Annotated in this window: 52 protein-coding genes and 1 riboswitch (1 of these 53 only partly in view); of the genes, 29 read left to right on the forward strand and 23 right to left on the reverse strand. The window is 69.4% G+C overall.

What is annotated here, in order from left to right:
• The 3 genes from LDL21_RS26690 to LDL21_RS26700 all read left to right on the forward strand — a co-directional run.
• Positions 1-403, forward strand: partial view of a DEDD exonuclease domain-containing protein gene (locus LDL21_RS26690; protein WP_255675604.1) — the end only. 1,397 nt of this gene lie to the left of the window's left edge; only the last 403 of its 1,800 coding nucleotides appear in the window; its start codon lies off the left edge, out of view; its stop codon occupies positions 401-403.
• A 183-nt stretch (positions 404-586) separates the two neighbouring features.
• Complete coding sequence (gene trpF / locus LDL21_RS26695; protein WP_225282240.1) at positions 587-1,117, forward strand: phosphoribosylanthranilate isomerase; 531 nt, start codon at positions 587-589, stop codon at positions 1,115-1,117.
• Between the two features lie 4 nt (positions 1,118-1,121).
• Positions 1,122-1,397: an Lrp/AsnC family transcriptional regulator gene (locus tag LDL21_RS26700; protein WP_225282241.1), complete on the forward strand. Its 276-nt coding sequence runs from the start codon at positions 1,122-1,124 to the stop codon at positions 1,395-1,397.
• 5 nt (positions 1,398-1,402) lie between these two features.
• On the opposite strand, the gene trpD is transcribed toward LDL21_RS26700, so the two are convergent.
• Both trpD and LDL21_RS26710 read right to left on the reverse strand, forming a co-directional pair.
• On the reverse strand, positions 1,403-2,464 hold the full coding sequence (trpD, locus tag LDL21_RS26705) for an anthranilate phosphoribosyltransferase (protein WP_181699188.1): 1,062 nt from the start codon (positions 2,462-2,464) through the stop codon (positions 1,403-1,405).
• Positions 2,465-2,541: 77 nt separating this feature from the next.
• Entirely contained in the window at positions 2,542-2,961 is a 420-nt protein-coding gene (locus tag LDL21_RS26710; protein WP_181699190.1) for a hypothetical protein, read from the reverse strand.
• Between the two features lie 180 nt (positions 2,962-3,141).
• Between LDL21_RS26710 and ctaE the strand changes: the two genes are divergently transcribed.
• The 4 genes from ctaE to qcrB are packed head-to-tail and all read left to right on the forward strand — an operon-like array spanning position 3,142 to position 7,477.
• Complete coding sequence (ctaE, locus tag LDL21_RS26715; protein WP_067497399.1) at positions 3,142-3,753, forward strand: aa3-type cytochrome oxidase subunit III; 612 nt, start codon at positions 3,142-3,144, stop codon at positions 3,751-3,753.
• Between the two features lie 58 nt (positions 3,754-3,811).
• Positions 3,812-4,669 (forward strand): cytochrome bc1 complex diheme cytochrome c subunit, encoded by an 858-nt coding sequence (gene qcrC / locus LDL21_RS26720; RefSeq protein WP_084476949.1) that lies wholly within the window; start codon positions 3,812-3,814, stop codon positions 4,667-4,669.
• A 40-nt stretch (positions 4,670-4,709) separates the two neighbouring features.
• Entirely contained in the window at positions 4,710-5,849 is a 1,140-nt protein-coding gene (gene qcrA, locus LDL21_RS26725; protein ID WP_225282242.1) for a cytochrome bc1 complex Rieske iron-sulfur subunit, read from the forward strand.
• A complete protein-coding gene (gene qcrB / locus LDL21_RS26730) occupies positions 5,846-7,477 on the forward strand; it encodes a cytochrome bc1 complex cytochrome b subunit (RefSeq protein WP_305082692.1) in 1,632 nt (543 codons plus the stop codon). Before qcrA ends, qcrB begins: the two co-directional genes overlap by 4 nt.
• A gap of 55 nt (positions 7,478-7,532) precedes the next feature.
• On the opposite strand, the gene LDL21_RS26735 is transcribed toward qcrB, so the two are convergent.
• A complete protein-coding gene (locus tag LDL21_RS26735; RefSeq protein ID WP_225282314.1) occupies positions 7,533-8,030 on the reverse strand; it encodes a polyadenylate-specific 3'-exoribonuclease AS in 498 nt (165 codons plus the stop codon).
• A 193-nt stretch (positions 8,031-8,223) separates the two neighbouring features.
• Between LDL21_RS26735 and LDL21_RS26740 the strand changes: the two genes are divergently transcribed.
• Positions 8,224-9,609 (forward strand): class II 3-deoxy-7-phosphoheptulonate synthase, encoded by a 1,386-nt coding sequence (locus LDL21_RS26740; RefSeq protein ID WP_067497414.1) that lies wholly within the window; start codon positions 8,224-8,226, stop codon positions 9,607-9,609.
• Positions 9,610-9,842: 233 nt separating this feature from the next.
• Here LDL21_RS26740 and pknB read toward each other — a convergent pair whose 3' ends face one another.
• On the reverse strand, positions 9,843-11,762 hold the full coding sequence (gene pknB, locus LDL21_RS26745; protein ID WP_225282315.1) for a Stk1 family PASTA domain-containing Ser/Thr kinase: 1,920 nt from the start codon (positions 11,760-11,762) through the stop codon (positions 9,843-9,845).
• A 127-nt stretch (positions 11,763-11,889) separates the two neighbouring features.
• On the opposite strand from pknB, the gene LDL21_RS26750 reads away from it, so the two are divergent.
• Positions 11,890-12,258 (forward strand): Rv2175c family DNA-binding protein, encoded by a 369-nt coding sequence (locus tag LDL21_RS26750; protein ID WP_225282243.1) that lies wholly within the window; start codon positions 11,890-11,892, stop codon positions 12,256-12,258.
• Between the two features lie 100 nt (positions 12,259-12,358).
• On the opposite strand, the gene LDL21_RS26755 is transcribed toward LDL21_RS26750, so the two are convergent.
• The 4 genes from LDL21_RS26755 to LDL21_RS26770 all read right to left on the reverse strand — a co-directional run bounded on the left by LDL21_RS26755 (position 12,359) and on the right by LDL21_RS26770 (position 17,922).
• A complete protein-coding gene (locus LDL21_RS26755) occupies positions 12,359-13,414 on the reverse strand; it encodes a phytoene/squalene synthase family protein (protein WP_225282244.1) in 1,056 nt (351 codons plus the stop codon).
• On the reverse strand, positions 13,411-14,949 hold the full coding sequence (locus LDL21_RS26760) for an alpha-(1->6)-mannopyranosyltransferase A (protein WP_443678060.1): 1,539 nt from the start codon (positions 14,947-14,949) through the stop codon (positions 13,411-13,413). The genes LDL21_RS26755 and LDL21_RS26760 overlap by 4 nt, the downstream gene beginning before the upstream one ends.
• 224 nt (positions 14,950-15,173) lie before the next feature.
• The gene (gene crtI, locus LDL21_RS26765) at positions 15,174-16,748 is read right to left on the reverse strand and encodes a phytoene desaturase family protein (protein WP_225282246.1); all 1,575 of its coding nucleotides are present in this window, start codon (positions 16,746-16,748) and stop codon (positions 15,174-15,176) included.
• Between the two features lie 19 nt (positions 16,749-16,767).
• Positions 16,768-17,922, reverse strand: a complete 1,155-nt coding sequence (locus tag LDL21_RS26770) for a polyprenyl synthetase family protein (protein WP_181699203.1) — start codon at positions 17,920-17,922, stop codon at positions 16,768-16,770.
• A gap of 314 nt (positions 17,923-18,236) precedes the next feature.
• Here LDL21_RS26770 and LDL21_RS26775 point away from each other — a divergent pair, with 314 nt between their 5' ends.
• On the forward strand, positions 18,237-19,238 hold the full coding sequence (locus tag LDL21_RS26775; RefSeq protein WP_370465836.1) for a methylenetetrahydrofolate reductase: 1,002 nt from the start codon (positions 18,237-18,239) through the stop codon (positions 19,236-19,238).
• 32 nt (positions 19,239-19,270) lie between these two features.
• Here LDL21_RS26775 and LDL21_RS26780 read toward each other — a convergent pair whose 3' ends face one another.
• The 10 genes from LDL21_RS26780 to LDL21_RS26825 all read right to left on the reverse strand — a co-directional run bounded on the left by LDL21_RS26780 (position 19,271) and on the right by LDL21_RS26825 (position 30,831).
• Positions 19,271-19,855 (reverse strand): DUF2867 domain-containing protein, encoded by a 585-nt coding sequence (locus tag LDL21_RS26780; protein WP_225282247.1) that lies wholly within the window; start codon positions 19,853-19,855, stop codon positions 19,271-19,273.
• A 98-nt stretch (positions 19,856-19,953) separates the two neighbouring features.
• Entirely contained in the window at positions 19,954-21,105 is a 1,152-nt protein-coding gene (locus LDL21_RS26785; protein ID WP_225282248.1) for an LLM class flavin-dependent oxidoreductase, read from the reverse strand.
• Positions 21,102-21,911, reverse strand: coding sequence for a DUF1684 domain-containing protein (locus LDL21_RS26790; protein ID WP_225282249.1), 810 nt, complete (start codon positions 21,909-21,911; stop codon positions 21,102-21,104). Before LDL21_RS26790 ends, LDL21_RS26785 begins: the two co-directional genes overlap by 4 nt.
• A complete protein-coding gene (locus tag LDL21_RS26795) occupies positions 21,908-23,275 on the reverse strand; it encodes an NtaA/DmoA family FMN-dependent monooxygenase (RefSeq protein WP_225282250.1) in 1,368 nt (455 codons plus the stop codon). The genes LDL21_RS26790 and LDL21_RS26795 overlap by 4 nt, the downstream gene beginning before the upstream one ends.
• Complete coding sequence (locus LDL21_RS26800) at positions 23,272-24,444, reverse strand: LLM class flavin-dependent oxidoreductase (RefSeq protein WP_225282251.1); 1,173 nt, start codon at positions 24,442-24,444, stop codon at positions 23,272-23,274. The genes LDL21_RS26795 and LDL21_RS26800 overlap by 4 nt, the downstream gene beginning before the upstream one ends.
• Positions 24,441-26,126, reverse strand: a complete 1,686-nt coding sequence (locus tag LDL21_RS26805) for a dipeptide ABC transporter ATP-binding protein (protein WP_225282252.1) — start codon at positions 26,124-26,126, stop codon at positions 24,441-24,443. Before LDL21_RS26805 ends, LDL21_RS26800 begins: the two co-directional genes overlap by 4 nt.
• A complete protein-coding gene (locus LDL21_RS26810; protein WP_225282253.1) occupies positions 26,123-27,076 on the reverse strand; it encodes an ABC transporter permease in 954 nt (317 codons plus the stop codon). Before LDL21_RS26810 ends, LDL21_RS26805 begins: the two co-directional genes overlap by 4 nt.
• Before the next feature lie 2 nt (positions 27,077-27,078).
• A complete protein-coding gene (locus tag LDL21_RS26815; RefSeq protein WP_225282317.1) occupies positions 27,079-28,125 on the reverse strand; it encodes an ABC transporter permease in 1,047 nt (348 codons plus the stop codon).
• Positions 28,126-28,141: 16 nt separating this feature from the next.
• Entirely contained in the window at positions 28,142-29,764 is a 1,623-nt protein-coding gene (locus LDL21_RS26820; protein ID WP_372462228.1) for an ABC transporter substrate-binding protein, read from the reverse strand.
• Complete coding sequence (locus LDL21_RS26825) at positions 29,761-30,831, reverse strand: LLM class flavin-dependent oxidoreductase (protein ID WP_225282254.1); 1,071 nt, start codon at positions 30,829-30,831, stop codon at positions 29,761-29,763. Before LDL21_RS26825 ends, LDL21_RS26820 begins: the two co-directional genes overlap by 4 nt.
• A 6-nt stretch (positions 30,832-30,837) precedes the next feature.
• A riboswitch (SAM riboswitch) is annotated at positions 30,838-30,934 on the reverse strand.
• Between the two features lie 258 nt (positions 30,935-31,192).
• Between LDL21_RS26825 and LDL21_RS26830 the strand changes: the two genes are divergently transcribed.
• Positions 31,193-31,900, forward strand: coding sequence for a hypothetical protein (locus tag LDL21_RS26830; RefSeq protein ID WP_181699224.1), 708 nt, complete (start codon positions 31,193-31,195; stop codon positions 31,898-31,900).
• An 85-nt stretch (positions 31,901-31,985) separates the two neighbouring features.
• On the opposite strand, the gene LDL21_RS26835 is transcribed toward LDL21_RS26830, so the two are convergent.
• The 5 genes from LDL21_RS26835 to LDL21_RS26855 form a co-directional block, all read right to left on the reverse strand.
• Positions 31,986-33,158, reverse strand: coding sequence for a glycosyltransferase family 2 protein (locus LDL21_RS26835; RefSeq protein WP_225282255.1), 1,173 nt, complete (start codon positions 33,156-33,158; stop codon positions 31,986-31,988).
• Position 33,159: 1 nt separating this feature from the next.
• Positions 33,160-33,903 carry an LppM family (lipo)protein gene (locus tag LDL21_RS26840; protein WP_181699289.1) on the reverse strand — a complete coding sequence of 248 codons (744 nt, stop codon included), beginning with the start codon at positions 33,901-33,903 and terminating at the stop codon, positions 33,160-33,162.
• 97 nt (positions 33,904-34,000) lie between these two features.
• On the reverse strand, positions 34,001-34,822 hold the full coding sequence (locus LDL21_RS26845) for a carotenoid biosynthesis protein (protein WP_225282319.1): 822 nt from the start codon (positions 34,820-34,822) through the stop codon (positions 34,001-34,003).
• Positions 34,823-34,985: 163 nt separating this feature from the next.
• Positions 34,986-36,563, reverse strand: coding sequence for a phytoene desaturase family protein (locus tag LDL21_RS26850; RefSeq protein ID WP_225282256.1), 1,578 nt, complete (start codon positions 36,561-36,563; stop codon positions 34,986-34,988).
• Positions 36,560-37,195, reverse strand: coding sequence for a GNAT family N-acetyltransferase (locus LDL21_RS26855; protein WP_181699233.1), 636 nt, complete (start codon positions 37,193-37,195; stop codon positions 36,560-36,562). Before LDL21_RS26855 ends, LDL21_RS26850 begins: the two co-directional genes overlap by 4 nt.
• Positions 37,196-37,295: 100 nt before the next feature.
• On the opposite strand from LDL21_RS26855, the gene LDL21_RS26860 reads away from it, so the two are divergent.
• From LDL21_RS26860 to LDL21_RS26945, 18 genes are all read left to right on the forward strand, one after another.
• Complete coding sequence (locus LDL21_RS26860; protein WP_067497449.1) at positions 37,296-37,745, forward strand: SAV_6107 family HEPN domain-containing protein; 450 nt, start codon at positions 37,296-37,298, stop codon at positions 37,743-37,745.
• Positions 37,746-37,870: 125 nt separating this feature from the next.
• The gene (locus LDL21_RS26865) at positions 37,871-38,293 is read left to right on the forward strand and encodes an SCO2097 family morphological protein (RefSeq protein ID WP_067497452.1); all 423 of its coding nucleotides are present in this window, start codon (positions 37,871-37,873) and stop codon (positions 38,291-38,293) included.
• Between the two features lie 429 nt (positions 38,294-38,722).
• Complete coding sequence (gene mraZ, locus LDL21_RS26870) at positions 38,723-39,154, forward strand: division/cell wall cluster transcriptional repressor MraZ (RefSeq protein ID WP_067497455.1); 432 nt, start codon at positions 38,723-38,725, stop codon at positions 39,152-39,154.
• A 192-nt stretch (positions 39,155-39,346) separates the two neighbouring features.
• Positions 39,347-40,345: a 16S rRNA (cytosine(1402)-N(4))-methyltransferase RsmH gene (rsmH, locus tag LDL21_RS26875; RefSeq protein ID WP_225282257.1), complete on the forward strand. Its 999-nt coding sequence runs from the start codon at positions 39,347-39,349 to the stop codon at positions 40,343-40,345.
• Positions 40,342-41,271: a cell division protein FtsL gene (gene ftsL / locus LDL21_RS26880; RefSeq protein ID WP_225282258.1), complete on the forward strand. Its 930-nt coding sequence runs from the start codon at positions 40,342-40,344 to the stop codon at positions 41,269-41,271. The genes rsmH and ftsL overlap by 4 nt, the downstream gene beginning before the upstream one ends.
• Positions 41,268-43,151, forward strand: coding sequence for a peptidoglycan D,D-transpeptidase FtsI family protein (locus LDL21_RS26885; RefSeq protein WP_225282259.1), 1,884 nt, complete (start codon positions 41,268-41,270; stop codon positions 43,149-43,151). Before ftsL ends, LDL21_RS26885 begins: the two co-directional genes overlap by 4 nt.
• 57 nt (positions 43,152-43,208) lie before the next feature.
• Positions 43,209-44,843 carry a UDP-N-acetylmuramoyl-L-alanyl-D-glutamate--2,6-diaminopimelate ligase gene (locus LDL21_RS26890; protein WP_225282260.1) on the forward strand — a complete coding sequence of 545 codons (1,635 nt, stop codon included), beginning with the start codon at positions 43,209-43,211 and terminating at the stop codon, positions 44,841-44,843.
• Positions 44,840-46,339, forward strand: coding sequence for a UDP-N-acetylmuramoyl-tripeptide--D-alanyl-D-alanine ligase (locus tag LDL21_RS26895; protein WP_225282261.1), 1,500 nt, complete (start codon positions 44,840-44,842; stop codon positions 46,337-46,339). Before LDL21_RS26890 ends, LDL21_RS26895 begins: the two co-directional genes overlap by 4 nt.
• A complete protein-coding gene (gene mraY, locus LDL21_RS26900) occupies positions 46,336-47,412 on the forward strand; it encodes a phospho-N-acetylmuramoyl-pentapeptide-transferase (protein WP_067497468.1) in 1,077 nt (358 codons plus the stop codon). The genes LDL21_RS26895 and mraY overlap by 4 nt, the downstream gene beginning before the upstream one ends.
• Before the next feature lie 50 nt (positions 47,413-47,462).
• Entirely contained in the window at positions 47,463-48,899 is a 1,437-nt protein-coding gene (gene murD, locus LDL21_RS26905) for a UDP-N-acetylmuramoyl-L-alanine--D-glutamate ligase (protein WP_181699293.1), read from the forward strand.
• Complete coding sequence (ftsW, locus tag LDL21_RS26910; RefSeq protein WP_225282262.1) at positions 48,896-50,344, forward strand: putative lipid II flippase FtsW; 1,449 nt, start codon at positions 48,896-48,898, stop codon at positions 50,342-50,344. Before murD ends, ftsW begins: the two co-directional genes overlap by 4 nt.
• Positions 50,341-51,450 carry an undecaprenyldiphospho-muramoylpentapeptide beta-N-acetylglucosaminyltransferase gene (gene murG / locus LDL21_RS26915; RefSeq protein WP_225282263.1) on the forward strand — a complete coding sequence of 370 codons (1,110 nt, stop codon included), beginning with the start codon at positions 50,341-50,343 and terminating at the stop codon, positions 51,448-51,450. Before ftsW ends, murG begins: the two co-directional genes overlap by 4 nt.
• A 125-nt stretch (positions 51,451-51,575) precedes the next feature.
• Positions 51,576-53,018 carry a UDP-N-acetylmuramate--L-alanine ligase gene (murC, locus tag LDL21_RS26920; RefSeq protein WP_225282320.1) on the forward strand — a complete coding sequence of 481 codons (1,443 nt, stop codon included), beginning with the start codon at positions 51,576-51,578 and terminating at the stop codon, positions 53,016-53,018.
• 8 nt (positions 53,019-53,026) lie between these two features.
• On the forward strand, positions 53,027-53,704 hold the full coding sequence (locus LDL21_RS26925) for a cell division protein FtsQ/DivIB (RefSeq protein ID WP_181699298.1): 678 nt from the start codon (positions 53,027-53,029) through the stop codon (positions 53,702-53,704).
• 131 nt (positions 53,705-53,835) lie between these two features.
• Positions 53,836-55,095: a cell division protein FtsZ gene (gene ftsZ / locus LDL21_RS26930; protein ID WP_067497477.1), complete on the forward strand. Its 1,260-nt coding sequence runs from the start codon at positions 53,836-53,838 to the stop codon at positions 55,093-55,095.
• Positions 55,096-55,243: 148 nt separating this feature from the next.
• On the forward strand, positions 55,244-55,975 hold the full coding sequence (gene pgeF, locus LDL21_RS26935; RefSeq protein ID WP_181699245.1) for a peptidoglycan editing factor PgeF: 732 nt from the start codon (positions 55,244-55,246) through the stop codon (positions 55,973-55,975).
• A gap of 34 nt (positions 55,976-56,009) precedes the next feature.
• A complete protein-coding gene (locus LDL21_RS26940; protein WP_225282264.1) occupies positions 56,010-56,747 on the forward strand; it encodes a YggS family pyridoxal phosphate-dependent enzyme in 738 nt (245 codons plus the stop codon).
• A gap of 107 nt (positions 56,748-56,854) precedes the next feature.
• On the forward strand, positions 56,855-57,610 hold the full coding sequence (locus tag LDL21_RS26945) for a cell division protein SepF (RefSeq protein WP_067642872.1): 756 nt from the start codon (positions 56,855-56,857) through the stop codon (positions 57,608-57,610).
• The last annotated feature ends 61 nt before the right edge of the window (positions 57,611-57,671 follow it).

Below are 57,671 nucleotides of genomic sequence, written 5' to 3' on the forward strand. Positions count from 1 at the left end.
TCCCGACGGTGCGGGCGGCTGGGAATTCTCCGTCATCCGCCACGGCCGCCTCGCCGCCGCAGGCGTAGCCCGCCGTGGCACCCCACCCATGGCGGTCGTCGATCAAATCGTGGCGGCCGCGGAAACAGTCGTGCCCGACCTCGGCGACGCACCACCGACCGCGGACAGCGCGGATCGCCCGCTCGTGTTCGCCGACGACGTACCCCCACTCCTCGGTGCGCCGCCGGAGGAGGTCGGGGTCATCGCGCGCTGGCTCGCCAAACCGGGCGCCCGGATCGTCCGGACCAGCGACGGGTACTGCGAACCGCTGCACGGCGCCGCCCGCTGGGTCGCCTGGGCGCAGCTGGCCCGGGAGGCGGCGGAAGTGCGGTCCGAGCAGGAGCAGTATCTGGCGGAGCGGTGATCGCCCGCCGGATCGAGGGGAAACCGCAGCAGGCGCGTGTTCTCCGCCGAACAGCAGGGGAGGGCTGGGGTAAACGGTGGTGTTCGGCCGACCTGTCCGAGACACACCTGTCCCGTCCTGGATCATGGTTGGTGGTGTTGTCGGTGGAAAGGACTGGTGGCGGTGTTCGTGAAGGTGTGTGGGTTGACCACCGAGGAGCAGATCGACTGGGCGGTCGAGCTGGGCTATTCGGCGATCGGTGTCATGGTCACACCCAAGAGCAAGCGGTACCGCACGCCTGGCCAGGCTCGTGCCCTCGCCGACTACGCGCGCGGTCGCATCACCACCTTCGCGGTCGCCCTGGAACACGCGGAAGTCGCCGAGGTCGCCGACGCCTTCGACGTCATCCAGCTCTACCGCTGGGCCGACCTGCCGAACCTGGCCTTCTGCTCCTCGACCCCGCCCGCACCCGAGCAGACCAGCGAATACTTCTTCTACGACGCCAGCGCGGGCAGCGGCGTCTTCGAGGAGTTCCCCGACTGGGTGCGCGCCCAGCCGGGACGGGTGGTGCTGGCCGGTGGCCTCGACCCGGACAATGTCGCCGACGTCATCGCCCGCCACCGTCCCTACGGCGTCGACGTGTCGAGTTCGCTGGAAACGGCACCGGGTGTGAAGAGCTACGACCTCATGCGACGGTTCAAAGCGGCCACCGAGCGGCCCGAAGTTCTAGGCTGATCCCATGATTACCGCGATCGTGCTGATCCAGGCCGAGAACTCTCGCATTCCCGAGACCGCACAGGCGCTCGCCGATACCGCAGGAGTCGCCGAGGTGTACTCCTGCGCAGGCGATGTGGACCTGATCGCGATCGTGCGGGTGCGCGATCACGAGCGCATCGCCGAGGTCGTCACCGAGGGCATCGACAAGGTCGAAGGGGTGATACGCACCACCACCCACATCGCCTTCAAGTCGTATTCCAGTGCCGACGTGGAAGCCGGATTCTCCCTGGGAGAGTAGATCTTTCAGTTGTCGTCGAGGACCTGGGTGAGTTCGGCCCAGGTCTGCAGCAGCTTCGCCGACGCGCCGCTGTCCACCGCGGCAGCGGCGCGTTCCATCGCTGCCGAGAGCGCGGCATCCAGGTCGAGATCGACATCGCCCACGCCACGTGACAGGTCGTAGGCGACGATCGCCGCGGCCGAATTCAGCAGCACCGCGTCCCGCACCGGGCCGGGCGTCCCGGCGAAGACCTCCCGCGCGATCCGCGCGTTCTCGGCCGCATCGCCGCCACGCAATTCGTCGAGATCGACGCGGGGGATGCCGAGCGCGGTCGGGTCGAGCACCGTCTGCTTGACGCGCCCACCGCTGACCACCCACACGTCGGTCAGATCCGAGGTGGTGATCTCGTCGAGCCCGTCGCGCCCGCGCACCACCAGCGCACTGGCCCCACGCTGGGCGAACACGCCCGCGATCGCCGGCACCAGATCAGCGAACGCGCACCCGATCAGCCCCGCGCGCGGCTGCGCCGGATTGGTCAGCGGGCCGAGCACGTTGAATACGGTCGGGATGCCGATCTCCTTGCGCGCCGCACCGGCGAAACGCAGCCCCGAATGGAACAGCGGCGCGAAGCAGAACCCGATGCCCGCCTCCCGCACCGACCGCGCCACCGATTGCGGACCGAGCGCCAGCTTCACCCCGAGCGCCTCGAGCACGTCGGCGCCACCGGCCTTCGACGAAGCGGCCCGGTTGCCGTGCTTGACCACCGGCACACCCGCCGAGGCGACGACCACCGACGACATCGTCGAGATGTTCACCGAGCCCGATCGGTCGCCGCCGGTGCCGACGATGTCGACCGCGTCCCCGTCGACGTGCACCAGCCGCGCGTGCCCGAGCATCCCCGACACCATGCCCGCCAGCTCGCTGGGCGTGGGACCCTTGATCTTCATGGCGACGCCGAAGGCCGCGATCTGGGCGGCGGTCGCGTTGTCGGTGAAGATCTCGTCGATCACCCAGGTGGTGTCGTCGGCGGCCAGATCGCCCCCGTCGGCGAGGGTCCCGAGCACCTGGGCCCAACTGCGCACGCTCATCTGCTCTGCATCTCCGTTTCGACGACGGGCGCAACGAGGTTGCGCTTGCGCAACCACTGTGCGCTCGATCGGCAAGTTTAGGCGGCCGGACGTGGCGGCTGCAGCGCGTCCCACCCGTCGGCGACCCCGTCGTGGCGTTGCGCGAGGCCCGCCATCCGCGAGCGTTCCTGCGAGATCGTCAGCGGGTCGAGCAGCTGCACCCGCTGCAGCAGCACGGGCACGAGATCGTCGGAGACCCCGCGCACCGCCTCCGCGCGCTCGTATCCGTCGTATCCGGCTATCTCACAGGCCTCGTCGATGCGATCGGCGGGCAGCCGCAGATGGTGCCGCAACACCGCCTGCGCGCCGCGATCGAGATCGACGGCCCGGTCCAGCGCCACCGAGGACGCCTCGGCGTCGTCGAAACTCGACGCGACGACGACCAGATCCTCGCGCGTGGGATCGAGCCCACCGGGTTGCCCACCGAAGAGCCGCCGCCACATCCGCACTACGACCATCGTCGCCTCCTCGTCTCAGCCTATCCACATCCAACGCTGTCACAATGGGTTGTCACGCGAAGAGTCGCCAACACGCCGACGGTTGCTTCGGACCCCCTCTGTACGTGGGTTTTCCGGTCCGCGCGACAAACTTTCGTACCCGGGTACAGCTGTCGTACTACGAAGAGTCATACTTACCCCGTGACGACCGCAGTAGGCACCCCAGGATCGGCCATTACTCAGCGTGTGCATTCGCTGAACCGGCCCAACATGGTCAGCGTCGGAACCATCATCTGGCTGTCGAGCGAGCTGATGTTCTTCGCCGGCCTCTTCGCCATGTACTTCGTTGCGCGCGCGCAAGCGCACGGCAACTGGCCCCCGGAGCCCACCGAGCTGAACCTCGCGCTGGCTGTTCCGGTGACGGCCGTGCTGATCGCATCGTCGTTCACCTGCCAGATGGGCGTGTTCGCCGCGGAGAAGGGCGACGTGTTCGGCCTGCGCCGCTGGTACACGATCACCCTGCTGATGGGTGCCTTCTTCGTCGCCGGTCAGGCGTACGAGTACTACCACCTGGCGCACGAGGGCACGACCATCGCGGGCAGCTCCTACGGCTCGGTCTTCTACATCACCACCGGCTTCCACGGTCTGCACGTGATCGGCGGTCTGATCGCGTTTGTGTTCCTGCTCATCCGCACCACGCTGAGCAAGTTCACCCCCGCTCAGGCCACCGCCGCCATCGTGGTGTCCTACTACTGGCATTTCGTCGACATCGTCTGGATCGGGCTGTTCGCCACGATCTACTTCGTCAGCTAGCCCGCGGGCACACAAGCTTTTGCACAAGTCGGTTCCGTCTACTCCAAAGGGACTACAGATGAGTTCATCTCCCCCGTCGGCCCCCGAGCCCGCAGGCGCCGGTCAGGCTGCCAAGACGCGCAAGCAGCGTCGCGCCCGCCGTCGTATCGCGGGTGCGCTCGCGCTGATGGTCGGCCTCGTCGGAGCCGGCTTCCTGGCGAGCGCGCTCACCCCCGAGCCGCAGATCGCCACCGCGAACGAGGACCAGTCCGCGCTGATCCGTGAGGGCAAGCAGCTCTACGAGACCTCGTGCATCACCTGCCACGGTGCGAACCTGCAGGGTGTGCCGGATCGCGGTCCGAGCCTGATCGGTGTCGGTGAGGCCGCGGTCTACTTCCAGGTTTCCTCCGGCCGTATGCCGATGGTGCGCAACGAGGCCCAGGCCATGCGCAAGCCGGAGAAGTTCGACGCGCATCAGACCGACGCGCTCGGCGCCTACGTCGCCGCCAACGGCGGTGGCCCCTCGGTGATCCGTGACGCCAACGGTGAGATCGCCCAGGAATCGCTGCGCGGCGACGACATCGGTCGCGGTTCGGAGCTGTTCCGCATGAACTGCGCGTCCTGCCACAACTTCACCGGTCGTGGTGGCGCGCTGTCGGGCGGTAAGTTCGCTCCGCCGCTCGAGCCGGCCAACGAGCAGCAGATCTACGACGCGATGCTCACCGGCCCGCAGAACATGCCCAAGTTCTCCGACCGGCAGCTGACGCCGGAAGAGAAGCGCGACATCGTCGCCTACGTCAAGAACTCCGCCGAGGAGAAGTCGCCCGGCGGCTGGGATCTCGGCGGTTTCGGTCCGGCGACCGAAGGTCTTGCCATCTGGGTCATCGGCATCACCGCCACCGTCGGTGCGGCCATGTGGATCGGTTCCCGCACGTGATCGGGCAGGTCGCGCTCGGCGCGTCGGATAGGACACAGTCATGAGTGGACAGGAGCGAAGCGACATGGGTCGCGAACCCACCGAAGACGAACTGGACGCGATGTCGCGTGACGAGCTCGTCGAACTCGGTACCGCGCGAGACGACGTCGAGGTCGTGTACCGCAGCGAGCGCTGGCCGGTGCCAGGCACCCGGGCCGAGAAGCGTGCCGAGCGTGCCGTCACGTTCTGGTTCGCCATCTCCGGTCTCGCGGCCGCCGCGCTGATCGGTGTCTTCCTGTTCTGGCCGTGGGAGTGGAAGGGCAAGGGCGACGAGGGCCACGAGGCCTACTCGCTGTTCACCCCGCTCATCGGTCTGACCTTCGGCATCTCGGTGCTGGTCATCGGTATCGCCGTGGTGCTGATCCGCAAGCGGTTCATCCCCGCCGAGATCTCGATCCAGCAGCGCCACGACGGCCCGTCCGACGAGGTCGAACGCCGTACCCTGGCCGCCGAGCTGCAGGACGCGCTCGAGACCTCCACCCTCGGTCGCCGCAAGATGATGCTCGGCACCGCCGGTGCCGGTGTCGGTGTGCTCGGCCTCGGTGCCGCGATGGTGTTCATCGGCGGCATGATCAAGAACCCGTGGGCGAAGAAGGACAAGTCGCCGCTGTGGGTCTCGGGCTGGACCCCGGACTACCCGGGTGAGACCGTCTACATCCGCCGCGACACCGGCCGCCCCGACGATATCGTCCTGGTGCGCCCGGAGGATCTCGACGCGGGCGCGATGGAAACCGTCTTCCCCTGGAAAGAGAAGTGGCGCGGCGATTCGCACGCCACCCTGCAGTCGCTGCGCGGTATCCGTAACGCCGTGATGCTGATCCGGCTGCGTACCGAGGACGCCGAGAAGGCGATCAAGCGCAAGGGCCAGGAGAGCTTCAACTACGGCGACTACTTCGCCTACTCGAAGATCTGCACCCACCTCGGCTGCCCGACCTCGCTGTTCGAGCAGCAGACCAACCGGATCCTGTGCCCGTGCCACCAGTCGCAGTTCTCGGCGACCGAGTGGGGTAAGCCGGTCTTCGGTCCGGCCGCCCGCGCGCTGCCTCAGCTGCCGATCACCGTCAACTCCGAGGGCTTCCTGGTCGCCGCGGGCGACTTCATCGAGCCGCTCGGCCCGGCCTTCTGGGAGCGTCGTTCATGAGTGCTGGAACTATCATGGCCAACCAGGCCGATGAGATGGACGAGCGGTATCGTGCCGCCGCGTTCGTGAAGCGGTCGATCAACAAGGTCTTCCCGACCCACTGGTCGTTCCTGCTGGGTGAGATCGCGCTGTACGCGTTCATCATCCTGCTGCTGTCGGGTATCTACCTGACGCTGTACTTCGACCCGTCGATGGCGCACGTCGTGTACGACGGTGCCTACCAGCCGCTGCGCGGTGTCGGCATGTCGCGGGCCTACGAAACGACGCTGAACATCTCCTTCGAGGTGCGCGGTGGTCTGTTCGTCCGCCAGATCCACCACTGGGCAGCGCTGCTGTTCGCGGCGTCGATCATCATCCACCTGTTCCGCATCTTCTTCACCGGCGCGTTCCGCAAGCCGCGTGAGGCGAACTGGGTGATCGGCTCGCTGCTGCTGATCCTGGCGATGTTCGAAGGCTTCTTCGGCTACTCGCTGCCCGACGACCTGCTCTCGGGCACCGGTCTTCGTGCCGCGTTCTCCGGCATCACCATCGGTGTCCCGGTGGTCGGTACCTGGCTGCACTGGCTGATGTTCGGCGGCGACTTCCCCGGCGACATCATCATCCCGCGCCTCTACATCGCGCACGTGCTGCTGCTGCCCGGCATCATCCTGGCGCTGATCGGTGCTCACGTGGCGCTGGTCTGGTACCAGAAGCACACCCAGTTCCCCGGCCCGGCCCGCACGGAGACGAACGTGGTCGGTGCCCGCATCGTCCCGGTGTTCGCCGCCGACCAGGGCGCGTTCTTCGCCTTCACCCTCGGCATCGTCGGCATCATGGGCGGTGTCCTGCAGATCAACCCGGTGTGGAACCTCGGTCCGTACAACCCGTCGCAGGTGTCGGCGGGTTCGCAGCCCGACTTCTACATGATGTGGACCGACGGTATGGCACGTCTGATGCCTGCCTGGGAGCTCTACCTCGGCCGGTACACGATCCCGGCGGCGTTCTGGGTCGCGCTGGTCATGGGCCTGGTGTTCACGCTGCTGATCGCCTACCCGTGGATCGAGAAGCGCCTCACCAACGACCACACCGCGCATCACAACCTGCTGCAGCGTCCGCGCGACGTGCCTGTGCGCACGGCGATCGGTGCGATGGCCATCGCGTTCTACGTGGTGCTCACGCTGTCGTGCGTCAACGACATCATCGCGCTGAAGTTCGACATCTCGCTGAACGCGACCACTTGGATCGGTCGTATCGGCCTGCTGCTGCTGCCGCCGCTGGCGTACTTCATCACCTACCGGTTCTGCATCGGCCTGCAGCGCAGCGACCGCGCGGTGCTCGAGCACGGCATCGAGACCGGTGTGATCAAGCGACTGCCGCACGGTGAGTACATCGAGGTGCACCAGCCGCTGGGTGGGGTCGACGCACACGGCCACGCCATCCCGCTGGAGTACCAGGGCGCCCCGGTGCCCAAGAAGATGAACCGCCTCGGTTCGGCGGGCAAGCCGGGTACGGGCAGCTTCCTTCGCCCCGACCCGCGCGCCGAGGGCCAGGCCTGGGCCGAGATCGATGAGGCCGAGGAGCACAAGATGCTCGGTGCCCTCGCCGAGCACCAGGCTCGCACCGGCAACGGTGACCACAGCGGTCACTGATCCCGCGAACAACGAAGGCCCCGAGTCGGTTTCGACTCGGGGCCTTCGTCGTATCTCAGCGGCGCGGTGTGCGGCGGTGGGATTCGATGGCCTCGAACTTGGCCAGGTTGTGGCGGGCGTCGGCCAGGGCGTCGTGCGCGTCGTCGGGGATGGGCGGCAGTTCGGGGCTGCCGTGGGCCACCCAGTGCTGACGCAGTTCGTTGGTATAGCGGGGCATGTTCTTGGGCAGCGCGGTCATGTCACCCCACAGCTGGCACAGCGCCACATGGTCGTAGGCGCCGACCCAGGCCCACAGCTCCGGATACACACCGGGCCGGGGCAGGAAGAACTTGAACAGGTCGTCGCGGATCTGGGCGCGGCTGCGATACAGCGGCGAACCGGCCGGTGGCAGCTTCGGCAGCACATTGCGGCGCACCCACGGCCCGGCCCGCCCGGCGTCGAATTCGGTGGAGACGGCGTAGTACTCGCGTCCGTCCTCGCAGACGACGCCGATCGAGATCAGGTCGATCGTGACGCCGTCCTCGACGAATTCCGAATCGTAGAAATATCGCAGGGAGATCGCCTCTTCGTGCCGGTGGGCGCCCGTCCCGTCCGGCGCGACGAGGCGGGCGGACCCACGATGAATTGACTGAAACCCTATGCGGGCACTTCGCGCGCAGTGCGCAGGGGTCGCCGCTGGGGTCGAGTCGGCCCGTCGCAGGTACGCCGGATATTCGCCGGCTTCGGTGAGTCCGTATTCTGATCTGGTGACCTGGACCGTCGACGTACCGATTGACCGCCTGCCGGAACTGCCGCCGCTGCCTGACGATCTGCGCAGGCGACTGGACGCCGCTCTGGCTCGCCCCGCCCTGCAGCAGCCGTCCTGGGACGCCGACGAGGCCACCACGATGCGCACCGTGCTCGAGAGCGTGCCGCCGATCTGCCTGCCCGCCGAGGTCGAGGACCTCAAGGCGCAGCTGGCGCAGGTGGCGCGCGGCGAGGCCTTCCTGATGCAGGGCGGTGACTGCGCGGAAACCTTCGCCGACAACACCGAACCCCACATCAGGGGCAACATCCGCACCCTGCTGCAGATGGCTGTCGTGCTCACCTACGGCGCGAGCATGCCGGTGGTGAAGGTGGCCCGCATCGCCGGTCAGTACGCCAAGCCGCGCTCGGCCGACATCGACGCGCTCGGCCTGAAGTCCTACCGCGGCGACATGGTCAACTCCCTGGTCGCCGACGAACAGCTGCGCCGCCACGACCCGTCACGCCTGGTCCGCGCCTACGCCAACGCGAGCGCCGCGATGAACCTGGTCCGCGCCCTCACCAGCGCCGGCACCGCCGACCTGCACCGCCTGCACGACTGGAACCGTGACTTCGTCGCCCAGTCGCCGGCGGGTGCCCGCTACGAGACCCTGGCCGAGGAGATCGACAAGGGTCTGCGCTTCATGGCGGCGTGTCAGGTCAACGACCCGAGCCTCAAGACCGCCCGCATCTACGCCTCGCACGAGGCGCTCGTGCTCGACTACGAGCGCGCGATGCTTCGCCTCAGCGAGAGCGAGACGGGTGAACCGCTGCTCTACGACCTGTCGGCGCACTTCCTGTGGATCGGTGAGCGCACCCGTCAGCTCGACGGTGCCCACATCGCTTTCGCCGAGTTGCTTGCCAACCCCATCGGCCTGAAGATCGGCCCGACCACCACCCCCGACCAGGCGGTGGAATACGTCGAGCGGCTCGACCCGAACAACGAACCCGGCCGGCTCACCCTGGTGGCGCGCATGGGCAACGGCAAGGTGCGCGATGTGCTGCCGCCGATCATCGAGAAGGTGCAGGCCACCGGCCACCAGGTGATCTGGCAGTGCGACCCGATGCACGGCAACACCCACGAGTCGTCCACCGGGTTCAAGACCCGTCACTTCGATCGGATCGTCGATGAGGTGCAGGGGTTCTTCGAGGTCCACCACGCGCTCGGCACCCATCCCGGCGGCATGCATATTGAGCTGACCGGTGAGAACGTCACCGAATGCCTCGGTGGTGCGCAGGACATCTCCGATCTGGATCTCGGTGGGCGGTACGAGACTGCGTGCGATCCTCGGCTCAATACTCAGCAGTCGCTGGAGTTGTCGTTCCTGGTGGCAGAGATGCTGCGGTGAAGATTTAGGGGTTTTGCGCCCACACGGTATTGGGCTGTGTTTATTGGAGCGCTGGCGCGCTCGAGCGCGGCCCCTAGGGGCCGGGAATGCGGTCATGGCGGACTCGAGTGGTGCCATGTGGCTGGGAGTGCGGTCATCGCGGACTCAGGTGGATCTTGGGGCGGTCAGCGGTTGCCGCGGCCGGGCTTTTCCTTGTCGTCGTCCTTGTCGGGCTTGTCCGGGGCGCGATCTCTTCAAGGTAGGGCGGTGAGCGATACGACGCTGCCCGCCTCCACGTTCGTGTTGATGCCGGGGACTTGGCCGATGACCAGGGAGCTGTCGGAGTCGGTGAGGGATTTGACCTCTACCCGGAGGCCTAGTTGCTGCAGTTTGGCGCGGGCGTTGCCGACGTTCTGACCCATTACGTTGGGGACTTTGATCGCGTTGGAGACGAGCAGGGTGACGCTGTCGCCGGACTGCAGGGTGGTGCCGACGGCGGGGTCGGTGCCGATGGCCTTGTCGCCCTCGATGCTCTTGTCGAACTGCACCTTCACCTCGCGGACGGTGAGTCCGGCCTTGGTGAGTGCCTGGGTGGCTTCCTCGGTGGTCTTGCCGCGAACATCGGGCACGTTCACGGGCTGGGAGCCCTTGCTGCGGTACACCTTCACCTGCGCGCCCATCGGCAGCACGGTGCCGGGGGCAGGCTCGACCCTGGCCAGTGAGCCCTTCGGGGCGGTGCTGGCCGCTTCGCCGCTGTCGATGGGTTGCAGGCCCATATCGCGGATGGCGGCGTTCACGGCACTGATCTGGTCACCGGCCTTGATGTCCTCGGGGACGCGCGGTTTGCCGTTGGAGATCAGCACGGCGATGGTGGAGCTCTTGGTGACCCGTGAGCCCGCCGACGGGTCGGTGCCGACCACGCCGCCCACGGGGATCGTGTCGGATGCCTTCTGCCGCAGTACCGTCTCGAATCCGGCCTGTTCCAGCACGGCAACGGCCCGCTCGCTGTCCATGCCGGCGATCGGCGGCACCGCCGTGTAGCGGCCGACGCCGAGCCACCAGCCGCCGATGCCGACCAGCAGCGTCAGCGCGGTGACGATACCCACCCACACCAGGCCGGTGCGGCGGGTATGGGTCTCCGCCGGGACGAACGGATTGTGCACGGGCGCGGGCGGATTGGCGTGCTCGTCGAGTCGCGGCCGTTGCGCGGTGACCACCCGGGTGTGCTGCGGCTGGGCGACCGGACGCGGCGGTGCGGGTTCATGCGTGGCCGCAACGGGATTCGCCGCGGCCACGGGTGCGCGAAAGGCCTCGCTGAGATGCTCGGCCGAATCACGGGGTGCCGGCACGCGATACGGCGGCAGGCTCAAGGTCATCGCGACGGCTTGCAGGTTGGCCGCCATCTGATTGGCGTCGGCGAAGCGCTTCGCGGGGTCGCGGGAGGTGGCCTCGGCGACGAGGGCGTCGAATTCGGCGGGCACACCGTCGATGAACTGACTCGGCGCCGGTACGTCGTTCTCCACCCGCTGATACGCCACCGACAGCGAATTGTCGCCGGTGAACGGCACGCGGCCGGTGAGCAGTTCGAAGATCAGGATGCCGAAGGAGTACACGTCCGAGCGCGCGTCGGCGGTGCCGGTGGTGACCTGCTCCGGCGACAGGTAGGCGGCGGTGCCGAGGATCACGCTGGCGGAGGTGGTGTTGGCGGCGGCCACGGCGCGGACCAGGCCGAAGTCGGCGATCTTCACCTCGCCCGCGTCGGAGATCAACACGTTCTCCGGCTTGATGTCGCGGTGCACCAGGCCAGCGTCGTGCGCGGTGCCGATGGCGCGCAGCACCGGTTCGGCGACGGCCCGCACGGCGTGCGGTGGCATCGGGCCGCGTTCGCGCAGCAGCTCGCGCAGGGTGCCGCCCTCGACCAATTCCATGATGAGGAAGGGATATTCGCCGTCGACACCCTGGTCGTAGACCGCGACGAGCGACGGGTGCTTGAGTTTGGCCACCGCGCGCGCCTCGAACTCGAAGCGGCTCAGGAACTGTGGATCGCTCGCGAACTTGGGGTCCATCACCTTGATGGCGACGGGACGGTCGAGCCGGGTGTCGGTTCCGCGGAACACCATCGACATTCCGCCGCGCGCGATCGGCGCGTCGATGCGATAGCGCCCTTCCAGCATCTGGCCGATCACAGGTTCCTCCGGCGTACGACAAACTGGCCACGGTGGTGCGGCCCCCACGATCGTAACCGGGTGCGACGGTATGCCCGCCGATGGATGCGCCACGTCACGTACTACCGTTGTACGGGTGAGTGCCTTCCCCTGCAGCGACGACGTGCTGCCCGACACCGAAACCCTCGTCTCCCTGCCCGAGGCCGCCGAAATACTCGGCGTCCCGGTGACCGCGGTGCACCAGATGCTGCGCGATCGCCAGCTCCTCGCGGTGCGCCGGGGCGGTGTCGCGGGCATTCCGTCCCGCTTCTTCGACGACAACGACGAGATCGTCCGCATGCTGCCCGGCCTGATCACGGTGATGCGCGACGGCAAGTACAGCGACGAGGACATCCTGCGCTGGATCTACACCGAAGACGACTCCCTGCCCGGCCGCCCGGTCGACGCCCTGCACGGCCCGCTGGCCCGCGAGGTCGTCCGCCGCGCCGCTGCCGAACCCTTCTGAGGACTTGCCGCCGACGGTGCGCGCGCCGCTGAGCAGCGCACCGAGCGGAGCGCGTGCCCGGGGGACGCACCGTGCCGGACCAGTTTGTCCTGCAGGGATTTCAGGTCGAGCGGAATGCCGCGACCGAGTGGCGGCGTGTGGTGGTGAAACCCTTAGCGGCGACCATGATTCGGCGGCGGTTCGGGACGGTCGCGCGGGTGGCGAAGACCTGGAAATCGGCAGCTTCGATCTGGTCGAGGATCTCGGCGTAGAGGACGGTGGCGGTCCGGATGGCCGGACGCACCCGGGGGGCCAGCAGGTCGATGCCGGGGACCGCGCGGCGGTAGATGTCGCGGTTGACGGCGATCAGGTGCGCCAGAGCGCGGCGCGTCGGCGGATCCGTGCGCCCGGTGGCCCGGCAGGCACGCAGTCGCGCCTCGTCGACGCCGAACGCGGCCAGTTCGTCGGCGGGCAGGTAGATCCGGTCGCGATCGAGGTCTTCGGCCACATCACGCAGGAAATTGGTGACCTGGAACGCCTCGCCCAACGCGGCGGCGGCGGGTTCGGCCTCCGCCACCGGAACCACGGTGCCGAGCACCGGCAGCAACTGCAGACCGATGGCGGCGGCCGACCCTCGCATGTACTCGCCCAACTCGGCCATGCTCGCGTAGCGCCTGCGGTGAACGGTCGTACCGGGGACGTCCATGCGCATGGCATCGAGGAACGTCCAGATGTGGTCGTGCGCGATGTCGTAGCGGGCGATGGTGTCGGCCGTCGCGGTGATGATCTGGCGGCGCCGCAGGTCGGCGGTGTCGATGTCGCCCTGCTCGATGGCCAGCCGGAGCTGCTTCTCGACCAGATCGAGGTGCTGAGCGGGGGAGATGCCGTCGCTGTCGGGGGCGAGGCGGCGATCAGGATCGTGTGCGCCTGGTGCGACGCTCGACGGGAGGGTTCGCGGCCTCGCCGGAGTCCGGTCGGCCGGGTCAAGGATCCACGCGGGGTCGTCGGCGTGGTCGACGATGTCGTCCACCATCCGCGCGAAGGCGTACAGCGCGTGCACGGCCCGGCGCCGCTCCGAGCTCAATAAGGCCGTGGCGAGGTAGTAGGTGCGTCCGTGCTCGGCGGCGATGCGGCGACAGGTCGCGTAGGCGTCGTCCAGCGCGGTGGGCACACTCATGCCGCGACGGGCGGTGCGTGTTCCTTGGCTATCGCGCGGGAACTCGCCGAACGCAGGTGCAACGGGTCGACGTGGCGCAGCGACACGGCGGCCACCACGGCGGCGAACGTCGCCAGCGCCACGTGCCAGAAGTTGTAGAGGCCGATCGAGCCGTCCGGCTGGAACACCAGCATCAGCCAGGTGCAGATGCCGACCAGCCACTGCAGGGTCACCGTCGACAGCGCGAAACCGGCGGCCAGCGCAAGTGGCCACGAGTAGTACCAGGGCAGGGCGGCGGGGGAGAGCAGCACGATCGCCACGAACGCGACGATGATGCCCATCACGGCCTCACGCTCGCTGTGGCGGAACCGCCACCAGGTCGCCACGAGCAGGACCACCAGCGCGACCTTGCACAGTTCGCGGGTGATGGACAGGACCGAATCCAGCGACCACGGCGTCACCCAGGTGACCATGTGCGCGAGGATGGTCGGCAGCGACAGCCAGTTGATGATCTTGTTCGAGCCCTGCAACGCGGTCACCCAGCCGAAGCCGACCCCGGCGATCACCGATGCCGCACCGAAGACCAGGGCGAACACGCCGATGCCGATGCCGGCGATCTTGGTGAACACGAGCAGTGGATGCGGCATATCGGCCGACGGCCGGGCCGCGTCGGGATGCTTCAGTTCCTCGGCGAGACCGGCGTCGGAGTCGGAGTGGGCTCGGCGTTCGGCCGCCCGCCGTTCCTTCTCGTGCAGGATCCAGATCCACACCAGGAACGGCAACGCCACGCCTGCCGTCGCCTTGATCGCTACGCCGATGGCGACCACGACGATGCCCGCCACATGATGACGTTCGAGCACGAGGGCGATACCCGCGCACATCAGCCCGACCATCAGCATCTCGTTGTGCACACCGCCGATGAGGTGCACGAGCACCAGCGGATTGAGTACCGCCAGCCACAGTGCCACGGTCGGTTTGCCGCCGAGGTGCTTGGTCAGATAGGGCACCGCCCACACCATCAGCGCCAGGCCGGGCAGCATGACGAAGCGCAGCGCGATGGTCCCGGCGATCACATTGTCACCGGTGAGCGTGGTGATCGCGCGGCCCATCAGCAGGAACACCGGCCCGTACGGCGCGGTGGTGGTGGTCCACACGGGGCTCACATTGTCCAGCAGCACACCGGGATTGGCGACGGGACCCACCTGGTAGGGGTCGAAACCGTCGCGCAGAAGCGCACCCTGGGCGAGATAGGAGTAGGCGTCGCGACTGAACATCGGGGCCGCGAAAAGCAGTGGGGTGATCCAGATTCCGACGATCACCCGCAGCTCGTTGAGCGTGACCTTCGGCTCACCGTTGCCGATGAGCGTGCGGCCCAGGCGCACCCATGCGGTGATCATCAGCAGCACACCGGCCCAGATGACGATCATCGAAAGGGCGTAGCCGTGGCCGAATCGCAGCCACGACAGGTGCAGCGCCTCGAGCAGCGGATCGCGTTTGCGGACGGCGCCCGCGCCGAAACCGCCGAAGGTGATCATGATGGCGCCGAAGAACCCCATGAAGGCCGCGTGGCCTTCGGGGCTCCGGGCGAAATCGCCGACAGTGCGCAGCCGCGACCGGACGCCGGGATCGGTCCCGGCGGGCAGATGGCGCTGCGGTTCGAGGGTGCGCGTGGTGTCCATGGGGCCTACGGTCGTCTCGGGGGGCGGCATCTTCGGTCGGTCCCCCCGGATGGTCGGCGGTCGCAACCGCGAGCTGATAAGTCGGCCGTCAGTTTACGGCTTCAGTTCCGAACACTAACCCGGTGGTCGCTACCGGTGTGCGCCCGGCTGCCGGTGATTCGCGCCGCCGCCAGTTCGCCCGACAGCAGCGTGGTGGGCACCCCGACCCCCGGAGTAGTGCCACAACCTGCGAGAACGACATTGTCTACGCCCCTTGGCAGGTTGCGTGGACGCAGCGGTCCGGTCTGCCGGAAAAGGTGTGCCACCGAGAACGGTGTGCCCGCGATCATGCCCTGGGCCGCCCAGGTCGCCGGTGTGTCGAGGTGATCGACGCGGAAGTACTCACCGATACCGGTGTAACCACGCTGCTCGAGCGTCGCGAGCAGTTCCCGCAGGTAGGCCGGGCCGATGCGGTCCCAGTCCAGCGGCGCCGAGGTCAGGTTGGGGCACGGCGCGAGCAGCGACAGCGGCTCCCAGCGGCCGTCGGTACGGTCGACGAACTGGCCCGGGTCGCTGAGCGCGGGCCGCGTGAGCAGCAGCGACGGGTCGCTCATCAGTTTGCCCCGGCCCTTGCCCGCGGCGATCTCGCGGAAGGTCTGTTCCCAGGCGGCCCCGAATTCGATCGTGTGATGGGCCTGCACCGGCCACCGTGCGGCGACCTCGGCGGGCACGGTGCCGTGCGCGACGACGGCTGACGGCGAGGCCCGCAGTCCACGCCGGTTGCGCAGCCCGAAGCGGCGGATCGAGCCGAGGTCGGCGGTGATGACCACCGCGTCGCAGGCGAAGCTCCGCCCGTCGACGGTGCGGACGGCCTCGGCGTGGCGGGCACCCGGTGACGCGGTGCCCTTGGCGGTCGCGTACTCGATGCCGGTGACCTCGGTGCCGAGCTCGAGGCGCCCGCCCGCGGTGGTGAAGGCCTCGGCGAGCGCAGTGGTGATGGCCCGCATTCCGCCCTCGGGGAAGTACACCCCGAGACAGGTGTCCATGTTCGGGATGGCGCCGTAGACGGCGAGGGCTTGGTCAGGCGCCGTTCCCGCGTAGAGCGCCTGGAAGGTGAAAAGCCTGGTGAGGCGCTCGTCGCGGAGGTACGAACGCACCCGCGGCCCGAGTTTGCCGAGCCCGCCGAGGCGCACCACCCGGGCCAGTGCCGACCGGGCGGCCGGTGTGCGGACCATGTCGAGGGGCGAATCGAAATCGGCGTTCATGAATTCGTCGAACTCGGCCTCGTACATCCGGCCGAGCCAGTCGCGCAGACGCCGGTACCCGCGTGCCTCGCGGGGCCCGCACGCGCGGGTCACCTCGGCCGCCATCTGCTCGGCGTCGTCGAAGACCCGGATGTCGCTGCCGTCGGCGAAGCGCGCGTGATAGGCCGGAGTCAGGCGATGGATACGCAACCCGACGTCCTCCCGGGTCTGCCCGACCGCCGCGAGGGCGTTGTCGATGGTTTCGGGCAGCGTGAGAACCGTAGCGCCGCTGTCGATCTCGTAGTCGGCGAAGCGGTAGCGGCCCACCCGGCCGCCGGGGTGATCGGCGCGCTCGAGCACTGTCACCTCGAGCCCGGCACCCCGCAGATGCAGCGCGGCGCCGAGCCCAGCCAGACCGGCCCCCACGACGACGACATGATTCGTTTGTCCCACAACAGTTTTCACAACGTCCTCAGGCGGTACGGCGAGTGGCGGCCAACGCCATATCGTGCAGCAGATGCTTGGCGGCGGGGGTGGCGGCGCTGTGCGCGATGGCGGCCAGACCCGTTTCGGTGAGCTCGGTGATACGGCGCTCCACGTCGTCGACGGCGCCCAGGTCGATCAGTACCGCGCGCAACCGGTCGACGGCCTCGTCGTCGAGGTCGGTGCCGAGGCCGGTGCGGATCAGCGCGGCCGATTCCGGGTCGGCGCGACGCAGCGCCTCGGCGATGAGCACGGTGCGCTTGCCCTCGCGCAGATCGTCGCCCGACGGTTTGCCGGTGACGGCCGGATCGCCGAACACCCCGAGCAGGTCGTCGCGCAGCTGGAACGCGATACCCACATCGGTTCCATAGGTGCGCAAGGCCGCGACCAGGGCGTCGTCGGCGCCGGCCAGTGCGGCACCCAGGTGCAGCGGTCGTTCGATGGTGTAGGCGGCGGTCTTGTAGCGGTTGATGCGCAGCGCGGCTTCGACCGACTCGTCACCACCGGCCTCGCCGTTGATGTCGAGCAGTTGCCCGCCGAGCACTTCGGTGCGCATGCGCGCCCACACCGGCGCGAACCGGGCGAAGGACGCGGTGTCGAGTCCGGCCGCGTTCACCAGGTCGTCGGCCCAGGCCAGGGCCAGATCGCCGATCAGAATGGCGACCGCCGACCCGTACGCCTCGCCGTCACCGGACCACCCGGCCGCGCGGTGCCGATCGGTGAAGTCGATGTGCACCGTCGGGAAGCCACGCCGGGTGCGTGAGGAGTCGATGATGTCGTCGTGCACCAGTGCGCAGGCCTGCACGAGTTCCAGCGATGCGCAGGCCGTGAGTACCGAGGCCGCCTCGGGGGCGGACGGGTCGCCACCGGCGCCGAGCCAGCCGGTCCAGGCGAAGCCCGGCCTGGTGCGTTTGCCGCCGCGCACCACGAACTGTTCCAGCGCCTCGGCCGCGTCGACGAACACCGGACCGAGCGGTTCGACGATCTCGCGCCTGCTCGCGAAGAATTCCGTGAGCACCTGTTCGACCGCCGCGACGAAGGCCGGTGTGCCGGGGGTGAGCGCGACGAGGTCGACCGAGGTCAGCACGTCGGCGGCGGACCGGGAGAGCGGGGTACCGATTCCGGCGGACAGGGCGGCCTCCAAATGGCGAGCGTCAGGATCCGATGACGCACCCTCGCGGTGCGTGCACAGCGTCGTCTCGACGATACGCGGGCCGCTCGGAGGATCAGCGGGCGCACAGGGCCGCTGCGACCGATCCCACACCCGGCGTTTCCTCGGGTCCGGGGCTCCTCGGTCCGTGTGTCCATCCGGCTTGACATTCTCCGCTCCGAACAGGGGATTTCCCCTTGGTGGGTGCCGCGGCCTGCGGGGTTGTGCCCGGCGGGGACGTGTCGTGACCGGTATCGGAGTTCCCCGGTCGGCGCCGTAGGCCCGGAACGTCCCACTAGACTGAGCCGGTGACTTTCGACAGTGGACGGGGACGTTCGACCCCCGATCGGCCCGCCAAGCAGCAGTCGATCGTCTCGAACACGCCCTCGGTGGTGCAGAGTCTGCGCACCCATTCGGGCACGGGCGTGCCGTTTTCGGTCGAGTTCAACCCGCCCCGCGACGCGGCCGGCGAGGCCAGGCTGTGGCGCGCGGTGCGCGAGTTCGAACGCATGCACCCCGCCTTCGTGTCGATGACCTACGGTGCGGGCGGCTCCACCCGCGACCGCACGGTCCGCATCACCGGTGCCCTGGCGCAGGAGACCACCCTGCTGCCGGTCGCCCATCTGACCGCCGTCGGCCACAGCATCGCCGAATTGCGCTCGCTGGTCGGTTCCTACGCCGACTCCGGCATCTGCAACGTCCTCGTGCTGCGCGGCGACCCGCCCGGCGACCCGCTGGGTGAGTGGCGCAAGCATCCCGAGGGGGTCGAGTACGCCGAGGAGCTCGTGCGCATCGTCCGCGATCTCGGCGACTTCCACGTGGGTGTCGCGTCGTTCCCACAGGGGCACCACCGCTCACCGGACCTGGACCACGACACCCGCCACCTGTGCGCGAAACTGCGTGCGGGCGCGGAGTATTCGATCACCCAGATGTTCTTCGACGTCGAGCACTACCTGCGCCTGCGCGACCGAGTGATCGCCATGGACCCCGTCGAGGGTGCCAAGCCGATCGTCCCCGAGCTGATGCCCATCACCTCTCTGCGCACCGTCGCGCGTGCCGAGGAGCTGTCCGGCCGCCCGGTGCCCGCCGACATCGTCGCCCGCCTCACCCGCGCCGCGGGTACGGGCCCGGAGGAGGACCGCGCCGCCGTGCGCGCCGAAGGCATCCAGATCGCCACCGAAATGGCCCAGCGCCTCATCGACGAAGACGCCCCCTGCCTGCACTTCATCACCCTCAACTTCGCCAAGGCCACCAGCGAGGTCCTCACCAACCTCGGCTACGGCGTCACCGCCGCCCCTCTCAGCGCCTGACCGGCAGCTGGACGAGCGGCTTTCGGCGCGTTTCACCGCCTCGTAGCGGCGAGGGTCTGCCACGTTCGTTCCCAGTTGCGGGTCATGGCCGGGTAGACGATGAGGTAGCGGAAGGGCTTGATCAGGGCCATGTAGAGGCGCCCGAGGCGGCCGTTGGGTTCGACCAGGACGGCCATCTGCAGGTGGTAGCCGGTGTCGTCGGGCACCCAGCCCAGGTGCATGACGCCGTGCATGGTGCCGTTGGCGATTTCGGCGGCGTACTCGTTGTCGAGGACGTAGAGGCTGGTCAGCGGGCTGTCGCTGTCGTCGGGGGTCGGAGTGTCGCGCAGGTCGGCGGGGAGGCGGTCGCGCAGGGAGCCGACGCGGGTGCCGGTGCCCGCCGATTCGTCGTCCCAGCCGAAGATCTCGCCCAGTTTCCAGCGGATCTTGAACAGCACGCCGCTGATGCCCGAGCTCTCGGACGCCTTCTCCGCCTGGAGTGCCGCGAGGAAGGTGGGGAAATCGTCGGGGCCCGCGCCGGGGGTGCGGAACTGCCAGACGTCTTCGGTGTCGAAACCGCGTGCGATCTCGTGGATGCGCCACGGCCTGGTGGTGTGTGCGGAGGCGGGGAGTCGCATGGGATGACCTCGATCTGTACGGGGGCGTATAGCGATTGAGACTACCGCTGTTGTACGCCCCCGTATAGATCTGTTCGCCGTGCCGTCGCACACTCCGGCTACGCGGCCAGTGACCCCCGCAAACCCCACGCCCCGGCCAGCAACCGATGCGATTCGAGCCGGTCGGCGTGCGCGTGGGTGATGGTGGTGACCAGGAGTTCGTCGGCGTCGCTCACCCGGCGCAGGGCGTCGAGGCGTTCGACCACGGTGCCCGGTGAGCCGACGATCTGGGCGGCCAACCGGTCCTCGACCAGGCGGAACTGGTCGTCGGTGAGTGGGGGAGCGGTGGCGGGATCGAGGTACTCGCCCGCGCCCGCTCCGCTGCGCACACTGTGCACCCAGTGTCCGTAGGTGCTCGCGTGCCTGCGCGCGGTGTCGTCGTCGGCGGCCACGACCACGTCGGCCGACACGATGACGTACGGCGCGGCGAGCACCCGCGACGGCCGGAATGCCGCCCGATACGCCGCCACCGCGTCCAGCGCGGTCCCGGGCGCCACGTGGTAGGCCGCCGCGAACGGCAACCCCAGCCGACCTGCCAGTTCCGCGCTCTCCCCGGCGGAACTGCCGAAGATCCACAGCTCGGTATCGATACCCTCGCCCGGAACCGCGTGCAGCGCGACACCGTCGGAGGTGGTGTAGGTGCCGTCGAGCAGGGCGCTGATCTCGGCGACCTGGTCCGCGAAGTCCAGTGATCGCGCGCCGGGCTGCTGCAACGCCTCCAGGGAGGCGAGGAATTTCGACCGATCGAGGACCCGTCGCGGGTCGAACGGTGGTGGCACGACCACCCCGTCACGCACCTGGGTGCGCCCGACGACCGCGTCGAGTACCGGTCGCCCGCCCTTCGCGGTGGTGGTCGCGGCGCCGTACTGGGTGCGTCGGTGTCCGGACCGGCCGAGGCCGAGATCGAGTCGGCCCGGGTGCAGCGCGTCGACAGTGCCGAACGCCTCGACGATCGACGCCGAGGTGTGCTGACCCACCTGCACCGCGCCCGTGCCGACCCGAATCCGGTCGGTGGCCGCCGCGACCAGTCCCAGCAGCGTGAGCGAGGCGGAACTGGCCACCGACGCGAAATGGTGCTCCGCCAACCAGAACCGGTGATAACCCCACTGTTCGGCATGCCTGGCCAGATCGATGCTGTTGCGCACCGCCTGTGCGGCACTCGACCCTTCGCTGATCGGCGCCAGCTCAAGGACCGAGAGCGGCACACTCATGATCTCGGATCCTGTTCTCCCGCTTCCACCGCCACCCGCAGCCGGTTCTCCCGCGGGGCCACCGGGCAGGTGGCGTAGTCGGTGAAGGCGCACGGCAGGTTCACCGCCCGGTTGAAGTCGAGGGTGACGGTTCCGTCGGCGGCCACCGCGCCGATCCCGAGCGAGCGTGCCGCCGGGTAGGTGGTGATTCCGCTGGTGGCGTCGGTGAACAGCACCTTCAGATCGTTCGGGGTGCCGAAGGCCAGCAATGCCTCATGGCTGTCGCCGAGGCGGAACTCGATGATGCCCGCCGCCGGGTGGTGGTGCTCGAGCCCTTCGACCACCGCGCCGGTGGTGACGGTGCGTGGCTGTTCGAACGGGGTGAAGCGGCCGCTCACCACCCAGCGCGGGTCGGCGGGATAGGCGGGCACGCCGGTGAACGCGACCAGGGTCGGTGCGGCCGGATCGTGTACGCGAACCGCGAATTGCCCGGAGCGCCGGATCACTTCGAGGACGCGCTCCTCGTTGAACACGCTGATTCCGGGCGCGCCCTCGCCGGGTTCGAGGATGCGGACCCCGGCGATCCGGTCGCCCGCCACATCGAGCCGGTCGGCGGGCTGGGCGGTGACGAACACCTTCTCGTCGGTGACCCACCAGGTGCCTGGCACGCCGTCGAGGCGTTCGGGACGATCGGTGAGCCAGTGCAGCCCGGCGAGGCTGAGCCAGCCGAGCGGGTCGCGCAGCCCGTCCTCGCGGGCGTGGTGCCAGCGCGCCCAGTCGTCGGCGAAAGTGGTTGTGGTGTCGAGGTTGTCGATGGTGACGGTCATGACGCGCGGGCTCCTTCGGTGACGGTGCGGTGACGGGGGTGGCGCAGACCGAGGTGGTCGTGCAGGGTCGTGCCGGTGTAGGTGGTGCGGAAACTGCCTCTGTTCTGCAGTTCCGGCACCACGGAGTCGACGAACTCGTCGAGTCCGCCGGGAGTGAGGTGGGGGACGAGGATGAATCCGTCGGCCGCGTCGGACTGCACGTAGTGGTCGATCTGCTCGGCCACCTGGACGGCGGTGCCGACGAACTGCTGACGGGCGGTGACCTCGATGACGAGTTCTCGGATGCTGAGGTTGTCCGCCTCGGCACGTTCACGCCACGCCTCGGCCACGGCGAGTGGGTCTTTCGCGTGCCTGACCCGGCCACGGGTGATCTCGGTGGCCGGGTCTGGTTCCACGTCGGGCAGCGGGCCGTCGGGGTCGTATTCGGAAAGCTCTCGGCCCCAGACCTGTTCGAGGAAGGCGATGGCGGTGGCCGGGCTCACCTGCTGATAACGGATGTGGCGGGCCCGCTCGTGTGCGTCGTCGGCGGTGTCGCCGAGGACGAAGGTAGCGGCGGGGAAGACCAGCAGCTCATCGGGTGTCCGTCCGTATTTCGCGAGGCGCCCCTTGATGTCGGCGTAGAACCGCTGGCCCGCCTCGAGGGTGCCGTGCGCGGTGAAGATGGCATCGGCCGTCTTCGCACCGAACTCACGGCCTTCGTCGGAATCGCCCGCCTGCAGCAACACCGGGTGACCCTGCGGTGCGGGTGGGACGACGAACGGCGCCCGGATGTCGAATTGCGAGCTCCGGTACGAGATTTCGGGGATCTCGCGAGCGAACACACCGCGTTCACGGTCGACCACCAGGGTGTCGGCGGGCCAGCTGTCCCACAGCGCCCGCGTCGCCTCGACCACTTCGGCGGCGCGCTGATACCGGGCGCCGTGCTCGAGATATCCACCGCGCCGGAAGTTCTCGCCGGTGAACGCGTCGGAGGAGGTGACCACATTCCAGGCCGCCCGGCCACCGGACAGGTGATCCAGGGCGGCGAACTGCTTGGCCAGCTCGAACGGTTCGTTGTAGGTGCTGTTGATGGTGCCCGCCAAGCCGAGGCGTTCGGTGACCGCCGCCACCGCGTTGAGCACGGTGAACGTGTCGGGACGGCCGACCACGTCCAGATCGTGGATCCGGCCGCGATGCTCACGCAGCCGCAGCCCCTCGGCCAGGAAGAAGAAGTCGAACAGGCCGCGCTCGGCGGTGCGGGCCAGATGCTCGAACGAGGCGAACTCGACCTGCGATTTCGAGGCCGGGTCGGCCCAGACGGTGGTGTTGTTCACGCCGGGAAAGTGCGCGGCGAGATGAATCTGTTTGCGCGGTTTCGAGGTCACAGCGCTGCTCCTGCGGCGTATCGGCTGACGGGTCGGGGGAGACCGAGGCGGTCACGGAGGGTGCGTGGGTGCTGCGCCGCGGCGGTGGAGGTGCGTTGGGCGGTCAAAGCCGCCAAGGCGGCGTGCAGGGCCAGCGGTCGCAGCACCACGCCGTCGATCCCCGACCGCGCGATCTCGGCGAGGAGGTCGTCGAGCGCGGCGACGGTGCCTACATGACGCAGGCCTACACCCGGTAAATCCGGACCGGAGGACTCCCGCTGATCGCCTGCGGCCGACGGACCCGGGCGCTGTGGCGACTCGGCCCAGCGGTCGAGCTCAGCCACGTCGGCGTGTGCGTTCTCGGCCGAATCCGCCAGGTGCACAGGCAGGTCGAGCAGGACCTGCACCGCGTCCGGATCACGCCCCGCCTCCGCGATCGCGGCGCGCAGGGCGAGCCGGTGTGCGGCGGCGGTGGGGAGGTCGGGTGCGGTGATGCGGATGAGGTCGGCGCGGTGCACGGCGATCCCGGTCGAGGCCGGGTCGTCGGCGCGCACGGTGACGATCGGCTGACCCTGGGGTGAGCGCGGGGTGATCGCCGGGCCCTTCACCGAGAAGTTGTCACCCTCGAAGTCGATGTAGTGCAGGCGGTCGCGGTCGATGAACCGGCCGGTCGGCACATCGCGGATCTCGGCGTCGTCCTCCCAGCTGTCCCACAGCCGGGTAACCACCTCCACCGCTTCGTCTGCCTCGTGCCAGAGCGAGGCGGCGTCCTGAATCTTCTTGCGGCCGAACGCGGCTGCCTCCGTCGCCCCGGTGGACACGGTGACTTCCCAGCCCGCGCGACCGAGACTCGCGAAGTCGAGCGCGGCGATCGCCTTGGACACGTGGAAGGGTTCGGTGTGGGTCACCGGGACCTGCGGAACCAGGCCGATGCGGCGGGTCAGCGGTGCGGTGCGGGCGGCGACGGCGACGGCATCGAGCCGCCCCCGCACCACTTCGGGTCCGCCTTCCTGGAGGGCGAACGAGTCCGGCAGGAACACCGCGTCGAACCCGAGTGTCTCGGCGGTGGTGACCACCTCGGTCCAGTAGTTCGCCGTGAACAGGTCTTCGGCGCGGGAATCGGGACGCCGCCAGGACGCGGGGTGGGTTCCGGTGCCCGGTGTCTCGATGCCGAGGAACAGCGCGCTCATCGGGTCTCCTTTCCGTCGATGTCGTAGGCCGGTGCGGGGATGGCCGCGAGCAGTTCCCGCGTGTAGGGGTGCTGAGGGGCGGTGAACAGCGACGCGGTCGGTCCGGTCTCGACGATGCGCCCGTGCCGCATCACCGCCACCCGGTCGCTGATGCGGCGCACCACGGCCAGGTCGTGGGAGATGAACAGGTAGCCGAGGTCCAGTTCGGATTGCAGGCCGTCGAGCAGGTCGAGGATCTGGGCCTGCACCGAGGCGTCGAGCGCGGAGACCGGTTCGTCGAGGACGAGCAGGTCGGGTCGCAGGGCCAGCGCGCGGGCGATCGCGACCCGTTGCCGTTGTCCGCCGGACAGTTCGGCCGGTTTGCGCCGGGTGAAATCCGTGGGCAGCGCCACCTGGTCGAGCAACTTGCGCACCCGCTGGGGACGGTCGTCGATGCCGAAGGCGCGCAGCGGCTCGGCGATGATGTCGCCCACGTCCCAGCGCGGGTCGAGGGAGGAATACGGGTTCTGGTACACCACCTGGAACCGTCTGCGCAACGCGCGCAAGCGTTTCCGGTGCGCACCCGTGAGATCGTGACCGTCGAAGGTCACCGTTCCGCTGTCGGCGTCGGTGAGCCGCAGCGCGATGCGCGCGGTGGTCGACTTGCCGGAACCGGATTCGCCGACCAGCGCGAGGGTTTCGCCTCGGTCCAGGGAGAACTCGACATTGTCGACCGCGGTGATACCCGCCTCGTGAAAGCGTTTGTGCAGCGCGTGTACCGACAGCAACGGTGTGGCCGCCCTGGCCCGGGCCGGCCGGAAAGGGGTGGGGGCCAGCGCGGGAGAGGCCGCGAGCAGACGCCGGGTGTAGGGGTGCGCCGGGTGGGCGAGAACCTGGGCGATCGGCCCCGACTCGACGACCTCACCACCTTCCAGCACCACCAGCCGGTCGGCCCGTTCGGCGGCCACGGCCAGATCGTGGGTGATGAGCAGCACTGCCGTCCCACGCGCGGCGATCCGCTCGGCCAATCGGTCGAGCACCTGCCGGGCGACGGTGGCGTCCAGTGCGCTGGTCGGCTCGTCGGCGATGATCAGTTCCGGCCCGCAGGCCAGCGCGATCGCGATCAGCACTCGCTGGCGCTGCCCACCGGACAGTTCGTGCGGGTACTGGCGTGCTCGTTGTTCGGGCCGGTCCAGCCCCACTTCCTCGAGCAGATCCAGCGCCCGCAGACGTGCGGTTCGCCGGTCGGCGAGGCGGTGGACGAGCAGTGCCTCGGCCACCTGCTCACCCACGCGGAGAACGGGATTCAGCGACAGGCCCGGATCCTGGGGAACGAACCCCACCCGCAGCCCGCGCAGCCGTCGCAACGACTTCTCGTCCTCGGGGTCCACGTGCTCACCGGCGAATTCGATACGCCCGGAATCGATCCGCGCGCTGTCACCGAGCAGGCCGATCACCGCATGCGCCAAGGTGGACTTCCCCGAACCGGATTCGCCGACGAGGGCGACGACTTCGCCCGGCGCCACCTCGATCGACGCACCGCGCAGCGCCGCGACGGGCCCTGCCCCCGACTGGTAGGTGATGCGCAGGTCCTCGACCCGCAGCAACGGCCGTTCTGTTCGCCCGGCACCGATCGGCTCCGCCGTCGACGAAGCCGCCGACTCCGAGGCCGACGCGACAGGTGTCGCGAGAGGGTCGCTCATCGCTGATCAGTCCTTCCCGCGAATCGGCCGACCCGCTGGGCCGCCAGCACCACCGCGACGATCACCAGGCCGGGCAGGGTGGTGAGCCACCAGGCGGTGGCGAGAAAATTGCGGCCCTCCGAAATCAGCGAACCCCATTCGGGGGTAGGCGGTTTGGTGCCGTAACCGAGGAAGCTCAGCGACGAGACCGCCAGCACCGCCATCCCGAATTCGACGGCGGCCAAGGCCAGCACCGGCTGGAACGAGTTGGGCAGCACATGCCGGGTCAGGACCGCGTACCAGCGCACTCCCGAGGCGTGCGCCGCCTCGACGTAGGGCGCGTGCCGCACCCGCAACACCTCCGAGCGCATCACGCGTGCGAAATTCGCGATCAGCGAGATGCCGACGGCGACGGCGACATTGCGGGTGCCGAAGCCCAGTGCGGTCACCAGTGCCAGCGCGAGCAGCAGCGACGGGATGGAGAGCAGCACGTCGACCACCCGCATGATCGCGGTGTCGACGATCCCGCCCGCCGCACCCGACAGCAGCCCGAGCAACGAACCGACCACCAGCGCGATCCCGACCGCGGTGAGGGTGGCGGTGAGCGACAGCCCCGCACCGTGCACCATTCGCGTGTACAGGTCGCGCCCGAGATTGTCGGTGCCGAACCAGTGCGCCGCGCTCGGCCCCTGGAACTTCTCGCCCGGCACGCCGGTCAACGGGTCTCCCGGCGCGAACACCGACGGCACCACCGCCCACCCGACCGCGATCACCAGCACAACGCCGGACACGACGAGCCCGAGATGCCTTCGGGTCCGGCCGATGAGCTGGGCGCCCCGGTGGTGGCGCGCGATCGCGGAGGCAGGCTTCGCCGCTCCCGCTGTGTCACGGTCGCGGCTCGGTTCGGGCGCCTCGGGCTCGACCGAACCGCCTGCGCGACGCCGATCCGTGCGGTGCAGTACGTCGACCATCGTCACTCCCTTCGCCCGCGGTGCGGGACAGACCGGGTCGAACCGCCCGAGTTCGCGAGGCGACGGATTCGCCGCGCGGCATCGCCTTCCTTCGCCCGGGCGACCCGGCCACCGCCGACGCCGGTGATCCGTGGATCGAGCAGCGGGTACAGCAGGTCGACGGCCAGGTTCACGACGACGAAGATCAGCGCCGACAGCAGCACCACCCCCTGTACGACGGGGATGTCCTGGTTGAGCACCGAGATCTGGGTGAGCCGCCCGACGCCCGCCCGGGCGAACACCGACTCCACCACCACCGAACCGGCCAGCATGGTGCCCACCAGCACTCCGGCGATGGTGAACGCGGGCACGCTCGCCAACCGCGCCACGTGCCTGCGCTGCACCCACCAGCGTGAAGCGCCCTTGGCCAGTGCCACCTCGGTGAACGGCTGGCGCCACGTCTGGGTGAGCCCGGCGGCGAGCACCTGCGCGATCACCGCCCCGATCGGGAGGGCCAGGGTCAGCGCGGGCAGGATCGTGCCGCGCAACCCCGTCCCGCCGAAGGCCGGGAACCAGCGCAGCTGAAACGAGAACAGCTGCAGCAGCAACAGCCCGGTCCAGAAGGTCGGCACCGAAACGCCTAGCGGCGGTAGCGCACTCAAGGTGTTGCGCAGCCACGGCCGACGCGTATAGGTGGCGGCGAACGCCAGGACCGTTCCACCGATCACGGCGAAAAACAATGCGAGCGAGGCCAATCCGAGCGTGGCGGGCAGGGCGTCACCGAGCGCCTCGGTCACCGGCTGTCCGGTGTTCACCGAACGGCCGAGATCACCGGTGAGGGCATTGCCGAGCGCGGTGACGTACTGCTCCCACAGCGGCTTGTCCAACCCGTAGCGGGCCTGCAGCTCCGCGATCGCCGCCTTGTCGACGGGGGTGCCGGAACCGGAACTGTCGGCCGCCATCGAGACCGGGTCGGCGGGCAGCAGGTACAGCACGACGAACGACACCGTGAACGCCGCCCACAGCACCCAGATCGCTTGCAGTACTCGCGAACCCACGTACCGCACGATGGGTCGCCGGATCAGCTCAGTCATCGCCGTGACCGCTCAGCCAGGTGTCGAAGAACTGCAGTCGCGCCGAGGCCTCGAACTTCAGGTCCTTGGTGTGGGCGGCGGCACCGATCGCCTGCGACAACTCGATCGTCGGCACGTAGAGGCCGTTGTCGAGGATCTCCCGCTGCGCGGTCGCGATGAGTGCCGCCCGTGCCGCCGGATCGTTGGTGGCCAGCTGCTGTTCGAGGGCGGTGTCGAGAGCCGGAACCGGCCCGCGCACCGACAGATTGCGGCCGGTCAGGGCGAACGAGGTGCGCAGGATGTCACCGTCGGCGCGGGTGGAGTTGCCGTAGACGGCGTCGTAGTCCTTGCTGTTCTGCCGGGCCGTCTGCTCCGAGAACGACACCAGGTCGAGCCGCAGATCCACCCCGACCTGCCGCAACTGCTGCTGCACCAGCTCCAGAATCGCCTGATTGCCCGCGAACACCTGACTGAAGGTCACCCCGAAGCTCAGGCGCTCACCGCCCTTTACCCGGATACCGTCGGCGCCGGGCAGCCAGCCCGCCTGATCCAGGATCGTCTTCGCCTTCGCCGGGTCGTAGCCGAGCCGGGCCGAGAGGTCGGTATAGGCCGGGGTCGACGCGGCCAGCACCGAGGTGGCGGGTTTGAACTGCGGGCTCAGGACCGTGTCGATCAGCTGACGCCGATCCAGCGCGGGCAGCAAGGCCTGCCGCACCGCCGGATCACGCAACGGCCCACGCGTCACATTGGGGTGGAAACCGAAGACCAGGCCCGGGTTCGACGTCGAGAGCACTCGTCCGCCGACCGCCTCGATCTGCGGCGCGTCCTGCGGCAGGGCGTCACTGATCGCGTCGAGCTGACCGGATGCCAGACTGCCCGTGCGCACCCCCGACTCGGGCACGACGGTGAACTCGATCCGGTCGAGGTAGGCCTCGCCCTCGTGGGCGAAAACCTCCGAACCCCAGTGGTATCCGGCGCGTTTGGCCAACGTCACCGAGACGTCCTGCTTGTACTCGGCGTAGGTGAACGGCCCGCTGCCGATGTTGTCGCCCGCGCAGCGCGCCTCCGCCGGCTTCGCATTGGTCGACGGGGCGAGAATCCCCAGCTGCGAGGTCGAGGACGCCTGCAGGAACTGCGCGTTCGGCGCGCTGAATTCGACCCGGGCCGTGAGCTTGTCGACCACGGTGGTGCCGACATAGTTGGCCAGATAGCTCACGCCGAGCGGCGCTTTGGCCCCGCCGAGCCGGACCACGGCGTCGAAGGTGTCGCGCACCGATTCGGCGGTGAGCGGCGTGCCGTCGCTGAAGGTGACCCCGTCGGTGAGGGTGAAGGTGAAGACCTTCGCATCGGGGCTCACCTCCCAGCTGCGTGCCAGCCACGGCGTGATCGCGCCGGTCGCCGGATCCTGATCGGTGAGCGAGTCCACGATCTGCCGGGTCACGTAGATGGTCTGATTGCTCCCGGCCTGTGCGGGATCCGAGCACGACGGTGCCTGCGAGAGCCCGTAGCGCAGGGTGCCACCGGGTTGTGGGGGACCGGCTTGTCCGCCGCCGACGGTGTCACCGCCGCCGCAGGCGACCACCGTCGTGGTGGCGGCGAGAACACCGGCGAACGCGGCGATGCGATGTCGAATCACGAAACAACTCCAGCGAATTCACGGCCTGCGGCCAGGGGACGGCTCGGGATGCGGTGGCGCAACTCCGGCGCCACCTCGGCCTGGAACAGTTCGAGACTTCCCAGGTAGTCGGACTCGGCTCGGCCCTCACGATCGGCGGACAGGTGAATCACCTCGTGCCCGAACTGCTCGTGGTACCGGCCGACCTTGTCGATCACCTGTTCCGGACTGCCGACCAGGGCTGAGGAACGGGCGACGAAATCCTCGACGGTCTCGAAGACCACCGGATTGCCCACCTGCCGCTGCAAGGCGGTCCGCGCCTCGTAGAGCGGGCGATATACCTCGACGGCCTCCTGGGACGTCCGCGCCACGTGCAGACCGGCCGTGCCCGCGCCGACCAGGGCGTCGGCGGGGTCGCGACCGTAGTCCACCCAGCGCTGCCGGTAGTGGTGGATCAGTTCGGCGTACGGCTCGATCGGGTGCGTGACGTTCGCCGAGAACACCGGGTCACCGTGACGCGCGGCCAGTTCCACCGATTCCCGGCTCGTCGCGCTGCCGTGCCAGATCCGCAACTTCGGCTGCAACGGGCGCGGCAATGCTCGTGCGTCGGTGAGCGGCGGCCGGAACCGGCCCGACCACGTCACTTCGTCGCGGTCCCACAGTGCACGCAGCAGTTCGTATCCTTCGCGGTTGCGGTCCCACTGATCCTCGGTCGTCACGTGGTAGAGCTGCGCCTGGGCGGTGCCGTTGCCCTTGCCGATGATCAGCTCGAGCCGCCCGTCGGACAGGTTGTCGAGCGTGGCGTAGTCCTCGAAGGCGCGCACCGGGTCGAGCAGGCTCAAAGTGGTGACCGCGGTGAACAGGGTGATCCGCGAGGTGACCGCCGCCAAATGGCTTAGCACCACCGGGGGAGCGGCGGAGAGGAACGGGTCTTCGTGCCGTTCGCCGACCGCGAACCCGTCGAAGCCCAATTCCTCGGCGCGCCTGGCTTGTTCGACAACCTCACGGAAACGCTCACGGGTGCTCGGCACAACGCCGGTCACCGGATCGGGAACCCGGGTGATCAGCGTCATGAGCAGGAATTTCATCGATCTCCTCCATCGAACCCGGCAGAAGCACCCACACCCGGACAGACCGGGCGGGTTGCTGCGACGTCGTAGAGCCAGGTCTCTCAGTCGCTCTGGATGGTGTGCCCGCTGCCGAAGCGTCGAGCCGGATCAGCATGTGGCACAGCTGTGATGGCGCACAACGGTAGAAATCAGCGTGAGCGCAGCGGTTGGAATCGGGTGCGGGCGCGGGCACAATCGCCGACGTCGGGCCCGGTCGACCCACTCCAGGCCGCCGCTGTCGTGGTACGCGACGCGCCGAATACTCGGTCACTTCACCTGCGCGGATTCACCGGATCGCCGGAGTAATCTCGGCCTTCTCAGCGTCGATGAGGAGTTCGCCGTGACTGTTGCGCGTCGTCTGACCACACTGACCTCGCTGACGGCCTGCGCCGCAGCCGTGCTGCTGGCCGCTCCCGCCGCCGCCGATCCACCGGTGCGGCCGGCCGTCACCCGCGACGCCCCGGCCACACCCACCGCCGGCCCGGGAGATCTCCTCGCCGCCTACCAGACGGTCGTCGAAACCCTCGAGGCCCTCGGCATCCAGCCCTTCCTGTACCCGACGGTCGCCGCGAACTGTTCCGGCGACGGTTTCGGCCTGGTCCCGGCCGTCGCGGGTGCGGTTCCCGGCCCGTGGCCGACGAACACCCTCCCGATCCCCGGACTCGACCTCACGGCCGTGAAGTCAGGCCAGACGCTGTTCACGTTCCTCCCGTACGGCCTGGAACCGGACACGGCCGCCACCAAGACTTCCGGTATGCAGGTGGCCTGGCTCAACCTCAGCACCGGCCGGGGCGGGATGGCCTCGATGGGGACGATCGCCGACATCGTCCGGGCGATGGTGCCGCCCGAGGTTCCCGCCGAACTCCGGCCGCTCGCCGAGAACGTCATCCGCGATTTCCTGCGCACCGCCATCCCCGTCGGTGGTGTGCGCGCCGTCCCCGTCGACACCGGGAAGGGCACTGTCCTCGCCGCCGTCTTCGGTACCACCGACAACGCGGGCCGCTCCTGCTTCTTCTTCCCGACCGTCGGGATCACCGAGGTCGCCTGATCCGGTTTCCGCGAGGGCGGACCATCGACAGCGCACGTCCTTCGTTGGACGCACCGGTCAGTGTGGAATATCTGGGCCGCGCGGGTCAGCCGTGACGAGCGAGCGGTGTTTCCGGTGCGACAAGGGGACGCTGCTTCCAGCGCAGCCGCCCGGTGCGATGCAGGCGGTGCGAGCGGGCCCACAGGGTGAGGTAGTAGCCGACGGACACCGGATGGGCCAGTGCCGAGCCGAGGTCGGCGCCGGTGGGTGGGCGCCGGGTTTCGACGGCTCGGGCCATGAGCCGACCGGTGACGGCGGCGAGGTAGCCGAGCAGACCAGCCCGGCGCACCCGGCCACGACCGACGAGAACCGCCAGCGGCGGAACCCAATAGGCAAGGGCGGCAAGGACACCGATGGCCGCGCCGGTGTCGACCCGGCCGCCGTAGGCCGACCACAACCAGCGGGTGTAGCCGCCGGCGAGGTCGTCGGCGCCGGTGTACATGCGGGTGCGGGCGGCCGGCCCGGCGGTGACGAGCGCGGTCCGATGACCCGCCCGCCGCAGCGCCCGCGCGAGATCGAGATCCTCGGTGGCGCTGGCCGCCACACCGGCGTGACCCCCACCCGCCCGGTACGCCGCGGCGTCGACGGCGAGGAACTGCCCGCACGCCACCGCCGTCGACGGCCGCAAACTGTGATTGGCCGGACCCACCGGAAGCGTCGATGCCCACGACCAGGCCAGCAGCGGCTGAACCAGCTGCTCGGCGACCGAACCCGAATCCTGTGTCGGCCACGCCGACACCAAACCCGCGCCGCGCTTGCGCAATTCGGTCACTGCGGCGGCGATCGCCTGCGGTTGGAGGCGCACATCGGCGTCGACGAAGACCAGTGCCGCCGCATCGGTCCTGGCGGCCAGCCGCGCACAGGCGGCGGCCTTTCCGGTCCATCCCGGGGCGGGGTGGGCGGCCGAGCGGAGCACGGTGAATCGTTCGTCGCCGCCGATCGCGGCGAGTGCGGCCTCGTAGGTGCCGTCGGTGGAGGCATCGTCGAGGATCAGCACTCGCAGCCGCGGTACCCCGGTCTGGGCGCGCAGATCGGCGATGAGGTCGGGCAGCCGCAGGGCTTCGTCACGGGCGGGCACGCACACGGTGACCGGTTCGATCACTCCCGACACCTGCCGGGGCAGGGTGCGCAGGGTGGCGAGGTTGTAGGCGGCGGTGCCGGCGCCGAGCACGGCGAGACCGGTGCCCGCCCAGGTCAGGTAGCGTCCCGCCGCGCCCATGTCAGCGGCCTAGCCTGCGCTGGGTGATCTCGCGCCACATCTCCGAGGGCGAGAAGTTGGGCCGCGGCGCGTTCGGCGGGCGCGGGTTGCGGTCGCGGTAGGCGAGACCGGCGATCATCGCGGCCACGGCCAGGGTGATACCGCCCATGATGCCCGCCCAGCCGGCGAACGAGCGGGTGTTGGGGTCGGCGTATTTGACCTCGGCGCGCAGGGTCGAGGACTCACCGGCGGGCAGCTTCCACGACACGGTGTTGTCGCCCTCGCGGGTGCCGTTGGTCTTGGCGACACGCGATGGGAACGCGATGGAGAACTGCACGTCCGACCCGTGCGGCGGCACCGACTCGAGGTCGACGCGGCCGGTGAGGCTCACCAGGTCGCCGTTGCGCTTGAACTCGAGGGTGAACATGCCCTGGGTCTGATCCGACAGGCTGCCGAGCTGGCCGACCTCGCCGAAGGTCAGATCGTCGAAGAACACCTGCGTGCCGACGTAACCGTCTTGGTTGTACGGGTCGACGCGCACCTTGGCGGCCAGCGATTCGGGCGCCTTCAGCTGCGGGCCCTTGTCGTCGGGGCCCTGCGGGGCCACTGCGGCGACGATCCGTCCCGATACCCGGTCGTTGGACGACACCCCCATCGACACCTGCACCCGCAGGCATCCGGTCAGCGCGGGCACCAGCAGTGCCAGCAGAACGGCGACCGCCGCGACGCGCCGGGCGGGCCCGGAACGGCGCGAGGGGGAAGGCATGTCGGCGACGAGACTCGGCTGCACGGTTGACATCGTGCCAGGCTCGGGCCGCAGAACCCACACGACGGGCCCAACCGCCTCCCACCACCCGCTGCGATCAGGGGTTTCGCCACCGTGCGGCAGCCTGGCGAGCCAACGGGATTCCGAGCAGTCCCATCCCGGCGAAGCCCCAGGCCGCCGATGCGGGAAGGCCGAGGAACACCGCGTGCGCGAGGGCCGAGCCGAGCCAGGTCCACGCGAACACCGCGAGCGGCACCGCCACCGACGGATCGTGGGCGCGGGGGAGCAGCCTGTCGAGTGCGGTGAGCAGCGCCGCCATCAGCGATGCGACGAGCATCCAGCCGAGATAATTGGTGTAGGGGATCTGCGCCAGCCCCGGCAGACCGGCATCGGTGACCGACCACGTCCACTGCCCGTCGACGACCATCTGCGGATCGAGAAACAGATCCCATCCCACCGCCCCGACAACAAGCAGTGCGGCACGTTTGACGCGGGCTCGCGCGGTGACCCTGTCCGTCCCGGCGGCTCCCGCTCCGAGGCCACCGGTGCTTGCCGCATCGATCCTCGCGAGCAGGCCCGCGACGACCCAGATCGGATACAGCCCACCGGTCCATGCCAGCGGCACCACCAGCGGTACATCCGCGAGCGCGGGCCCGAGCCGATCCGCCGCGTACACGTAGGCACCGTAGGGCACCCCCGTCGCCGTCCCCACGATCTCGGACCCGAGTCCTATCCCGGAGACGATGACGAAAAACCCTGCTGCCCACCGCCACCCACGAGTAGTTACCGCATGCAGCAGCGCGGTCGACACCGACAACACCACCACGGCCACCGTGACCCGATCCCGCGCCACGCCCGCACTCAACGGATAGGCGATCTGTACGAGCACCAGCGCCACCGCCGCGAACGCTGGGATCATCCGCTGACGACGGACACCAACCCATTCCTGGGCGGTGGCTGCGATTCGGCCGAGCGTGCGGCTGGTAGTCACGACCTCTGCCGATCGGTCTCGGTGTCACACGGCGGCAATTCGCGGGCGTCCCGGGGACGGCTGCTCCACGGGGCACGCGGATCGGGCGCTGTCATCGCCTGCGCGACAAGGGGAATCGGCGGGTGCGTCGGTCGCCGAGTACCAGCCGGGCGGCACTGCGTCCGCTGGCTCCTGACACCCCGCCACCCGGGTGCGTGGACGCGCCCGTGAGGTACAGACCTGGCGCACCAGGCACCCGTTGACCCGACAGCTCCGGCAGCGGCCGCCACAGCATCATCTGGTCCAGCGACATCTCCACGTGCATCACATTGCCGCCGCGCAGGCCCATCTCCCGTTCCAGGTCGACCGGGGTCTGCACGAAACGACGCAACACCGAATCGGCGAATCCCGGTGCGTACCTGTCGACTTCGGCGATGATCCGGTCGGCCTCGCGATCGGCGTGCGCCGACCAATCGCTCCCGTCGGCCAGCTCGTAGGGATGCCACTGCGCCCACAGCGACAGCTGGTGTTCACCGGGTGGGGTGATGGACGGGTCGAGCGCGCTGAAACTCATTGCCAGCACCACCGGCCGTGGCGGCAGCTCACCCGCCGAGGCCGCACCGTGCGCCGCCCGCAGTTGCCTGCGATCCGACACGAGGAATTGCAGGCCGTGCGCGGACTCCGCGGGCGATGCGCCGGGGTAGCTCGGTAGGCGATCGGTGGCCAGGCGGACCACCATGCCGATACCGGGCCCGACCCGGATGCGGCGCTGCCAGTCGTCGAGCACCGCCTCGTCGAAACCGCCCGCGCGCAACAGGTCGAGGGTGGCGAGGATGTGCGAGCCCGCGATCACGGTGTCGGCGTGCAGCTCACGCCCCGATTCCGTGCGCACCTGCCACCCGCGCCCCGACCGCCGCAGCTCCGTGACGGCATCACCGGTGTGGACTTCACCGCCGTCGGCACACAACCGCGCGATCAGCGCCGCGCTGAGCGCCCCACTTCCCCCCACGGCCCGCCCGGGCGGCAAAGTGTGCATGAGCGCGGCGAAGCCTGCCATCGGCGCGGTCCCCGGTTCCGACATCGGTGGACCCGACTGCGCACCGAACCACGCCAGCGACGCCTTGAGCCGTTCGTCGTCGAACCAGTAGTCGAGCAGCGCGTCACCGGTCTGCAGAAACTCCCGCGACAGCGCCGACCCGCCGTCGCGCGCGTCCAGCCCCCAGAACGCGCGAACCAGCCTCCCCGGCGTCGGGGGACCACCGAACGCCCGCATCACCCGCGCGCTTCGCTCACCCCACACCTCGACGAAACGGCGGTAGGCCTCGGCATCCTTCGTCCCACAAGCCGCCGCGATCGACGCGCACGTGGCGTCGAGATCGCGGTGGAAGACGATCGGTGGGCGTCCACCGTCGGACGGCGTGAATCCCCACGGATCACAGTCGAGATAGCGCAACCCGAACCGCTCGAGCTCGAGTTCCTCGATGATCCCGGTGTGCCGGACCATGATGTGTGCCGAGGAACCGCGATCCACAAGGTGGCCAGGGAACCGTTCGACCGTAGACACCGCCCCGCCGGGCACCGTGTCTCGTTCGAGCACCTGGACCCGCTGCCCGGCCCGCGCCAGATAGCAGGCGGCGACCAGCGCGTTGTGCCCCGATCCGACGACGACCGTTGTTTCGCTGCGGCTCACGCCCGTTCGCCCGCCGGTGGCATCGGCAGCCTGCGGCCGAGGATCGCGAACGGCCGGGTATCGCCCGCGAAGACGAAATTGCGGATCACATCGGTGAATCCCGCGCGCCGGTACAACCGCCACGCCCGGTTGTCCTCCTCGGGAACCTCCGGCGTCGACAGCAGGACCGCTGCCTCGGGGCGGCCGGCGAGCAACCGTTCGAGCAGGGTCGCCCCGATCCCGCGACCCTGCGCGGCCGGGTGCACGTGCAGTTCGGTGAGTTCGAAATAGTCGGCGAGCAACTCGCGCGCGGCGGCCTCCGGCCAGCCGCACCGGCGCATCCCGGTGTGCACCTGCTGATGCCACCACTGCCGCGGCGCGCCGCTGTATCCGTAGGCGATGGCGAGCAGCGGGGCGGTGCGCAGGTCGACCGCGCCCGCGTCGTCGGGCAGCACGGCGGCCACCGCCCGCCAGCCCGCCCGGGTGGTGTGCTCGTTCCACATCGGGGCCCGGTGATGTTCGGTGCCGCGCGGATAGTCCATCGCGGCCACATACACCGAGAGGGCGTCGTGCAGGCGGGCCCGCAGGGCGGCGACGCTCAGGTCGACGACCACAGGTGCTGGAGTGTGGTGATTGGGCTTGACGGCTGTCATCGCTCTCGTCGGAACTTGTCGGTGGGTGTCCCTATATTCAATCTCAATTCAAACGTTCGAATGGTTGTTCGATCTGTGCGAGGGGCGAAAGGGGCAGCAGATGCCTGGTCACAACGATGGTCGAGCGCACGCGGGCCACGACGGCCGCGCCGGCGGACTGCTACGACAGGCCGATGCGCTGCTCACCGACTCGGCCTGGGAGCACGAGCCGGGGGAGCGGTTCCGCACCGCCTATCTGGCCGCGCTGCGTGGCGCCGGTGCGATGATCGCGCTCACCGGCGCCGACCGCGCGCCGCGGGCTCGATCGCGCAGCGCCTGGGTATTACTGAGACGCGCCACGCCGGAGTTCGCGATGTGGGCCGACTACTTCGAGGCGCACTCGCCGCTGCGGGCCGCCCTCGAGGCCGGATTGGACCGCACGATCACCGACACACAAGCCGACGAGTTCTGTTCGCGGGTGGGCGCGTTCCTCTACGACGTCGACGATGCGCTGGTCGCCGCCGCCAAGACACGCCCGCAGCCGAGTCGCGACCGGGACATGACCGCTTAGTTATCACCGAGTAGGTGGTACGGCCTCGATCGAACTCGTATCATGGGGAGCAGATAGCCGCCAAGGTCGGCTACCCGTCGCCTACCCGGAGGCGACCAGCCACGCCTAGTGCCGGGGGAGGTACCGTGCCACTCTCCGAGCACGAGCAGCGCATGCTCGAACAGATCGAGAGCGCTCTCTATGCTGAGGACCCGAAGTTCGCCTCGTCCGTCCGCGGCGGACGACTTCGCTCCACGTCGAGTCGACGTAGGCTCCAAGCTGCGGCGTTGTTCGCCGTCGGCCTGTTCCTGCTCGTCGCCGGCATCGCCGCCCCGTTCAAGCCGGGCGGGTTCCCGATCATCAGTCTCGTGGGCTTCATCGCCATGTTCGGCGCGGGTGTCCTGTTGATGATCGGCAGCTCGCGTCGGCCGGGTGCGGCAGACGCCCCCGGTGAACCGCCGGCGGGCGCGGGCCCGTCGGGCGGGCGCGGTGGCCAGCGGCCGCGCAAGTCGGGCGGCTTCTCGGAGCGGATGGAAGACCGATTCCGCCGCAGATTCGAGCAGGAGTAGCCCTGCTCCGACCGTGAGGTCGAGCACAACGGCATAGCAAGCGGTGTCGCACCCGGTCGCGGGTGCGACACCGCTTTCGCATGCCCTCGTCCGGGTCGGCTCGGATCGCGCTCGCAGGGCGGTTCCCCCACCTTCCCCACCATCCCCCACCAGGGCAGTCTCGTACGCCGTCGAACGACAGGTCCGCCGATGGCACCTGGGAAGTTTGCTGAACGTTGTCGGAACGGGGGATTGCCGACCCGCGCGGGTTGTCCTAACACGCGATAATCCCGAATCTCATTGATAGCTGACATGACCTGCGGAATTGTGTTGGCGGGGAGCAGGATCACCCAGGGTTTCGATTGAAAGTGGGGGAAAGTGGGGTAATGTGGGTCGCGCACTACAGGAGAGGCCGTATGGCCAGGTGATCCAGTAGGGAGGTGGCCGGGAATGTTTCTCGGTACCTACACCCCCCGATTGGACGACAAAGGGCGACTGACGTTGCCTGCGAAGTTCCGAGACGATCTGGCGGGAGGGTTGATGGTCACGAAGGGTCAAGACCACAGCCTTGCCGTGTATCCGAAAGAAGAGTTCACCGCGCTCGCCCGGCGGGCCGCGGCGGCGTCTCGAAGCAACCCGCAGGCAAGGGCTTTCGTCCGGGCACTTGCGGCCGGAACCGACGAACAGCGTCCGGACGCACAGGGCCGGATCACGTTGTCGCCGGACCACAAACGCTATGCCGGACTCACCCGGGATTGCGTGGTGATCGGTTCGGTCGACTTCCTCGAGATATGGGACAAGCAGGCGTGGGAGTCCTACCTCGCCGAGCACGAGGAGGACTACGCGCAAGCCAGAGACGAGTCGCTGGGCGGGATCTTCTGACCCCGCAGCACGCGAGTGCTGCGAGGCCTCTGCCCGGGCGTGGACCCTGACGTACTTCCCCGACGCCAGGTGCCGCGCCCCGGTCAGAGACCTCGACGCATTCGCACTCATCCGAGTAAGCAACTCATTCCAAAAGCACTGTGTGGCAAGGCGACCCGTCTGCGACGCGAGGCAGTATCCCGGGAGGTCGAGGTGAACCATGACACCGAGAACCCCCGTCATGTGCCGGTGCTGCTCGAGCGTGCCGACGACCTGCTCGGTCCGGCACTCCACGAGCCGGGCGCGGTCTACCTCGACGCGACCCTCGGCCTCGGCGGGCACGCCGAACACTTCCTGCGCACCTACCCGAACGCGCGGCTGGTCGGACTCGACCGCGACACCAACGCGCTGAAACTGGCCGGCGAGCGCCTGGCGCCCTACGCCGACCGGATCACGCTGGTGCACACCCGCTACGACGGCATTCCCGAGGCGCTCGCCGAGGCGGGCCTGGCCGAAACCGGTTCGGTGTCAGCGATTCTCATGGACCTCGGCGTGTCCTCGATGCAGCTGGACGAAGCCGAACGCGGCTTCGCCTACTCCGTCGACGCACCGCTGGACATGCGGATGGACCCCACCACCGGCATCACCGCCGCCGACGTGCTCAACACCTACAGCCACGGCGACCTGGCCCGGGTGCTGAAAACCTATGGCGACGAACGGTTCGCGGGCAAGATCGCCTCGGAGGTGTTGCGCCGCCGCGCCGTCAAACCGTTCAGCACCAGCGCCGAACTGGTCGAGGTGCTGTACGCCACCATTCCGGCCGCCGCGCGGCGCACCGGCGGGCATCCCGCCAAGCGCACGTTCCAGGCGCTGCGGGTGGAGGTCAACGGAGAACTCGACTCGCTGCGGGCCGCGCTGCCCGCGGCGCTCGACGCGCTGCGCGTGGGCGGGCGGATCTGCGTGATGTCGTACCAGTCGCTCGAAGACCGGCTGGTGAAGCAGGAATTCGCGCCACGGATCGTGTCCAGGTCCCCGATGGACCTGCCGGTCGAACTGCCCGGCATGGGACCGGAGTTCAGGATGCTCACCCGCGGCGCGGAAAAGGCGACCGAGTCCGAGATCGAGGCCAACCCGAGGTCCGCTCCGGTGCGGATGCGTGCGGCCGAACGGATCACGGAGAGGTCAGGGAGGACACAGGAGGGGACACGATGAGCGTGCGGACGAGCACCGTTGCCGTGCCGGGGCGTACCGCCCGGCGCGTGCAGGCGGCCGAACGAGTGAAGTCCGGTGCCGCGCAGCGGGCCTACGCGCGCAAACGCACCCGCCAGCAGTTGCTCGACGGGATATCGCTGCCCGATCGTTCCTCGACCATGGCCGGGCGCATCCCGTTCGTCACCGCGATCATCGGTCTGCTCGGTTGCGGTCTCGCGCTCACCCTGCTGCTCACCACCCGCGCGGCCGAGGACAGCTACCTGCTCGGCGACATGCGCGCGGACAACCGGACGCTCGCCGACGAGCGGGCCGCGCTGCAGCGCGAGGTCGCGGCCGCCGACTCGGCTCCCGAACTGGCCGCGCGCGCACGCGAACTCGGCATGATCCCCGCCAAGGACCCGGCGCGTCTGTTGATCGGTCCCGGCGGGGAGGTGACCGTGATCGGCACACCCACGCCCGCCCAGGGCGCCCCCGCGCCGCCGTTGAACGGGCCGCCGACGACCACCCAGAACCCGGCGCCGGGTCAGCAGGCGCAGGGCGAGCGGGTGGTTCCGGTGCAGCCGGGCACCCCGGCCACCGACCCCGCCGCGCCGAACAGCACCCCGCCCGCCGTGCTCGCGGCACCGGGCGGCCAGGCCGGAGCGCCGAGTGCGCCGGTCGTGAATCCGGCTCAGGCGCAACCGGACTCGCCGCAGGGCCTGCCCGGACCCCAGACCCAGGTCGAACCGCCCGCGGGCGAGGGCGTTCCCCCGGCGCCCTCGGAGTCGCCGGTCCAGGCACCGGCCCCACAGCTCGTCCCCGATCGGGTGGAGGTGGCCGCGGCACCGGCCGACACGCCGCCCCCGGCACCGGATGTCGCGCCGTTACCGGACGCGGGCCCGCCGAGCGAGACGCCGCAGATCGTCGCTCCCGAGGCAGGCCGATGAGGCAGAGCGGGCCCGCGTCGCAACAGCGACGCGGGCCGGTCTCGTCGAGGGTCCGGCGCAGCGGGTCGCTCTCGCCGGACCGGCCGATTCGGCTGCGCCTCGGCGTCGGCCGGGTCACCATGCTTGCCACCCTCGCCGTGGTCGCGCTGCAACTGCTCTACATCCAGAGCATCGCCGCACCGGGACTCTCCGCGCAGGCCGCCTCGCAGCGCACAACCAAGGAGACCGAGGCCGCCGTGCGCGGCCCGATCACCGACCGCTACGGCAACCCGCTGGCCTTCACCATCACCGCGAAAGCGCTGACGTTCCAACCGGTCCGGGTGCGCCAGCAGCTCGCCGACGCGAAGAAGACCAAGGAGAACGCGCCCGACCCCGAGCAGCGCCTGAAGGACATCGCGAAGTTCGTGCACGACAAGCTCGGCGCGAGCGGCCCGAAAGAGGAAGAGCTGCTCGACAAACTCCGCAGCGACAAACCCTTCCACTATCTGGCCCGCAATGTCGATCCCCGGATCGCCACCGAGATCACCACCAAGTACCCGGAGGTCGGTTCCGAACGGCAGGACCTGCGCGAATACCCCGGCGGGGCGCTGGCGGCCAACGTGGTCGGTGCCACCGGCTGGGACGGGCACGGTCAGATCGGCCTCGAATCGGCACTCGACTCGGTACTCGCGGGTACCGACGGTTCCCGCACCTACGACCGCGGCTCCGACGGCGCGGTGATCCCCGGCAGCTACCGCGACCAGCAGCCCGCGGTGAACGGGCACGGGGTGGAACTCACCCTCGACGAGGACATGCAGTACTTCGTGCAGCAGCAGGTGCAGCAGGCCAAACAGCTCTCCGGCGCGGCCTCGGCCTCGGCGGTCGTGCTCGACGCCAAGACCGGTCAGGTGCTGGCCATGGCCAACGACAACACCTTCAATCCCGCACTGGGACCCCAGCACTGGGCCTCGGCGAACATGAGCAACCCGTCGGTGTCGGAGCCCTTCGAACCCGGTTCGGTGAACAAGATCGTCACCGCCGCCGCCGCGCTCGAATACGGGCTGACCAACCCCGACGAAGTGCTGCAGGTACCCGGTTCGATCCGGATGTCGGGCGTCACCGTCAACGACGCCTGGCAGCACGACGTGGCGCCCTACACCACCACGGGCATCTTCGGTAAGTCGTCGAATGTCGGTACCCTCATGCTCGCGCAACGGGTGGGGGAGGACCGCTTCGCCGACATGATCGACCGCTTCGGTCTCGGCAAGCGCACCGGCATCGGCCTGCCCGGCGAGAGCCCGGGGCAGGTGCCCGCCCGCGACCAGTGGTCCGGCGGCACCTTCGCCAATCTGCCCATCGGCCAGGGCCTTTCGATGACCACGCTGCAGATGACCAGCATGTACCAGGCCATCGCCAACGACGGCCTGCGCATCCCGCCGCGCATCGTGAAGGCCAGGATCGCCCCCGACAACACCCGCACCGAGGAACTGCAGCCCGAGCCCGTGCGAGTGGTGAGCCCGCAGACCGCCGCCACCTTGCGCACGGTCTTCCAGGCGACCGTGCAGAAGGACCCGATGGGTGTGCAGATGGGCACCGGGCCGCAGGCCGCGGTCGAGGGCTACCAGGTGGCGGGCAAGACCGGCACCGCGCAGAAGGTCGACCCGGCCTGCCGCTGCTATTCGACCTCGTCGTTCTACATCACCTTCGCCGGGATGGCGCCCGCCGACAACCCGCGCTACGTGATCGGCATGATGCTCGACGCGCCGGTACGCAGCTCCGACGGGTCCGGTGGTGGGTCGGCCGCGCCGCTGTTCCACACCATCGCCTCCTGGGCGTTGCAGCGCGACCGGGTGCCACCGTCGCCGGAGCCTAGGCCGCTGGTGCTGGAGGCCGGGCTCTGACGGTAACCTGACTCGTCGTCTTGCCCACGCGCTCGATCACTCTCAGAGAGGAGCCTTGTGCCCGCGCAGTCCAGCCCGCACGCGCTCCGGCCGAACACCCCGCCGTCGACGCCGCTGCAGGCCCTGCTTGAGCTCACCGGCGCCACCACGCTCACCCCGGTCCCGGCCGAGGTGACCGTCACCGGCATCGAGCAACGATCCAACGCCGTCCGGCCCGGTGACCTGTTCGCCGGCCTGCCCGGCGCGACCTCGCACGGCGCCCGTTTCGCCGCCGACGCCGTCGTGCGCGGCGCGGGCGCGGTGTTCACCGACGCGGCCGGTGCCGAACTGATCGGCGAGGTCGCGGTGCCCGTGTTGGTGCGCGAGGACCCGCGTGCCGTGCTCGGCGAGCTGTCCGCCGAGATCTACGGTCACCCCAGCGATCGCCTGCGCATCGTCGGCATCACCGGCACCTCCGGCAAGACCACCACGTCGTACCTGGTGGAGGCGGGTCTGGTCGCGGCGGGCCTGTCGACCGGTCTGATCGGCACCATCGAAACCCGCATCGGCGGGCAGCGGGTGCCGAGCGCGCTCACCACTCCCGAGGCGCCGCAGCTGCACGCGATGTTCGCGGCCATGGTCGAGCAGGGTGTGCAGGCGGTGGTGATGGAGGTGTCGAGCCACGCGCTGGCCCTCGGCCGGGTCGACGGTGTGCGCTTCGCCGTCGGCGCGTTCACCAACCTCTCCCAGGACCATCTCGACTTCCACAAGGACTTCGAGGACTACTTCGCCGCGAAACGCCGCCTGTTCGAACCGGACTCGCCGATCGCCGCGCGCACCTCGGTGATCTGCGTGGACGACGAGTGGGGACGCCGCCTCGCCGCGGATCTGGTCGGCCCGGTCACCGTCTCCACCACCGAGGTCGCTGCCGCGGACGATGCCGCCGCAGCCCCGGCGCCCGATGCCGCTACCTGGCAGGTCGTGGGTGAGGTGAAAGCCGCTGGTGGCGAGCAGGAATTCACCGCGAGCGGTCCGGACGGCGAGCTGACCGTCCGTCTGCGCCTGCCCGGCCGCTACAACGTCGCCAACGCCCTGCTCGCGGTCGCCACCTGCGCGGCCGCCGGGGTCGATCCGGCGGTCGCCGCGCCCGCGCTGGCCACCGTCGACGTGCCCGGGCGCATGCAGCGCGTCGAACGCGGACAGGACTTCCTCGCCGTCGTCGACTACGCGCACAAGCCCGCGGCGATCGAATCGGTGGTCGCCACCCTGCGCGCGCACCTCACCGACGCGGGCCGCGGCAGGCTCGCGGTGGTCGTCGGCGCGGGCGGCGACCGGGACGCGGCCAAACGCCCGCTCATGGGCGGGGCGGCCGCGCGTGGTGCCGACCTGGTGATCGTCACCGACGACAATCCACGCACCGAGGACCCGGCGGCCATCCGTGCCGCCGTGGTCGCCGGTGCGCACGAACTCCCGGCCACCGACCGCGGCGAGATCCGCGAGATCGGTGACCGCGCGGCGGCCATCGCCGCCGCACTCGCCTGGGCGCGTTCCGGCGACGTGGTGCTCATCGCGGGCAAGGGCCACGAGGCGGGTCAGGAGATCCAGGGCGTCAAGCATCCCTTCGACGACCGTGAGGTCCTCGCCGCGGAGCTGGATTCTCTACTGGCACAACACAGTCCGCACACGGACTCGGAGGACTTGACGGTTTCATGATCGAGATGACACTGCGGGAGATCGCGGACGTCGTCGGCGGCGAGCTGCACGACGTACCCGACCCCCAGGCACTGGTGACCGGGTCGGTCGAATTCGATTCGCGCCGAATCGGTCCCGGTGATCTGTTCCTCGCACTACCCGGCGCCAACTCCGACGGACACGACTACGCGGCGAACGCGGTCGAGGCCGGAGCTGTCGCCGTGCTGGCGGCACGCCCGGTCGGCGTGCCCGCCATCGTGGTCGCACCGGACGCGGGCACCGTGCCCGCCACCTCGGTGGCCCTGAGCCACGACGGCGACGGCTCCGGTGCCGCCGTGCTCGCGGCCCTGGCCGACCTGGCCCGCGTGAGCACCGAGCGGCTGGCCGAGCGCACCGGTCTCACCGTCGTCGGTGTCACCGGGTCGTCGGGCAAGACCTCGACCAAGGACCTGCTGGCCGCCGTGCTCGCACCGCTTGGTCCCGTGGTCGCCCCGCCCGGTTCGTTCAACAACGAACTCGGCCACCCGTGGACGGCCCTGCGCGCCGACGCCGACACCAAGTTCCTCGCCCTCGAGATGTCGGCGCGCGGCGTCGGCCACATCGCCGCCCTGGCCCGCATCGCGCCGCCGCGCATCGGTGTGGTGCTCAATGTCGGCACCGCCCACCTCGGTGAGTTCGGCAGCCGCGAGGCCATCGCGCAGGCCAAGGGCGAACTGGTCGAGGCACTCCCGGCCGAGGGCCTGGCCGTGCTCAACGCCGACGACCCGAACGTCGCCGCCATGGCCTCGCGCACGAAAGCCCGCGTCGTCATGGTCGGCCTGTCCGGCGACGCCGACATCCGTGCCACCGACGTGACCACCGACGACCAGGCCCGCGCCCGCTTCACCCTGCACGCGGGTGGCGAATCGGTGCCGGTGCAGCTGGCCGTGCACGGTGAGCATCAGGTGGGCAACGCGCTCTCGGCCGCCGCCGTCGCCCTGGAATGCGGCGCCGACCTGGCGACCGTCGCTCAGGCGCTGTCCGGGGCAACGGCCGCGTCGGCGCGCCGGATGGACGTGCGGACCACGCCCGACGGCATCACCGTCATCAACGACTCCTACAACGCCAACCCCGACTCGGTGCGGGCCGCGCTCAAGGCGCTGGTCACCCTCGCCGAGTCGGGCCCCGAACCGCGCCGCAGCTGGGCCGTGCTCGGGGAAATGGGCGAACTCGGCGACACCTCGGTCATCGAACACGACGCGATCGGACGGCTCGCCGTGCGCCTCGACGTCGACCGATTGATCGTGGTCGGCACCGGACGACCCTCCCGGGGAATGCACCAGGGAGCGGTGATGGAAGGCTCATGGGGCGAGGAGTCGATCCTCGTACCCGATATCTCGGCGGCCATCGCGCTGCTCGACGACGAAATCGCCGCCGGCGATGTGGTACTGGTCAAGGCGTCGAAAGCGGTCGGTCTGTGGGCCGTCGCCGAACACCTGACCAGGGCAGGGGAAGGTAGCTCGGAGGCAGCTCGATGAGGCAGATTTTGTTCGCGGCGGGGATCGCGCTCGCGGTGTCGATCCTGTTGACGCCGTTCCTGATCCGGGTCTTCGCCAAACAGGGCTTCGGCCAGGAGATCCGGGTCGACGGCCCGGCCAGCCATCAGGCCAAACGCGGCACCCCGACGATGGGTGGCGTCGCCATCCTGATCGGTATGTGGGCCGGGTATCTCGGTTCGCACCTGATCGGCCTCGGCTACGACGCCGAGGGGCCGACGGCCTCGGGCCTGCTCGTGCTCGGGCTCACCACCGCACTCGGTGTGGTCGGCTTCCTCGACGACTTCATCAAGCTGCGCAAACAGCGCAACCTCGGGTTGTCGGCGGCCGGTAAGTACATCGGCCAGATCAGTGCCGCGGTGATCTTCGCGGTGCTGGTGCTGCAGTTCCGGGCCGACAACGGGCTCACCCCCGGCAGCAAGCACATCTCGTACGTGCGTGACTGGTCGACGGTGTCGATGGGCGCGCTGGTGTTCGTGATCATGGTGTGTCTGCTGGTCGTGGCCTGGTCGAACGCGGTCAACCTGACCGATGGTCTCGACGGTCTCGCCGCCGGATCGATGAGCCTGGTGCTCGGCGCCTACGTCATCATCACCTTCTGGCAGTACCGCAACGCCTGCGCCACCAGCCCCGGACCCGGGTGCTACAACGTGCGCGACCCCCTCGACCTCGCCCTGGTCTGCGCGGCGGCCGCCGCCGCCTGCATCGGCTTCCTGTGGTGGAACGCCGCGCCCGCCAAGATCTTCATGGGCGACACCGGCTCGCTGGCGCTGGGCGGCATGCTGGCCGGTCTGTCCATCACCACCCGCACCGAGCTGCTGATGGTCGTCATCGGCGCGCTGTTCGTCGCCGAGGCGGCGTCGGTGGTGCTGCAGGTGGCGGTGTACCGCACCACCCGCAACCGATTGTTCAAGATGGCGCCGTTCCACCACCACTTCGAATTGAGCAAGTGGGCGGAGACTACGGTGATCATCCGGTTCTGGATCCTGGCAGGCATCGCGGCCGCCGTGGGTCTCGGACTGTTCTACAGCGAATACCTGTCCCAGGTCGGGTGAGAGCGGAAATGGTAGAACACTCGCCCCGTGCCCTGCGTTCCCCGGGCCCCATGCTCGAATTCCTGCGTGGCCGTGACGTTCTCGTCGCCGGCTGGGGCGTCTCCGGACGCTCCCTGATCGAACCGCTGCGCGATATCGGCGCGCATCCCGTCGTCACCGACGGCGGCGCAAAGGCCCTGGCTGAGGCCGCCGAACTCGGGCTCGAGATCGCCACCACGGTGGAACTCGAGCACGCCGACCTCACGCGGTTCGCCCTCGTCATCACCAGCCCCGGCTGGCGGCCCGATTCGCCGGTGCTCGTCTCGGCGGTCACCGAGGGCATCCCGGTCTGGGGCGACGTCGAATTCGCCTGGTGGGTCGATCAGGCCCGCATCTACGGCCCGGTCCGCAAGTGGCTGGTGGTCACCGGAACCAACGGCAAGACCACGACCACCCAGATGACGCACTCGATCCTGCGCGCCGCGGGCATCGCCAGCGTGGCCTGCGGCAATATCGGCCTGCCCATCCTCGACGCCCTGCGCCGCAATCCCGGACCGCAGGTGCTCGCGGTCGAGTTGTCGTCGTTCCAGCTGCACTGGGCGCCGTCGGTGCGGCCCGAGGCGGGTGTGGTGCTCAATGTCGCCGAGGACCACCTCGACTGGCACGGCGGGCTCGACGCCTACGCCGCCGCCAAGGCGCGTGCCCTCACCGGCCGCATCGGCGTGGTCGGCCTCGACGATCCGGTCGCCGGTGCGCTGGCGCGCAAGTCCAAGGCGCGGCGCACGGTCGGGTTCCGCGTGGGCGTGCCCGCCGACGGCGAACTCGGCGTGGTCGACGGCAAACTCCTCGACCGCGCCTTCACCAAGGCCGCGATCCTCGCCGAGACCTCCGACATCAGTCCGCAGGGGCCCGCAGGCATCGCCGACGCGCTCGCAGCCTCGGCGCTGACCAGGGCCATCGACGTGGCACCACAGTTCGTGAAAGAGGGCCTGGCCGAACACAAAGTCGGCCCGCACCGCACCGCCTTCGTGCGGGAACTGGGTGGCGTCGACTTCATCGACGACTCCAAGGCGACCAACCCGCACGCCGCACGCGCGTCGATCCTCGCGCACCCGCACGTGGTGTGGGTCGCGGGTGGTCTGCTCAAGGGCGCCACCATCGACGACCTCGTCGAAGAGGTCGCCGACCGGCTCGTCGGCGCGGTTCTGTTCGGAGCCGACGCGCCGGTGATCGCCGCCGCATTGGCGCGACACGCGCCCGAAGTCCCGGTCATCGCACTGGACGCGGGAGACGATGCAGACATGGAGTCGTCGAGATCGCAGCGTGCCGAAGCGGTGATGGGCCGCGCCGTGCGTGCCGCGGCGGGCATGGCCCGGGCGGGAGACACCGTGCTGCTGGCACCCGCGGCCGCGTCCCTGGACATGTACGACGACTACACCCACCGCGGACGCTGCTTCGTCGACGCGGTCACGGCACTGGAAGACGGTGACATCGGGCGGGCGCTATGACATCGACGGGCCAGACCACCCAGACCGGGGGGCGCCGGAAACGGATCGCCCCGCAGCCGGGATGGGCGGGGGAGCGTTTCGGCGCATGGCTGGCCCGTCCGCTCGCCTCGTTCCACCTCATCGTCACCATCGCCACCCTGCTCACGGTGCTCGGCCTGGTGATGGTGCTCTCGGCGTCGAGCGTCGAAGCCTATGCCGGTGGTGGATCGGCGTATTCGCTGTTCATCCAGCAGGCCATGTTCGCCGGGCTGGGCGCCGTCGCGTTCTACATCGCGTTGCGGTTGCCGTTGCGGGTCCTGCGGCAGTGGTCGTTCCCGGCGTTCAGCATCTCGGTGATCGCGCTGGTGCTCGTGCTCATTCCGGGCATCGGCGCGGTGCACGGTGGCGCGCGGCGCTGGTTCGACATCGGACCCATCTCGATCCAGCCGTCCGAGGTCGTCAAGGTGACGCTGGTGGTGTGGGGCGCGCATCTGCTCGCGTCGCGGCGCGGGGCGCACCTCAAGGACATCCTGGTACCGCTGGTGCCCGCCGGCCTGCTGGTGTGTCTGCTCGTGGTGCTCGAGCCGAACCTGTCGACCACGATCGCGCTCGGCATCGTGCTGATGGCGCTGCTGTGGTTCGGTGGGCTGCCGGTGCGGTTGTTCGTCGGGATCATGGTCAGTGGCTTGGTCGTCGCGTCGGTGCTCGCGCTGTCGGCCGGGTACCGGTCCGACCGGGTGCGCGCGTTCTTCAATCCCGGTGACGATCCCCAGGGCGCCAATTACCAGGCCCGCCAGGCCAAGTACTCGCTGGCCGACGGCGGCATCCTCGGCCGCGGACTCGGGCAGAGCCGCGCCAAGTGGAGCTATCTGCCCAACTCGCACAACGACTTCATCTTCGCCATCATCGGCGAGGAACTCGGCTTCCTCGGCTGCATGGCGGTGCTCGCCCTGCTGGCGATGTTCGTCTACACCGGCATCCGCATCGCGCTGCGCTCGGTCGACCCGTTCCTTCGCCTGCTCACCGCCACCGCGACCACCTGGATCACCGCCCAGGCCCTGATCAATATCGGCTACGTCGTCGGCCTGCTGCCGGTGACCGGTCTGCAGCTGCCGCTGGTGTCGGCCGGTGGTTCGTCGCTGGCGATCACGCTGTTCATGTTCGGCATCATCGCCAGCGCGGCCAGGCACGAGCCAGAGGCCGTCTCGGCGCTCAAAGCGGGCCAGGACGGCAGGCTCAGCAGGCTGCTGCGGCTTCCCGTGCCCGAGGTGTACACCCCGGCACCGCGCAAGCCCGCGCCGCGCGCGAAAGCCGAACGCCCACGTCAGGCCCCACGCCGCCAACCCGATGCCCCGCGCAGACGACGCGCGCCGGAAAGCCGCGGCACCAGTTCGCTACGGTCGACCAGAGCATGGGAACCGACCTATCCGATGCCACACGCTAGAGAACGAGGTAGATCCAAGTGAGTAGCCCGCGATCCGGGTTGTCGGTGATCGTCGCAGGCGGGGGAACCGCAGGCCACATCGAACCCGCGCTGGCGGTGGCCGACGCCTTGCGCAGACTCGACGATTCGATCCGGGTGACAGCACTCGGCACCGAGCGCGGACTCGAGACGAAACTGGTGCCCGACCGTGGGTACCCGCTCGAGCTGATCCCGCCGGTCCCGTTGCCCCGCAAGCCGTCGGCCGACCTGCTACGCCTGCCCGGGCGGGTGTTCTCCTCGGTGCGCGCCACCCGCGCGGTGATCGACCGGGTGCAGGCCGATGTCGTCATCGGCTTCGGCGGCTACGTCGCCCTGCCCGCCTACCTCGCCGCGCGCGGAATCGGCAGGCAGCGCCGGATTCCGGTCGTCGTGCACGAGGCCAATGCCAAGGCGGGCATCGCCAACAAGGTCGGCGCCAAGCTGGCCACCAAAGTGCTTGCCGCCGTTCCCGACTCCGGCCTGGCCGGGGCCGAGGTCGTCGGCATCCCGGTGCGCGCCGCCATCACCGAACTCGACCGGCCCGCGCTGCGCGCGCAGGCCCGTGAGCACTTCGGTCTGCCCGCCGAGGGCCCGGTTCTGCTGGTGTTCGGCGGTTCACAGGGCGCGCGCAGCCTCAACGAGGCGATCTCCGGCGCCGCACCGCAATTGGCGGCCGCCGGGATCTCGGTGCTGCACGCGCACGGCCCCAAGAACAGCGTCGAGGTGAGTACCGCCGACGCGCCTGCACCGTACGTGGCGGTGCCGTACCTGTCGCGGATGGACCTGGCCTACGCCGCCGCCGACGCGGTGGTCTGCCGCTCCGGCGCCATGACCGTCGCCGAGGTGTCGGCGGTCGGGCTGCCCGCGTTCTACGTGCCCCTGCCGCACGGCAACGGCGAGCAGGAGTTCAACGCGCGCCCCGTGGTGACCAAGGGGGGTGGCAGAATTGTCCCCGACGCCGAGCTGACCCCGAAATTCGTGATGGACGAGGTGATTCCGCTGCTGCTCGACCCCGCCCGACTCGCCGAGATGAGCCGCGCCGCCGCAGGCGCCGGTCACCGCGACGCCGCCGACACCGTGGCACGCATCGTCGCCGGGCTCGCCCGATGAGCGGTCAGCGGCCGGAGGCGGAAGCCGAGCGTGACCAGCCGGACCGTCCGAGCACGGGCACCGCGGTGAATGCCGCGGGCGAGCCCGTGGGTTCGGCATTGCCCGCCGAACTCGCGCGGGTGCACATGGTCGGGATCGGCGGTGCGGGCATGTCCGGTATCGCGCGAATCCTGTTGGCGCGTGGCGGTGCGGTGTCGGGATCCGATGCCAGGGAGAGCCGCGGCGTGCTGTCGCTGCGGGCCCGCGGCGCGCAGGTGCGCATCGGGCACGACGCCGACGCGCTCGACCTGCTGCCCGGTGGCCCGACCGTCGTCGTCACCACCTACGCCGCCATTCCGAAGACCAACCCCGAACTGGTCGAAGCGAACCGGCGCGCCATTCCCGTGCTGATGCGTCCCACCGTGCTCGCCGCCCTGATGCGCGGGCACAAGACCCTGCTCGTCTCGGGCACCCACGGCAAGACCTCGACCACCTCGATGCTGATCGTGTCGCTGCAGCACTGCGGCGCCGACCCCTCGTTCGCGGTCGGCGGCGAACTCAACGAGGCGGGCACCAACGCCCACCACGGCAGCGGTGACATCTTCGTCGCCGAGGCCGACGAATCCGACGGTTCGCTGCTGCAGTACGACCCCGACGTCGCCGTGGTCACCAATATCGAATCCGACCACCTCGACTACTTCGGCACCGACGAGGCCTACATCCAGGTCTTCGACGACTTCGCCGACCGGCTCGCCCCCGGCGGCCTGCTGGTGGTCTGCCTCGACGATCCCGGTTCGCTCGCCCTGGCCGAACGGGTCGCCCCCCGGCTCACCGAACGCGGTGTGCAGGTGCTCGGCTACGGCTCCGGCGACCTGGCCGACGCGCCCGTGCCCGTCGGTGCCCGGCTGCTCGACTGGCAGCCGCGCGATGTCGGCGGCATCGTCGAGTTCCAGCTCGGCGGTGAGACGACGCCACGCACGGTCCGCCTGTCGGTGCCCGGCAGGCACATGGCCCTCAATGCCCTCGCCGCGCTGCTCGCGGCCCGGGCGACCGGTGCCGACATCGACGAGATCGTGCAGGGCCTGGAAGGTTTCGGTGGCGTGCACCGCCGGTTCCAGTTCACCGGTCGCGAGAACGGTGTGCGCGTCTTCGACGACTACGCCCACCATCCCACCGAGGTGCGGGCCGTGCTCGAGGCCGCCGCGCAGCTCGTCGCGCAGGAGGCGCGCGACGGAGCGCGCATCGAACGCGGCCGGGTGATCGTGGTCTTCCAGCCGCATCTCTACAGCCGCACCGCCACTTTCGCGGCCGAGTTCGGCACCGCGCTGAGCCTGGCCGACGAAGTGGTCGTGCTCGACGTCTACGGCGCGCGCGAGGAACCGCTGCCCGGTGTGAACGGTGCGCTGGTGGCCCAGTCGGTGACCAAACCCGTGCACTATCAACCCGATATGTCGAAGGTCGGCCGTCAGGTCGCCGCGCTCGCGCAGCCCGGTGATGTCGTGATCACCATGGGCGCGGGCGATGTCACCATGCTGGGCAACCAGATCCTCGACGGATTGCGGGCCCGTCCGCAGCAGGGCGGCCGGTGAGATTGCCGATGCCCGCCGCGCGCGGGTGGCACGGCTACCGGCTCTGGACGGCGGTCGGGCTGGTCGTCGTCACCGTGCTCGCGGTGCTCGCGTGGTTCACCCCGGCGTTGTCGGTACGGACCGTGCGGATCGACGGCCTGACTGTCGTGCCCGAGGAACAGGTACGCGAGCGGCTCGAGATCCCGGACGGGCGTTCGATGTTGCGCATCGACACCACCGAGATCGCCCGCCGCGTGGCGGCGATCCCCACGGTGCGCTCGGTCCGGGTGCAGCGGAATTTTCCGTCGACGGTGCTGGTGACGGTCGTGGAGCGAACTCCGGTGGTGTACATCGACGCTCCCGACGGCGCGCACCTGATCGACGCCGAGAGTGTGGAATTCGCGATCGAGCCCGCACCGCCGATCGGCGTGCCGAAATTGGTCACCGAGGGCTCGATGTCGGGGCCGGATGCGGCTCGCGCCGCCGTCGCCGTGCTGGTCACGCTGCCGCCCGCGTTGTCGGTGCAGGTGGGTGAGGTTGTCGCACGGTCCATTTCGGATGTCTCGCTCAACCTGCGCGACGGAAGAAAGGTAGTGTGGGGCGGCACGGGCGACGGGGAGCGCAAAGCTGCCGTCGTAATGCCGCTGCTCACCCGGGAAGGCACCGTGTTCGACGTTTCGAGTCCGAATCTGGTCACGGTAAAGTGAGCGAAACTTCGGCGCGCCTGCGCCGGGATCGCGGTGGCTGCGAATAGCGTTCCGCAGCAGTCGGATACTTGACATAACGCCAACCCTATGGTTGAGGTTGAGGGTTTTAGATCGAAGGAAGGCGAGAGCCCATGACGCCCCCGCACAACTACCTTGCCGTGATCAAGGTCGTCGGTATCGGCGGCGGCGGCGTGAACGCCGTCAACCGGATGATCGAACAGGGACTCAAGGGAGTCGAGTTCATCGCGGTCAATACCGACGCACAGGCCCTGCTGATGAGCGACGCCGATGTGAAGCTCGATGTCGGCCGTGAACTCACCCGAGGACTTGGCGCCGGAGCCGATCCGGAAGTCGGTCGCAAAGCGGCCGAAGACCACAAGGACGAGATCGAAGAGGTGCTCAAGGGCGCCGACATGGTCTTCGTCACCGCAGGCGAAGGCGGTGGTACCGGAACCGGTGGCGCCCCTGTCGTCGCCAGCATCGCTCGCAAGCTGGGCGCGCTGACTATAGGCGTCGTGACCCGGCCGTTCTCCTTCGAAGGAAAACGGCGTGGGAACCAGGCCGAAGTGGGCATCAACCTGCTTCGCGAGTCGTGCGACACCCTCATCGTCATTCCGAACGACCGGCTGCTGCAGCTGGGCGACGCGGCGGTGAGTCTGATGGATGCCTTCCGGTCGGCAGACGAAGTTCTGCTCAACGGTGTTCAGGGTATTACCGACCTGATCACCACCCCAGGCCTGATCAATGTCGACTTCGCCGACGTGAAGAGCGTGATGTCGGGTGCCGGTTCGGCGCTCATGGGCATCGGCTCGGCGCGCGGCGAGGGCCGGTCGGTGAAAGCTGCCGAGACGGCGATCAATTCGCCACTGCTCGAGGCATCGATGGACGGTGCGCACGGCGTGCTGCTCTCGATCGCGGGTGGTTCCGATCTCGGTCTGTTCGAGATCAACGAGGCCGCCTCGCTGGTGCAGGAGGCCGCCCACATCGAGGCCAACATCATTTTCGGTACGGTCATCGACGATTCGCTCGGCGACGAAGTGCGCGTCACCGTGATCGCCGCCGGTTTCGACGGCGGCGGCCCCTCGCGGCGCGCGGTCGAGAACACCATGCAGACCGGCCGGTCCTCGTCGAACCCGATCGGCTCCGGTCGTGCGGGCGAGGTGGGACAGAGCCGCAGCACGGAGGCCCCGGCCCGGCCCACCGAGCCCGCCACCGCGGGTATGTCGAGCGGACGGGCGGCGGCGCCCAACTACCGCGACACCGAGCGGTACCGGGAGTCGGAGCGTCAGCGGGTCACCGAGCAGGCGCTCAACCGCGTCAACAACCCCGAACCGCGCGACGACGGCGACGATGACGACGACATCGAGGTGCCGATCTTCATGCGCCGCTAGGCACGGACAACGGCGCCCGAACTCCCCGGTGAGTTCGGGCGCTTTCGCGTCTCCGGCTCAGCCCGGGGTCGCCGGGACCAGTGCCGGGTTGACCGATGTCACCCCACACGCGCACCGATCGACCCGCCGACCGCACTACCCTCGAACCATGACTTCCGCACCCCCCACCGTGACCGTTCGCCGGGTGACCACCACCCGCGCCGGTGGCTTCTCCGTCGCCCCGTACGACTCGTTCAACCTGGGCGATCACGTCGGTGACGATCCGGAGGCCGTGCGCCGCAACAGGATCCGCCTGGCCGAGGGCATCGGGCTCACCCCCGACCGGCTGGTGTGGATGGAGCAGGTGCACGGCCGCAATGTCGAGATCGTCGACGGGCCGCGTGCCGAACCGGTCCCGGTGACCGACGCGCTCGTCACCACGGTGCCCGGCCTCGCCCTGGTCGTCCTCACCGCCGACTGCGTGCCGATCCTGTTGTCCGACGACGAGGCAGGCGTGATCGCGGCGGTGCACGCGGGCCGCATCGGCGCCAGAATCGGCATCGTGCCACGAGTACTCGAGGCGATGGTGTCGGTCGGCGCCCGGGTGGAGCGCATCGGCGCCTTCCTCGGGCCCGCCGCGTCGGGCCGTCAGTACGAGGTGCCGGCCGCTATGCGCGCCGACGTGGAGGCCCACCTGCCCGGCAGCGCAACCACCACGGTCCGCAAGACCCCCGGCCTCGACCTGCGTGCGGGCATCAGCAGGCAGCTCACCGAGGCGGGCGTCGGCGGCATCGCCCTCGACCCGCGCTGCACCATCGAGGACAAAACCCTGTTCAGCCACCGCCGCGGCGCCCCGACCGGCCGCATCGCGGGTGTGATCTGGATGGACGCGACCGCATGAGCCCACAGCACACCACCCGGCGAGGGGAGGCCGCATGACCCAGGAGACCTCGACCGGCACCGATCGCGCGAGCGAACTCTCGACCCGCCTGGACGGGCTGCTCACGCGTCTCGACGCCGCCGTGGCCGCCGGGGGTCGCCCCGCGGGCTCGGTGCGGCTGCTGCCGGTGACGAAATTCTTTCCGGCTGCCGATGTCGACATCCTCTACCGCCTCGGCAGGCGCGAGTTCGGCGAGTCACGCGAACAGGAGGCCTCGGCCAAGGTCGCCGAGCTGGCCTACGACGACGTCGAGTGGCACATGATCGGCCGCTTGCAGCGCAACAAGGCCCGCGCCGTGGCCCGATGGGCACACACCGTGCACTCGGTCGACAGCGAACGGCTGGCAAACGCGCTGGACCGGGCGGTGACCGACGCACAGGCAGCCGGCGAGCGTACCGCGCCCCTGCGGGTGCTGCTGCAGGTGAGCCTGGACGCCGACCCCGGACGCGGGGGTGTCGAACCGGCCGATCTACCCGCCCTGGCCGACCTGGTAGCGAAGGCCCCCGGACTGCATCTGGCCGGTCTGATGGCGATTCCACCCCTTGACGCCGACATTCATGCGTCCTTTGCGAAGCTTGCGACTTTGCACACTTCGCTGCTCTCGCAACACGCCGATGCCACCGAACTTTCTGCAGGTATGTCGGGTGATTTGGAGATCGCGGTCGAACACGGTTCGACGTGTGTGCGTGTCGGTACCGCCTTGATGGGCGCCCGACCGATAACCTCGGCGTAGCAAAGAAACCTCATCAGTCACATTCGACACATACGATTGGCCGACGAGGCGCTGAGCAAGAACTTCAACACCCGGCCGCCACCGGGGCCGAAGGAAGGTCGTCCAGGATGAGCACGCTGCACAAGTTCAAGGCGTACTTCGGCATGGTTCCGCTCGATGAGTACGAAGACGACTACGTCGACGATCACGCCTCGCGCGGCCCGGAGGAGCGCGCCGGCCGTACTCGCCCGCGCAGCTACGACCGCTACGCCGAAGATCGTTACGGCTCCGAACGTTTCGGCGACGAAGCCGACGACTTCCCCCAGCCTGCCTACAAGCCGGCTTATCAGGCGCGTCGCGACGACTACGTCGACGACGCCTACGCCGAGGATCGCTACGATCCGCCGCGGCGCCCGACCAGGATCGAGACGGCGCCCTCGTCGGGCCGTGCGTTCCGGGCGGGCGGGGTCGCGCCGGGGATGCGCGGCTCGACCCGTGGCGCGCTCGCGGTCGATCCCGACGCCGAGGAGCGCAGGTTGGAGGAGCGCTTGCGCCCCGAGCCCGCGCCCGTGCGGCGGCCCGGGATCTTCGAGGACGGAGGTCCCTTGTCCAAGATCACCACGCTGCGTCCGCGCGATTACAGCGAGGCCAGGATCATCGGTGAGCGTTTCCGCGAGGGAAACCCGGTCATCATGGACCTGGTCGACCTGAGCAACGCCGATGCCAAGCGGCTGGTCGATTTCGCGGCCGGGCTGGCGTTCGCGCTGCGTGGCTCGTTCGACAAGGTGGCCACGAAGGTGTTCCTGCTCTCACCGGCCGATGTCGACGTATCGGCCGAAGAGCGTCGTCGGATCGCCGAAAACGGCTTCTACAACCAGAAATAGTGACAATTCACCGACTGCCATGATGGCCGCCCGCGCATTGCGCGGCGCGGCCATTTTGCAC

Source organism: Nocardia rosealba (assembly GCF_020216065.1).
GTDB lineage: Bacteria > Actinomycetota > Actinomycetes > Mycobacteriales > Mycobacteriaceae > Nocardia > Nocardia rosealba.

Coding starts and splice junctions, on each gene's coding strand:
- LDL21_RS26700 (WP_225282241.1), top strand. CDS start 1,122: ATGATTACCGCGATCGTGCTGATCCAGGCCGAGAACTCTCGCATTCCC.
- trpD (WP_181699188.1), bottom strand. CDS start 2,464: ATGAGCGTGCGCAGTTGGGCCCAGGTGCTCGGGACCCTCGCCGACGGG.
- LDL21_RS26710 (WP_181699190.1), bottom strand. CDS start 2,961: ATGGTCGTAGTGCGGATGTGGCGGCGGCTCTTCGGTGGGCAACCCGGT.
- qcrC (WP_084476949.1), top strand. CDS start 3,812: ATGAGTTCATCTCCCCCGTCGGCCCCCGAGCCCGCAGGCGCCGGTCAG.
- qcrA (WP_225282242.1), top strand. CDS start 4,710: ATGAGTGGACAGGAGCGAAGCGACATGGGTCGCGAACCCACCGAAGAC.
- qcrB (WP_305082692.1), top strand. CDS start 5,846: ATGAGTGCTGGAACTATCATGGCCAACCAGGCCGATGAGATGGACGAG.
- pknB (WP_225282315.1), bottom strand. CDS start 11,762: ATGCTGGAAGGGCGCTATCGCATCGACGCGCCGATCGCGCGCGGCGGA.
- LDL21_RS26755 (WP_225282244.1), bottom strand. CDS start 13,414: ATGAGTGTGCCCACCGCGCTGGACGACGCCTACGCGACCTGTCGCCGC.
- LDL21_RS26760 (WP_443678060.1), bottom strand. CDS start 14,949: ATGGGGTTCTTCGGCGCCATCATGATCACCTTCGGCGGTTTCGGCGCG.
- LDL21_RS26780 (WP_225282247.1), bottom strand. CDS start 19,855: ATGCGACTCCCCGCCTCCGCACACACCACCAGGCCGTGGCGCATCCAC.
- LDL21_RS26785 (WP_225282248.1), bottom strand. CDS start 21,105: ATGAGTGTGCCGCTCTCGGTCCTTGAGCTGGCGCCGATCAGCGAAGGG.
- LDL21_RS26790 (WP_225282249.1), bottom strand. CDS start 21,911: ATGACCGTCACCATCGACAACCTCGACACCACAACCACTTTCGCCGAC.
- LDL21_RS26800 (WP_225282251.1), bottom strand. CDS start 24,444: ATGAGCGCGCTGTTCCTCGGCATCGAGACACCGGGCACCGGAACCCAC.
- LDL21_RS26805 (WP_225282252.1), bottom strand. CDS start 26,126: ATGAGCGACCCTCTCGCGACACCTGTCGCGTCGGCCTCGGAGTCGGCG.
- LDL21_RS26810 (WP_225282253.1), bottom strand. CDS start 27,076: ATGGTCGACGTACTGCACCGCACGGATCGGCGTCGCGCAGGCGGTTCG.
- LDL21_RS26825 (WP_225282254.1), bottom strand. CDS start 30,831: ATGAAATTCCTGCTCATGACGCTGATCACCCGGGTTCCCGATCCGGTG.
- LDL21_RS26835 (WP_225282255.1), bottom strand. CDS start 33,158: ATGGGCGCGGCGGGACGCTACCTGACCTGGGCGGGCACCGGTCTCGCC.
- LDL21_RS26840 (WP_181699289.1), bottom strand. CDS start 33,903: ATGCCTTCCCCCTCGCGCCGTTCCGGGCCCGCCCGGCGCGTCGCGGCG.
- LDL21_RS26845 (WP_225282319.1), bottom strand. CDS start 34,822: ATGATCCCAGCGTTCGCGGCGGTGGCGCTGGTGCTCGTACAGATCGCC.
- LDL21_RS26855 (WP_181699233.1), bottom strand. CDS start 37,195: ATGACAGCCGTCAAGCCCAATCACCACACTCCAGCACCTGTGGTCGTC.
- LDL21_RS26860 (WP_067497449.1), top strand. CDS start 37,296: ATGCCTGGTCACAACGATGGTCGAGCGCACGCGGGCCACGACGGCCGC.
- mraZ (WP_067497455.1), top strand. CDS start 38,723: ATGTTTCTCGGTACCTACACCCCCCGATTGGACGACAAAGGGCGACTG.
- ftsL (WP_225282258.1), top strand. CDS start 40,342: ATGAGCGTGCGGACGAGCACCGTTGCCGTGCCGGGGCGTACCGCCCGG.
- LDL21_RS26885 (WP_225282259.1), top strand. CDS start 41,268: ATGAGGCAGAGCGGGCCCGCGTCGCAACAGCGACGCGGGCCGGTCTCG.
- LDL21_RS26895 (WP_225282261.1), top strand. CDS start 44,840: ATGATCGAGATGACACTGCGGGAGATCGCGGACGTCGTCGGCGGCGAG.
- mraY (WP_067497468.1), top strand. CDS start 46,336: ATGAGGCAGATTTTGTTCGCGGCGGGGATCGCGCTCGCGGTGTCGATC.
- murD (WP_181699293.1), top strand. CDS start 47,463: ATGCTCGAATTCCTGCGTGGCCGTGACGTTCTCGTCGCCGGCTGGGGC.
- ftsW (WP_225282262.1), top strand. CDS start 48,896: ATGACATCGACGGGCCAGACCACCCAGACCGGGGGGCGCCGGAAACGG.
- murC (WP_225282320.1), top strand. CDS start 51,576: ATGGTCGGGATCGGCGGTGCGGGCATGTCCGGTATCGCGCGAATCCTG.
- LDL21_RS26925 (WP_181699298.1), top strand. CDS start 53,027: ATGCCCGCCGCGCGCGGGTGGCACGGCTACCGGCTCTGGACGGCGGTC.
- ftsZ (WP_067497477.1), top strand. CDS start 53,836: ATGACGCCCCCGCACAACTACCTTGCCGTGATCAAGGTCGTCGGTATC.
- pgeF (WP_181699245.1), top strand. CDS start 55,244: ATGACTTCCGCACCCCCCACCGTGACCGTTCGCCGGGTGACCACCACC.
- LDL21_RS26940 (WP_225282264.1), top strand. CDS start 56,010: ATGACCCAGGAGACCTCGACCGGCACCGATCGCGCGAGCGAACTCTCG.
- LDL21_RS26945 (WP_067642872.1), top strand. CDS start 56,855: ATGAGCACGCTGCACAAGTTCAAGGCGTACTTCGGCATGGTTCCGCTC.